Annotated in this window: 55 protein-coding genes and 2 pseudogenes (1 of these 57 running past the window's edge); 26 read left to right on the plus strand and 31 right to left on the minus strand. The window is 66.1% G+C overall.

Annotation, left to right across the window (positions count from 1 at the left end; genetic code table 11):
* The coding region (locus CV103_RS13885; RefSeq protein ID WP_107395322.1) for an LOG family protein at positions 1-385 on the plus strand (385 nt) is incomplete at its 5' end.
* 38 nt (positions 386-423) lie between these two features.
* Here the strand turns inward: CV103_RS13885 and CV103_RS13890 are convergent.
* The gene (locus CV103_RS13890; protein WP_107395272.1) at positions 424-1380 is read right to left on the minus strand and encodes an AraC family transcriptional regulator; all 957 of its coding nucleotides are present in this window, start codon (positions 1378-1380) and stop codon (positions 424-426) included.
* Between the two features lie 55 nt (positions 1381-1435).
* On the opposite strand from CV103_RS13890, the gene CV103_RS13895 reads away from it, so the two are divergent.
* Complete coding sequence (locus CV103_RS13895) at positions 1436-2407, plus strand: SDR family NAD(P)-dependent oxidoreductase (RefSeq protein ID WP_107395273.1); 972 nt, start codon at positions 1436-1438, stop codon at positions 2405-2407.
* 36 nt (positions 2408-2443) lie between these two features.
* Here the strand turns inward: CV103_RS13895 and CV103_RS13900 are convergent, their stop codons facing one another.
* Complete coding sequence (locus CV103_RS13900; protein ID WP_342749170.1) at positions 2444-3592, minus strand: alpha/beta fold hydrolase; 1149 nt, start codon at positions 3590-3592, stop codon at positions 2444-2446.
* A 76-nt stretch (positions 3593-3668) separates the two neighbouring features.
* The gene (locus CV103_RS13905) at positions 3669-4499 is read right to left on the minus strand and encodes an alpha/beta fold hydrolase (RefSeq protein WP_107395275.1); all 831 of its coding nucleotides are present in this window, start codon (positions 4497-4499) and stop codon (positions 3669-3671) included.
* Positions 4500-4947: 448 nt separating this feature from the next.
* Between CV103_RS13905 and CV103_RS13910 the strand changes: the two genes are divergently transcribed.
* Entirely contained in the window at positions 4948-6387 is a 1440-nt protein-coding gene (locus tag CV103_RS13910) for a catalase (protein ID WP_107395276.1), read from the plus strand.
* A gap of 137 nt (positions 6388-6524) precedes the next feature.
* On the opposite strand, the gene CV103_RS13915 is transcribed toward CV103_RS13910, so the two are convergent.
* The 7 genes from CV103_RS13915 to CV103_RS13945 form a co-directional block, all read right to left on the minus strand.
* The gene (locus CV103_RS13915) at positions 6525-8849 is read right to left on the minus strand and encodes a PAS domain-containing sensor histidine kinase (protein ID WP_107395277.1); all 2325 of its coding nucleotides are present in this window, start codon (positions 8847-8849) and stop codon (positions 6525-6527) included.
* Positions 8850-9282: 433 nt separating this feature from the next.
* Positions 9283-11361: an ATP-binding protein gene (locus tag CV103_RS13920; protein ID WP_107395278.1), complete on the minus strand. Its 2079-nt coding sequence runs from the start codon at positions 11359-11361 to the stop codon at positions 9283-9285.
* The gene (locus CV103_RS13925) at positions 11358-11744 is read right to left on the minus strand and encodes a response regulator transcription factor (RefSeq protein ID WP_245896840.1); all 387 of its coding nucleotides are present in this window, start codon (positions 11742-11744) and stop codon (positions 11358-11360) included. The genes CV103_RS13920 and CV103_RS13925 overlap by 4 nt, the downstream gene beginning before the upstream one ends.
* A gap of 85 nt (positions 11745-11829) precedes the next feature.
* Positions 11830-12480, minus strand: coding sequence for a response regulator transcription factor (locus tag CV103_RS13930; RefSeq protein WP_107395279.1), 651 nt, complete (start codon positions 12478-12480; stop codon positions 11830-11832).
* A complete protein-coding gene (locus CV103_RS13935) occupies positions 12477-12998 on the minus strand; it encodes an RrF2 family transcriptional regulator (RefSeq protein ID WP_245896842.1) in 522 nt (173 codons plus the stop codon). The genes CV103_RS13930 and CV103_RS13935 overlap by 4 nt, the downstream gene beginning before the upstream one ends.
* A 139-nt stretch (positions 12999-13137) precedes the next feature.
* Positions 13138-13563 (minus strand): nuclear transport factor 2 family protein, encoded by a 426-nt coding sequence (locus CV103_RS13940; protein ID WP_107395324.1) that lies wholly within the window; start codon positions 13561-13563, stop codon positions 13138-13140.
* Between the two features lie 30 nt (positions 13564-13593).
* The gene (locus CV103_RS13945; RefSeq protein ID WP_245896843.1) at positions 13594-14316 is read right to left on the minus strand and encodes an SDR family NAD(P)-dependent oxidoreductase; all 723 of its coding nucleotides are present in this window, start codon (positions 14314-14316) and stop codon (positions 13594-13596) included.
* 125 nt (positions 14317-14441) lie between these two features.
* On the opposite strand from CV103_RS13945, the gene CV103_RS13950 reads away from it, so the two are divergent.
* A complete protein-coding gene (locus CV103_RS13950) occupies positions 14442-15335 on the plus strand; it encodes a LysR family transcriptional regulator (RefSeq protein ID WP_107395282.1) in 894 nt (297 codons plus the stop codon).
* 99 nt (positions 15336-15434) lie between these two features.
* Here CV103_RS13950 and CV103_RS13955 read toward each other — a convergent pair whose 3' ends face one another.
* The gene (locus tag CV103_RS13955) at positions 15435-16349 is read right to left on the minus strand and encodes an MBL fold metallo-hydrolase (protein WP_107395283.1); all 915 of its coding nucleotides are present in this window, start codon (positions 16347-16349) and stop codon (positions 15435-15437) included.
* Positions 16350-17022: 673 nt separating this feature from the next.
* Between CV103_RS13955 and CV103_RS13960 the strand changes: the two genes are divergently transcribed.
* Positions 17023-17298 carry an energy transducer TonB gene (locus CV103_RS13960; RefSeq protein ID WP_245896845.1) on the plus strand — a complete coding sequence of 92 codons (276 nt, stop codon included), beginning with the start codon at positions 17023-17025 and terminating at the stop codon, positions 17296-17298.
* Entirely contained in the window at positions 17204-17500 is a 297-nt protein-coding gene (locus CV103_RS13965; RefSeq protein ID WP_107395284.1) for a hypothetical protein, read from the plus strand. The genes CV103_RS13960 and CV103_RS13965 overlap by 95 nt, the downstream gene beginning before the upstream one ends.
* Positions 17501-17591: 91 nt before the next feature.
* On the opposite strand, the pseudogene CV103_RS23255 reads toward CV103_RS13965, so the two are convergent.
* Positions 17592-17717, minus strand: a pseudogene (locus CV103_RS23255) (DUF6118 family protein); the annotation flags it as partial.
* Positions 17718-17740: 23 nt separating this feature from the next.
* Between CV103_RS23255 and CV103_RS13970 the strand changes: the two are divergent.
* Positions 17741-17947 (plus strand): annotated as a pseudogene (locus CV103_RS13970) (conjugal transfer protein TraD); the annotation flags it as partial.
* Here the strand turns inward: CV103_RS13970 and CV103_RS13975 are convergent.
* The 3 genes from CV103_RS13975 to CV103_RS13985 all read right to left on the minus strand — a co-directional run bounded on the left by CV103_RS13975 (position 17940) and on the right by CV103_RS13985 (position 19160).
* Entirely contained in the window at positions 17940-18416 is a 477-nt protein-coding gene (locus CV103_RS13975) for a nuclear transport factor 2 family protein (protein WP_245896846.1), read from the minus strand. The pseudogene CV103_RS13970 and the gene CV103_RS13975 overlap by 8 nt on opposite strands.
* Positions 18417-18518: 102 nt before the next feature.
* Positions 18519-18956 carry a type II toxin-antitoxin system VapC family toxin gene (locus tag CV103_RS13980; RefSeq protein WP_107395285.1) on the minus strand — a complete coding sequence of 146 codons (438 nt, stop codon included), beginning with the start codon at positions 18954-18956 and terminating at the stop codon, positions 18519-18521.
* A 3-nt stretch (positions 18957-18959) separates the two neighbouring features.
* On the minus strand, positions 18960-19160 hold the full coding sequence (locus CV103_RS13985) for a hypothetical protein (protein ID WP_146163433.1): 201 nt from the start codon (positions 19158-19160) through the stop codon (positions 18960-18962).
* A 572-nt stretch (positions 19161-19732) separates the two neighbouring features.
* Between CV103_RS13985 and CV103_RS13990 the strand changes: the two genes are divergently transcribed.
* Together CV103_RS13990 and CV103_RS13995 are read left to right on the plus strand one after the other, a co-directional pair.
* On the plus strand, positions 19733-19948 hold the full coding sequence (locus CV103_RS13990; RefSeq protein WP_107395287.1) for a helix-turn-helix transcriptional regulator: 216 nt from the start codon (positions 19733-19735) through the stop codon (positions 19946-19948).
* Positions 19945-20139: a helix-turn-helix domain-containing protein gene (locus CV103_RS13995; protein ID WP_107395288.1), complete on the plus strand. Its 195-nt coding sequence runs from the start codon at positions 19945-19947 to the stop codon at positions 20137-20139. The genes CV103_RS13990 and CV103_RS13995 overlap by 4 nt, the downstream gene beginning before the upstream one ends.
* Here the strand turns inward: CV103_RS13995 and CV103_RS14000 are convergent.
* Positions 20114-21328, minus strand: coding sequence for a tyrosine-type recombinase/integrase (locus CV103_RS14000; protein WP_107395327.1), 1215 nt, complete (start codon positions 21326-21328; stop codon positions 20114-20116). The two genes, CV103_RS13995 and CV103_RS14000, sit on opposite strands and share 26 nt — an antisense overlap.
* A gap of 303 nt (positions 21329-21631) precedes the next feature.
* Complete coding sequence (locus CV103_RS14005) at positions 21632-23824, minus strand: alpha-galactosidase (RefSeq protein ID WP_211314405.1); 2193 nt, start codon at positions 23822-23824, stop codon at positions 21632-21634.
* Positions 23825-24058: 234 nt separating this feature from the next.
* Here CV103_RS14005 and CV103_RS14010 point away from each other — a divergent pair, with 234 nt between their 5' ends.
* Together CV103_RS14010 and CV103_RS14015 are read left to right on the plus strand one after the other, a co-directional pair.
* Positions 24059-26794, plus strand: a complete 2736-nt coding sequence (locus CV103_RS14010; RefSeq protein WP_107395289.1) for a TonB-dependent receptor — start codon at positions 24059-24061, stop codon at positions 26792-26794.
* Positions 26795-26950: 156 nt separating this feature from the next.
* On the plus strand, positions 26951-28060 hold the full coding sequence (locus tag CV103_RS14015) for an aldose epimerase family protein (RefSeq protein ID WP_015458659.1): 1110 nt from the start codon (positions 26951-26953) through the stop codon (positions 28058-28060).
* Here the strand turns inward: CV103_RS14015 and CV103_RS14020 are convergent.
* Genes CV103_RS14020 through CV103_RS14035 form a run of 4 tightly spaced genes read right to left on the minus strand, consistent with a single transcriptional unit; the run spans position 28023 to position 31157 of the window.
* On the minus strand, positions 28023-28766 hold the full coding sequence (locus tag CV103_RS14020) for a FadR/GntR family transcriptional regulator (protein WP_015458660.1): 744 nt from the start codon (positions 28764-28766) through the stop codon (positions 28023-28025). The two genes, CV103_RS14015 and CV103_RS14020, sit on opposite strands and share 38 nt — an antisense overlap.
* Before the next feature lie 21 nt (positions 28767-28787).
* Positions 28788-29411: a 2-dehydro-3-deoxy-6-phosphogalactonate aldolase gene (locus CV103_RS14025; protein ID WP_015458661.1), complete on the minus strand. Its 624-nt coding sequence runs from the start codon at positions 29409-29411 to the stop codon at positions 28788-28790.
* Between the two features lies 1 nt (position 29412).
* A complete protein-coding gene (locus CV103_RS14030) occupies positions 29413-30300 on the minus strand; it encodes a 2-dehydro-3-deoxygalactonokinase (protein WP_015458662.1) in 888 nt (295 codons plus the stop codon).
* Positions 30297-31157, minus strand: coding sequence for an SMP-30/gluconolactonase/LRE family protein (locus tag CV103_RS14035; protein ID WP_015458663.1), 861 nt, complete (start codon positions 31155-31157; stop codon positions 30297-30299). The genes CV103_RS14030 and CV103_RS14035 overlap by 4 nt, the downstream gene beginning before the upstream one ends.
* 153 nt (positions 31158-31310) lie before the next feature.
* On the opposite strand from CV103_RS14035, the gene CV103_RS14040 reads away from it, so the two are divergent.
* The 5 genes from CV103_RS14040 to CV103_RS14060 are packed head-to-tail and all read left to right on the plus strand — an operon-like array spanning position 31311 to position 36702.
* A complete protein-coding gene (locus CV103_RS14040; RefSeq protein WP_015458664.1) occupies positions 31311-32282 on the plus strand; it encodes a substrate-binding domain-containing protein in 972 nt (323 codons plus the stop codon).
* Positions 32279-33784, plus strand: coding sequence for an L-arabinose ABC transporter ATP-binding protein AraG (gene araG, locus CV103_RS14045; protein ID WP_107395290.1), 1506 nt, complete (start codon positions 32279-32281; stop codon positions 33782-33784). The genes CV103_RS14040 and araG overlap by 4 nt, the downstream gene beginning before the upstream one ends.
* Before the next feature lie 19 nt (positions 33785-33803).
* The gene (gene araH / locus CV103_RS14050) at positions 33804-34820 is read left to right on the plus strand and encodes an L-arabinose ABC transporter permease AraH (RefSeq protein WP_015458666.1); all 1017 of its coding nucleotides are present in this window, start codon (positions 33804-33806) and stop codon (positions 34818-34820) included.
* Positions 34817-35962, plus strand: a complete 1146-nt coding sequence (gene dgoD, locus CV103_RS14055; protein ID WP_107395292.1) for a galactonate dehydratase — start codon at positions 34817-34819, stop codon at positions 35960-35962. The genes araH and dgoD overlap by 4 nt, the downstream gene beginning before the upstream one ends.
* Entirely contained in the window at positions 35956-36702 is a 747-nt protein-coding gene (locus CV103_RS14060) for an SDR family NAD(P)-dependent oxidoreductase (protein WP_107395293.1), read from the plus strand. Before dgoD ends, CV103_RS14060 begins: the two co-directional genes overlap by 7 nt.
* A gap of 3 nt (positions 36703-36705) precedes the next feature.
* On the opposite strand, the gene CV103_RS14065 is transcribed toward CV103_RS14060, so the two are convergent.
* Positions 36706-37134: a CoA-binding protein gene (locus tag CV103_RS14065; RefSeq protein WP_107395329.1), complete on the minus strand. Its 429-nt coding sequence runs from the start codon at positions 37132-37134 to the stop codon at positions 36706-36708.
* Positions 37135-37159: 25 nt separating this feature from the next.
* Positions 37160-38173 carry an Mrp/NBP35 family ATP-binding protein gene (locus CV103_RS14070; protein WP_107395294.1) on the minus strand — a complete coding sequence of 338 codons (1014 nt, stop codon included), beginning with the start codon at positions 38171-38173 and terminating at the stop codon, positions 37160-37162.
* 72 nt (positions 38174-38245) lie between these two features.
* On the opposite strand from CV103_RS14070, the gene hflK reads away from it, so the two are divergent.
* From hflK to CV103_RS14105, 7 genes are all read left to right on the plus strand, one after another.
* The gene (gene hflK, locus CV103_RS14075; RefSeq protein WP_211314401.1) at positions 38246-39385 is read left to right on the plus strand and encodes an FtsH protease activity modulator HflK; all 1140 of its coding nucleotides are present in this window, start codon (positions 38246-38248) and stop codon (positions 39383-39385) included.
* Complete coding sequence (gene hflC, locus CV103_RS14080) at positions 39382-40248, plus strand: protease modulator HflC (RefSeq protein ID WP_015458672.1); 867 nt, start codon at positions 39382-39384, stop codon at positions 40246-40248. The genes hflK and hflC overlap by 4 nt, the downstream gene beginning before the upstream one ends.
* Positions 40249-40380: 132 nt before the next feature.
* Positions 40381-41937, plus strand: coding sequence for a Do family serine endopeptidase (locus CV103_RS14085; RefSeq protein ID WP_015458673.1), 1557 nt, complete (start codon positions 40381-40383; stop codon positions 41935-41937).
* A 62-nt stretch (positions 41938-41999) separates the two neighbouring features.
* Positions 42000-43661: a helicase HerA-like domain-containing protein gene (locus tag CV103_RS14090; RefSeq protein ID WP_425443878.1), complete on the plus strand. Its 1662-nt coding sequence runs from the start codon at positions 42000-42002 to the stop codon at positions 43659-43661.
* Between the two features lie 30 nt (positions 43662-43691).
* Complete coding sequence (locus CV103_RS14095) at positions 43692-44324, plus strand: hypothetical protein (RefSeq protein ID WP_107395295.1); 633 nt, start codon at positions 43692-43694, stop codon at positions 44322-44324.
* 57 nt (positions 44325-44381) lie between these two features.
* Positions 44382-45338, plus strand: a complete 957-nt coding sequence (locus CV103_RS14100) for an isopenicillin N synthase family dioxygenase (RefSeq protein ID WP_107395296.1) — start codon at positions 44382-44384, stop codon at positions 45336-45338.
* Positions 45339-45454: 116 nt separating this feature from the next.
* A complete protein-coding gene (locus tag CV103_RS14105; RefSeq protein ID WP_070935240.1) occupies positions 45455-46978 on the plus strand; it encodes a S10 family peptidase in 1524 nt (507 codons plus the stop codon).
* A 65-nt stretch (positions 46979-47043) separates the two neighbouring features.
* On the opposite strand, the gene queF is transcribed toward CV103_RS14105, so the two are convergent.
* A complete protein-coding gene (queF, locus tag CV103_RS14110) occupies positions 47044-47490 on the minus strand; it encodes a preQ(1) synthase (protein WP_015458678.1) in 447 nt (148 codons plus the stop codon).
* Between the two features lie 86 nt (positions 47491-47576).
* On the opposite strand from queF, the gene CV103_RS14115 reads away from it, so the two are divergent.
* Positions 47577-48416 carry a sulfurtransferase gene (locus CV103_RS14115; protein WP_107395297.1) on the plus strand — a complete coding sequence of 280 codons (840 nt, stop codon included), beginning with the start codon at positions 47577-47579 and terminating at the stop codon, positions 48414-48416.
* Positions 48413-49603 carry a cystathionine beta-lyase gene (gene metC, locus CV103_RS14120; RefSeq protein ID WP_107395298.1) on the plus strand — a complete coding sequence of 397 codons (1191 nt, stop codon included), beginning with the start codon at positions 48413-48415 and terminating at the stop codon, positions 49601-49603. Before CV103_RS14115 ends, metC begins: the two co-directional genes overlap by 4 nt.
* A 21-nt stretch (positions 49604-49624) precedes the next feature.
* On the opposite strand, the gene CV103_RS14125 is transcribed toward metC, so the two are convergent.
* Complete coding sequence (locus CV103_RS14125) at positions 49625-50008, minus strand: hypothetical protein (protein ID WP_107395299.1); 384 nt, start codon at positions 50006-50008, stop codon at positions 49625-49627.
* A gap of 274 nt (positions 50009-50282) precedes the next feature.
* Between CV103_RS14125 and CV103_RS14130 the strand changes: the two genes are divergently transcribed.
* Entirely contained in the window at positions 50283-51005 is a 723-nt protein-coding gene (locus CV103_RS14130) for a TorF family putative porin (protein ID WP_015458682.1), read from the plus strand.
* A gap of 108 nt (positions 51006-51113) precedes the next feature.
* Here the strand turns inward: CV103_RS14130 and CV103_RS14135 are convergent, their stop codons facing one another.
* The 6 genes from CV103_RS14135 to ileS form a co-directional block, all read right to left on the minus strand.
* Complete coding sequence (locus CV103_RS14135; protein WP_107395300.1) at positions 51114-52667, minus strand: ATP-binding cassette domain-containing protein; 1554 nt, start codon at positions 52665-52667, stop codon at positions 51114-51116.
* Positions 52664-53452, minus strand: coding sequence for an ABC transporter permease (locus tag CV103_RS14140; RefSeq protein WP_107395301.1), 789 nt, complete (start codon positions 53450-53452; stop codon positions 52664-52666). Before CV103_RS14140 ends, CV103_RS14135 begins: the two co-directional genes overlap by 4 nt.
* Positions 53449-54369 (minus strand): ABC transporter permease, encoded by a 921-nt coding sequence (locus CV103_RS14145; RefSeq protein ID WP_107395302.1) that lies wholly within the window; start codon positions 54367-54369, stop codon positions 53449-53451. The genes CV103_RS14140 and CV103_RS14145 overlap by 4 nt, the downstream gene beginning before the upstream one ends.
* A 78-nt stretch (positions 54370-54447) precedes the next feature.
* Positions 54448-54870 (minus strand): DUF3035 domain-containing protein, encoded by a 423-nt coding sequence (locus CV103_RS14150; protein ID WP_107395303.1) that lies wholly within the window; start codon positions 54868-54870, stop codon positions 54448-54450.
* Positions 54863-55375: a signal peptidase II gene (gene lspA / locus CV103_RS14155; RefSeq protein WP_015458687.1), complete on the minus strand. Its 513-nt coding sequence runs from the start codon at positions 55373-55375 to the stop codon at positions 54863-54865. The genes CV103_RS14150 and lspA overlap by 8 nt, the downstream gene beginning before the upstream one ends.
* On the minus strand, positions 55368-56966 hold the 3' portion of the coding sequence (ileS, locus tag CV103_RS14160; protein ID WP_107395304.1) for an isoleucine--tRNA ligase. 1239 nt of this gene lie beyond the right edge of the window; only the last 1599 of its 2838 coding nucleotides appear in the window; its start codon lies beyond the right edge, outside the window — the gene reads right to left on this strand; it ends in the stop codon at positions 55368-55370. The genes lspA and ileS overlap by 8 nt, the downstream gene beginning before the upstream one ends.

Here is a 56966-nt window from a genome sequence, read left to right on the forward strand (position 1 = left end):
CCTACGATCAGACCAGACAACCGATCCTACCGGCCATCATAGTCGCCGCTCAACCGGCCATCGTAGTTGTCGCCGCGCACTGATGGCGTCTCTCTCGGATGGGTTTATCGCCCTGCCCGGCGGCATCGGCACATTCGAGGAACTGTTCGAGATCTGGACATGGGCGCAACTCGGCAGCCACGCCAAGCCCTGCGGCCTGCTCAACATCCTCGGCTTTTACGATCGGCTGCTGGAATTTCTGGATCATGTCGCGGCGCAGGGATTCCTGAAAAAGGTCCATCGCGAGATGCTGCTCGTGCAGGAGGACCCGGTGTCCCTGCTGCGTGCCATGACGCATTATCGCGCGCCCACGGAGACCAAATGGCTGAAGCCAGCTGAAACCTGACATGCGATCGCCCATGCGCGATGAGGTGTGGCGACAACTCAGCCTTTCGTGCGGCCGGCCATTGCCTGAGCCTGGCGCGGCGTCAGGCCCGTAATCCGGCGGAAGGCAAAGCCGAAGGCGCTTTCCGAGCTGTAACCGGCGCGTGCGGCAACCGCCGCGATCGTTGTGCCCGGTTGCGCAAGCGCCTTCCGGGCGAGCGCGATCCGCAATCTCAGCAGATAATCCATCGGCGGATGGCCGACAGCCGTTCGAAACCGCGTCGCGAAGCGCGACCGCGAGAGGTGCGCGATGCCCGCAAGATCCTCGATCCGCCAGAAACGTTCCGGATTTCGGTGCATGGCCCGCAGCGAAGCGCCGACACGTGGATCGGCGAGTGCGGCAAGCCAGCTCCCGGCCTGTCCCTCGGGAAGGCTCCGGATGAGTTCGATGAAGACCATCTGCATGATCTGGGCCGCCATCGCCGATGCGCCCGCCGCTTGCGACGCGAGTTCCTCTCCCAGCCGGTCGGCAAGCCAGCGCAGCCGCCGGGCAACCGGCTCATCGGCGCGGATCACGACAACCGGCGGCAGGGCATCGACTAGGAAATCGGCGGTGTCGGGCAACTCCATGCGACCGCCGAGGCAATGAAAATCACGGCCGGGACCTGCATCGAGCCAGGCGCAATCATTCGCCCGCGTGCCGGCGAAGACTTCCGTCGCGGGTCGCGGCACGCGATTGAGATCCGTTCCGATGACGAAGGGAAGGTCGGCAGCCACGAGAAAGCAGCTGCCTTCCTCAAGCGACCATTGCTCCTCGCCGACCTTCAGCTCGCAAGCGCCCTGCTTGATGACGTTGCATTTGAGCGCACGCACCGGAGCGACGCGAACGGCCCAGTTCCCGCGCGCCCTCAATCCGGTCGACACGACGGCGCGCGCATCGACGAGCGACAGGATTTGCGACAAGGGATCCTCGCACAATTCAGCAGGATCTCGATAGGAATTGGGATTTTCAGACATAGCAACACCTGCATCGGCTTTCCATTTTGCCTGTCAATCGGACAGGAGATTGTACATGCCCTCTTTTCAGCAGCCGCTTGGGACCGGCCTTGGACCTTTCACCACCGCCGAAGAGGTCGCCCATGGCCTGGACCTTTCGGGAAAGACCGCCGTCGTGACCGGCGGCGCCTCCAATCTCGGCCGGGAAACGGTCAGGCTCCTCTCCTCCAGAGGCGCGCGCGTGGTCGTGCCGGCACGCGAACCGCAGGCGGCGCGCGAGGCCCTTTCGAACCTCGACAATGTCGAGCTTTTACCGATGGACCTGCTCGATCCCGCGTCAATCGCCGGGTTCGCCGCACAGGTCATGGACAGCGCGCCATCGCTCGATCTGCTGATTCTCAGTGCCGGCGTGATGGCAAGCCCGCTGTTTCGTGATGCGGAAGGCCATGAGGGTCAGTTCGCCACGAACCATCTCGGCCATTTCCGGTTGACGGCGGCGCTGTGGCCGGCACTGCTGCGTGCCGCCGGCGCGCGGGTTGTCATTCTTTCTTCGCGTGCACATCAGCTCGGCGGGCTTGATCTGTCCGACCTCGATTTCAGGCGCCGCGCCTATGACAAATGGCTTGCTTATGGTCAGGCGAAAACGGCCAATGCCCTCTTCGTCGTCGCGCTCGACGCGCGGGGTGCCGAGCATGACGTTCGTGCTTTCTCGGTCCATCCCGGCTCCATCCTCGGCCCGCTCGCGCGGCACCTCACGCGCGAGGAGATCGCCCGGTTCGGAGCCGTGGACGCAGACGGTTCCGCCATTGTCGATCCCGACCGCGATCTCAAAAGTCCGCAGCAAGGCGCCGCGACGACGATATGGTGTGCAACCTCGCCCGCCCTTGACGGCATCGGCGGGGTCTATTGCGAGGATTGCGACATTGCGGCTGTCGTTCCGGACGGTCAGCTCGGTGGACCTGGCGTGCGTCCGTTCGCCATCGACCCTGCGATGGCGGAAGCGCTCTGGACCGAGAGCGCCCGGCTGACCGGCTGCGATGTCCCATGAGCCACCCGGTCGCCCAGCGCCCGCGCATCCTCGGGATCACCCAGCCATCCGGTCGGCGTCGACGATCGCGCGGGCAAAGGCGTCCGGCGCTTCCTGTGGGAGGTTATGGCCTATGCCGCCTTCGACAAGCCGGTGCTCATAGGCCGAGGTGAAGCGCGCCCGATAATCACGGGCCCGCGGACGAGGTGCGCCATTCGCATCCCCCTCCAGCGTCACGGCGGGGATCGTCACGGGAGGAAAGGATGCGAGCCGCTCTTCCATCGCGGCGTAGCGCGCCTCGCCCTCCGCCAGGCCCAGCCGCCAGCGATAATTGTGGATCGCGACCGGGACATGATCGGGATTGTTGAGCGCGGCGACCGAGCGAAGGAAGGTAGGCTCGTCGAAGGTCCAGCGGGGCGAGGCGGTTTTCCATATCAGCCGAGCGAAATCGTGCGTGTGCAACGCATAGCCCTGGCGCCCGCGCTCGGTCGCGAAATAATATTGATACCACCAGCTCCGCTCCGCTTCGGGCGCGAGCGGTGTTGCGCCCGCCGCCTGGCTGCCGATGAGATAACCGCTCACCGAGACAAGCGCACGGACCCGCGCGGGATAGAGGACGGCGAGAACGCACGCCGTTCGCGCGCCCCAGTCACAGCCGCCGACGATGGGACGTTCGAGACCCAGCGCTTCCATGAGTTCGATCGCATCGCTTGCCAGCGCGGCCTGCTGGCCGTTGCGAGGAGAAGCCTCGGCGAGGAAGCGGGTCGCGCCAAAGCCGCGCAGATAGGGGATGATCACGCGGAAGCCCGCAGCCGCGAGCAGCGGCGCGACATCGGCGTAGGTGTGAATGTCGTAGGGCCAGCCATGAAGCAGCAGGACGGGCCGGCCGTCCGCTGGCCCTGCTTCGGCATAGGCGATTTCCAGTACGCTCGTGCGCACCCGCTTGAGCGGGCCGAAACGGGAGGATGGCGTCGGCATCAGCCTGCCCGGCGGCGCGGCGCGCGCCGGGGTTGCGGGCGTTGCGAGACAGGCCGCCCCGCTAAGCGCGGACAGGAGGAAGCCGCGCCGTTCCAGCTGCGCCCCGTCCGGGCCGATCGACAGCTGCGTCCCAGATCCGTGTCCGGGCGCGCGCATCGGTGTCGGCGATTTCGGAGGGAAGATGTCGTGCCACGGGTCCTGCCGGTGGCCGTCGCCAGCCATGCCCATCTCGCTCTCCTTCCGTTTCTGTCGCGGCGGTTGCGCCTTGCCGGGACGAACGGCCTGTCCGTCCCGGCGCCGCGCGTCAGCCGCGAATGAAGGCCAGCATGTCCGCGTTGATCACGTCGGCGTGGGTTGCCGCCATGCCGTGCGGATAACCGTCATAGGCCTTGAGTACGCCGTTCGCGAGCAGCTTGACCGACAATGGCGCGGAATCGGCGAAAGGCACGACCTGATCATCAGTTCCATGCATGACGAGCGTCGGCACCTTTATCTTCTTGAGATCATCGGTGAAATCCGTCTCCGAGAACGCCTTGATGCAGTCGTAATGGGCCTTGGCGCTTCCGACCATGCCCTGTCGCCACCAGTTCTGGACAAGCCCCTGGCTGATCTTCGCGCCCTCGCGGTTGAAACCATAGAACGGCCCGGCGGCGATATCGAGATAGAATTGGGAGCGATCCTCGGCGAGCGCCTTGCGGAAACCGTCGAACACCTCGATCGGCAGACCGCCCGGATTGCTCTCCTTCTTGACCATCACCGGCGGCACCGCGCCGACCAGAATGAGCTTTGCCAGCGCGCCGGGTGTGGCGCGCGCCGCATAATGAGCCGCCTCGCCGCCGCCGGTTGAATGCCCGATATGTACGGCACCCTTGAGGTCGAGTGTAGCAACCAGCGCCGCGACATCCGCGGCATAAGTATCCATGTCGTTCCCGCCATCGGTCTGGGTCGAGCGGCCATGGCCACGCCGGTCATGAGCGATGACGCGGTAGCCGTGCGCGAGGAAGAACAGCAGCTGGTTATCCCACTCGTCAGCCGTGAGTGGCCAACCATGATGGAAGACGAGCGGCTGCGCGTCGCGCGGACCCCAGTCCTTGTAGAAGATCTGGGCTCCGTCATTTGCGGAAATGAAGTTCATCGGATGAGCTCCTTGATTTGCGCTAGGGTGAGATGCGCCGAGGCTTGCGACCGGCCAGGCCAGACCGCTCGCGAACACAGCAGCGCCGCCGGCGACGCAGAATTCCCGGCGATCGATCATGAAATCCTTGAGTGGCGGCATTTTGTGCTCCTCTGCACGACGCCAACTCCGTCAGACACGAATTTCGACGGAGCGGCACGTTTGGAGATACCGAAAACCCGTGATTTCACGACCCTACGGGAGGCTCGGCGGAGCTATACAAAGGTCGAGCACATCCCAGCAAACAGGGCAGGACGGTATTGGCGACACGCTCGAAAAGCGTGGCATCACCGCGCGTTCCTAGTTTCTTCCTGGCCGAACGGATCGGTTCTCCAAGACCCCAGGTACAATCGTGAGCCGGCGTCTCGCGAGCCAAGTTCTCCGGCATCAACGGCAAGGAGACGTCGAAATGCGCAGCAAGATTCCGCTTCACCATGGGAATGGTGCACCGGTGGCGGATAATCTCAACATCCTCACTGCCGGTCGTCGCGGGCCAGCGTTGCTCCAGGACGTCTGGCTCATCGAAAAGCTCGCCCATTTCGATCGCGAGGTCATTCCCGAACGGCGAATGCACGCCAAGGGATCGGGTGCGCATGGCACATTCACCGTCACGCATGACATATCGCGTTACACGAAGGCGAGGTTGTTTTCCGAGGTCGGCAAGCAGACGCCGGTTTTCGTGAGGTTCTCAACGGTTGCCGGCGAACGCGGGGCAGCCGATGCCGAGCGCGACATTCGCGGATTCGCGGTCAAGTTCTACAGCGAAGAAGGCAATTGGGACCTTGTCGGCAACAACACGCCCGTTTTCTTCTTTCGTGACCCGTTGCGTTTTCCCGACCTCAATCACGCGGTAAAGCGCGATCCGCGAACGGGCCTGAGAAGCGCGGAAAATAACTGGGACTTCTGGACGCTGCTCCCCGAGGCATTGCACCAGATCACAATCCTGATGTCCGAACGCGGCATTCCGAAAAGCTACCGGCACATGCACGGATTCGGCAGCCACACATATTCGATGATCAATGCCGCCGGTGAGCGTAACTGGGTCAAATTCCACTTTCGCTGCGAACAGGGCATCGCGAACCTGAGAGATGACGAGGCGGCAGCACTGATCGGAAATGACCGGGAAAGCCACGGCCGCGACCTCCTAGAAACGATCGACCGTGGCGACTTTCCCCGATGGACGCTCGCAATCCAGGTGATGACCGAAGCCCAGGCGAGGACGCATCGGCATAACCCGTTCGACGTCACCAAAGTCTGGCCGAAGGGCGAATATCCGCTGATACGTGTCGGCACGCTCGAGCTGAATCGCAATCCCGAGAACTACTTCGCGGAGGTTGAGCAGGTAGCATTTTCGCCGGCGAACCTTGTTCCGGGGATCGGCGTGTCACCCGATCGCATGCTGCAGGCGCGTCTCTTCTCTTATGGTGACGCGCAGCGCTATCGGCTCGGGGTCAATCACCTGCATATCCCGGTCAACGCGCCGCAATGTCCCTTCACCAGCTATCACCGGGACGGCGCGATGCGTACCGACGGCAATCTCGGCGCAACGCCGAGCTTCTATCCGAACAGCCATGGCGTGTGGGAGGACCAGACCTCACTGAACGAGCCGGGACTATCCATCGATGGTGAAGCGGCTCACTGGGATCATCGCGACGAAGACGATCATTGGGAACAGCCGGGTATCTTGTTCCGCAACATGAACGAAGCGAAGCGCGCCACGCTGTTCGCCAACACGGCTCGGCAGATCAGCGGAGCGTCGCGACCGGTGCAGGAGCGCCACATCGCCAACTGCCATCGCGCAGACCCCGCTTATGGCGATGGCGTGGCGAAGGCGCTCGGCCTCATCTGAACGCATGGACGCTCTTCGACGGAAGGTTCAAAAAAGGGAAGGTCGAGGATGTCGCCGCGCGGGCTTTCGTCTTGCCGCAGCGAACCTCGCCTACCTATGCACACCCCATCGCCTTTACGATGGGAAATTCATAGTCTTCACCCATCCGCTGCGGCTGATCCTTCTCGGGTCGCCGGGGTCTTTCTGATCGGCAACGAGAAAGTGAACGTCGCGCCATTCGGGTCGTTGTTCTCGGCCCATAATTGCCCACCATGTGCTTCGACGATGGATCGGCAAATGGCGAGGCCTATTCCCATGCCGTGCTGCTTGGTGGTGTAAAACGGTTCGAACATCCTGTCGGGTAGCTCGATGCCGGGGCCGCTGTCACTGACCTGGGTCCTCACGATATCGTCGAACCGGCGCACGCTCAGCCGGAGCCTTCTGTGCGCCGCTTTGTCCATCGCCTCCATGCCATTGCGCATGAGGTTGATCAGCACCTGCTGGATCTGAACCGGATCGAACGCCAGAGAGGGAACATCACGAGCAATGTCGATGTCGATATGGACATGCCTACGCGCCGCCTCGTCCGCGAGGAGCTCGCGCGTCTCGGCGATGACGGCTTCCAGCGAATTGATCGTCCGCAGTTCCGTTGACTGACTGAACAGGGCGCGGATGCGGCTCACGATGTCGGCTGCTGCGTTCGCATTCCGGATGATACGCTCGGCGGTGATCTTAGCGCGCTCGATGTTCTCCGGCTGAGCGGAGAGCCAGCGATGGCAGGCATGGGAGTTCGCCACGATTGCGGCCAAAGGCTGGTTTACTTCATGCGCAATAGAGGCGGAGAGTTCCGCGAGACTCGCCGCCTGGCTTGCACGCGCAAGGCGCTCCTGGGCGAGCTTCAATTCCTGCTGGGCCCTGACTTCAGGGTCGATATCGAGGCAGATGACATTCCACTGTACGATTGCGCCCCTGGCATCGCGCATGGGCGCAGCGCGTGTTTCAACCCAGCGATATTCACCGTTTGAACTTCTCAGACGGTGTCTTCGAGCATAGGGCGCGCCGGTCGCTAACGAATGGCCGTAGTGTGCCTTAACACCCGGCAGGTCGTCAGGATGAACGCTGGCTTCGAGCGTGCCGTTCAGACGAGACTTGCCCGATGAGTCGAGATATTCGAAATCATAACCGAGATACTCTCTCATCTGCTGGCTACGGTAGATGGGTTCCCCATCTGCAGTCGCACAATCGATCATGGCCGGCAGCGTCTCGACCAGATGGTGGAGCATCCGCTCTCTTTCGCGCAAAGCTTCCTGAGTGCGAATCTCGTCTTCAATATCTATGGACGCGACATACCAGTTTACGATCCGACCATCGGCATCGCGCATCGGTTCAGCACTCGCCGCCATCCAGCGATATACACCATCCGCACGGCGCATGCGCCATTTCATGGACAGAACATCACCGCTGGCTAGCGATCGCTCGAATGCGTCGGCCACGCCGGCAGCGTCTTCCGGATGAATAACAGCTTCGATGAAGGCGATGGGTCCGCCCTTGTCCTGCTTGTTCACGCCAGCTACGTCCTGTCCCAGGAAATCGGCCAGCCGCTCGTTGAAAAACTCCGGCACACCCTGTGGCGTGACCCGCCACAAATAGCTCGGGATCATGTCCACGAGCTGGGACAGTTCGCGTTTCTGGTCGTACAAGGCCTCTTCAGCGCGCTTGCGTTCGGTCAGATCGAGAATGTAGGCGACACCCTGCCTGGACTGCCCATCGAAGCAGGCCGCGCCGATCAGGACCGGCACCCGGCTGCCATCCTTGCGGAAGAACGCCTTTTCGCGAGGCTCCATCTTCCCGGTCGCGGCAAGCTCTTCAGCCTCCTCGCGACCATGGACTTCCTGCCATTCCGGCGGCGTCATGTCGAACCACCGCAGCCCGGCCTTTAAGTCCTCGCGATCATATTGGACCATCCCCAGGAACGCGTCATTGGCATCGATCAGTGTTCCATCCAGATCCCAGATGACGATTCCAATGATATCCGAGTCCACGAGCCGGCGTATTCTGGCTTCACGTTCCGCGATGTCCCGGCAGAGTCGGACCTGATCGTCAATGTCGATCGTCGTCCCGAACCATTCGGTGATGGTGCCGTCTTCTCCCAGGCACGGCCGACCCGAGTTCCGGAACCAGCGATAACTGCCGTCCGCGCGCCGCAGGCGATGTTCCGTGTCATAATGCTCGCCGGTCTGCAGGCAATGGCGCCATCTGGCCGCAACACGCTCATAGTCGTCCGGGTGAATGACCTGTCGCCATCCGAATTCGTCGTCAGCGTAGGATGCGTTGAGATCCTCGCCGGCCACGCCCAGAAAGCTCAGCGTGTTGGGCGTGACATAGGTGAACTGCCCGGCGGGATTGGCCGACCAGCCGAAGCCCGGCATGGTTTCGAGAATGCGCAGCTTGCGCTCGACCTCGCGAAGCGACTCCGTGGTCATCGCGACAGCCCTCCCCGGCACTGACCGGATAAAATCCGTCTCGAGAGCCGCTTCAAACCGCGTGTTGGCGCCGACGCCTTGCCGACATGTTCGGGACCACCAGGGTAGACAGCACCACCGCTGCCCCGGCGGCCCATTCGGGCTTCACCGGGCAGGCCGATATCGAGCGGGGCAGTGGGTTCCCTGCGCACTGTTGCAGTCGCGCCGGTGGTCAAGAGAACGATCGCGATAGCCAGCCGGCTTTGCGAGAGAGGAATCGTCGTTGAACCTTCTGCATCAGGCCACAGAGCATAGGAGGACGAGGTCGTCACGATCGCACCTGTGCGGCGAGGGTGTAGCCTCGCCGCACAGCGATCCGTGGGACTATTTGCTCCTCCGATCCGCGCCTCGTGCAGTGTAGCGTGTAGCGCAAGCTGTGCCTGCACAAGCACAGTCAGATCCCCTCCGCGCAAGCTGGGCGTCCCGCGATCTGGTCCGCCGCCGCGAAACGTCCGGCGCGGGGCAGGATGACGCGGAACTGCGCACCGCCGCCGGGGCGGTTGGATGCCGACAGCTCGCCGCCATGAGCCGTGACGATGGATTGGCAGATGGCGAGGCCGATTCCCATCCCATGAGTCTTTGTCGTGAAAAATCCGTCGAATATGCGAGCGATATGATCGGGTGCGATGCCCGGTCCGCGATCGCCCAGCATGAAAAGAAGATCGCCCTTTTCATCGGTGCCGGTGGAGAGCGCGATTTCCTGCAGCGCTTCATCGCATCCCTCGACGGCCTGGATCGCGTTGATAAGCATGTTCACGACCACCTGCTGGAGCTGTATCCGGTCCCCGATCACCGGCGGCAATCCGCGGGCATAGGATGTCCTCACGCGGACCGAGCGCGTCTCGATCTCGTGGCGGACGAAGAGCAGGCTTTCTTGGATGATTTCGTTGAATGCGAGCTCGACCGGGGCAGGCGCCTGCTTGACGGCCATGCCGCGCACACGCTGCACAATCTCGTCCGCGCGCCGTGCGCTGGCGACGATCCTCGCGGTGAGTTGCTCGACCTTTCCGATGTCCGGCTTGTCACGCCCCAGCCAACGCAGGCTCGTTTCGGCGTTCGTGACTATGGCGGCGAGCGGCTGGTTGACCTCGTGGGCAATCGAGCTGGCCAGTTCTCCGAGCATCGAAACGCGGGCGGCGTGGCTGAAATCCGCCTGAAGCTGGCGCAACTGCGTCTCCATGCGCAATTGTTCCGTCACATCCTCAAGGCTGAAAATGGTGGTGTCCAGTTCGAGGAGCGGTTCCGGATATGTCACCGAAAAGCGAACATCGAGCACCCGATTGTCTAGGGTTTGAAGCTTCATGAGCTCGCTGTAGTTCTTCCGTCCGGTGAACCGACCGATCATCACACGGCGCAGCGCGGCGGGATTGGCGGCGAAAAGATAGCCCACGGGTCGAATCAGGTCCTGCACGCCTGCACCGCCCACCAGCTCGATCGCGCGGCGATTGACATCGGTGACGTTCACCGTGGCGGCCGCAAGCTCGACCAGTTCGGGATGCTCCTCCAGATATCGCTCGAAATCGACGACGCCATCCGCTCTCAGTTGCGCGTAAATCTTCCCCATGTGGCTGGCATCGACCTGCCAGAGGGCGACCGGCATATAGTCGATCAGCTTGCGGTAGCGGGCCTCGCTTGCCCGCAGGAACAGATAGGAACGATCGTCATCGGCGGCACCGTTCACCGCGATGAACAAGCGCCCGGAATGCGCGCGCCCCGCCCGCCAGACGGTGACGAGAGGATCGCGCAATATGCCGTCCGAGGCGAGCTGGCGGCGGCAGACCTTCCCCTCCCGGCCACGCAAAGCCTCGAGAACCAGCTCGGCAAGTATGCCGCGGCTGCCCACCGGCCAGAATGCCGCCACCGACTGGCCGGCCAGCAGAGCGGGTCCGCGATTGCCGCCGACCAGGCGCGCGGTCCGCTCATTGACCTCAACAATCAGCGCCCGCTCGACGAGACGGCTGTAAATATCTCGCAATTCGTCTTCGGGAACAGAGCCGGCCCGCGCGGCAATCTGCGCGATGATCTCCGCGGCGGGCGAGACGTCAATCTGCCAGCTCGCGGCGGTCGTGCGGTCGGGAACTGGCCCTGCTGCATATTGCGTTTCCCCGCTATCGCGTGTCGGGTACGCGAACTCGATAACGTCGCAATGCATGCCCGTGCCGTCGTAGCGCAGGTGGCGCCGCACTTCGGCGCAGACGATCCCGCCATCGCGTGTGTATCGGCTGATGCGTCCATGCCAGGATCCCTCTTGCAGCAGATGCGCCCAGGCGCGCCGTTCGTCGGCCGGCGATGGGGAGATGTCCGCGATTCGCGTCCCTCGCAGGGCAAGCGCGGGCCAGCCGAAGATGCGCTCGGCAGCCGGGTTCCAGCTGCGCACCTTGCCGGACTCATCGAGAATGACGATACTTTCCGACGCGAACTCCGCGATGCCGGCTTCATCATGATCGCGCGACTCACGAAGCGGGGATGTCATTGCCCACCGCCCCGGCCACCGTCGATGGCCGTCGCGATCGCGCCCAGTAGTCTCTCGTCGGAGACGGGCTTGGTGAACCAGGCCCTTGCTCCGAGCGAGAGCGCATGAGCGCGGGCCTGCTCATCCAGGACCGATGAAAGGACGATCACCGGCAGCCCGGCGCCCTCGACATGAAGGCGCTCGATGAGCTCTATACCCGTCATGCCTGGCATGCGGATATCGGTGATGAGGCAGTCAAAATGAAATTCAGTGCACGCGGTGAGGAAGGAAGCGGCACCCGCAAATGTATGGCAGGTGAGCCCCGAAACCATCAGCAGGTCTCCAAGAGCTTCACGGACAGCCTCGTCATCGTCCACGATGGCGACGGTCGGCAGTTCAGGCAAGGGGCGACATCCTCTTTAACGCAGACTCCGGAGCAGGAGTCATCTTTGTCGCGCAGCTTGCAAGGCATTGTTACCATACCAAAGACTAGGCTTGGACGGTTTCACGCATATCGGTCGGCAGCTTTTCCCAGGCGCGTATCAGCTCGCCGACGGAAGCGGCCTGCATCTTGCGCATCACGTTACTGCGATGCAGCTTCACGGTAATCTCGGTGATGCCGAGATCGAAGGCGATCTGCTTGTTCAGCCGCCCCAGGGCAACCTCGCGCATCACCTGGCATTCGCGCGGCGTCAGCGTCTCGAAATGCTCGACGTGACGCTGCACGGCACGCGCATGCGCCCGTCCCGCGATGTCGCGCTCGATGCCGGCCGTCACCGCGTCCAGCAGCGTCTGATCGCGGACCGGTTTGGTGAGAAAGTCTACCGCGCCCGCCTTCATCGCCTGAACGGACATGGGAATATCGCCATGGCCGGTCAGGAATATGATCGGCTTGAAGATGCCCGCCGAGGCAAAATGCTGCTGGAGATCAAGACCGCTCGCGCCCGGCATGCGGACATCCAGCACAATGCATCCCGGCCGCTCGAGAAGCGGAGAATCCATCAAGTCGCGCGTGGAGGCGCAGCATGCCGCCTCAATGCCGACCGAGAGCATCAATTCGCGGATGGCCGTGCGGACATCCTCGTCATCGTCGACGATGAAGACGAGCGGCAGCTCCTCTTCGGCTGTGTTGGTGATCATCCTGTCCCGTCCTTCCCCTGCGCCGGGCTTCCCGATCGCCGCCGGGCGATCCGCCGGTCAAACCATGTCCTGGTGTCCATGCCAAACGCGGGCGGCGCCTTTTGCTGAAGCCGCCCGGCAATGTCCGCGAGGCTTTCGCTCGCGAGGGCGTCGCGCATCGCCTTCTCCGCCTTGAGCATGACGGCGTGTATCGAGCAGACGCCGCGTGTCGCCCATCCGGGCGCTCCATCATCGAACAGGGCGCAGCGACTGCGAATTTCCTGGCATTCGAACAGCGGCTTTGGCCCCTCGATGGCGTCGACCAGTTCGAGCACGGAGATCGTCTCCGGCGCCCGCGCGAGCCGGTAGCCCCCGCGCACACCTTCGGCGGCCTCGACGATCCCCGCCTTCTCGAGCCTGGGAAAGATCTTCGCGACAAAGGAAGGCGAAATGCCCTGAAACGCGGCGAGGTCTCGCGCGCTGCGCGGCTGCTCGCCGGCGTCGACCAATCCCAGCAGGCAATGCAGCCCATATTCCACGCTTGCGGTTAGATGTGCCATAACAGAGACTATATTAGTCCGCGTTTGGCGAGGCAAGGGATTCCTCCCTTGCCTCGCCAGTAGCGGCCGGCACTTTTCTTTCCTGAGCATGTCCGAAAATGCGGCCGTCGAACGAAGCTCAGGCCACCTTCCGCCTTGGCGGAAGGAAGTTGCCGTCGATCCCGCCGGGCCAGGGCGTCACCGTCTCGCCCGCCACCCTCCAGATCCCGGACTCGCTGCGCAGGCGCAGCTCGTACATTGCAGGCGGTGCATCGGCACTCATGCGGCGATAGAGGATCGCGGTGGCATGATCGCCCTGCTGTTCGACATGAAGGACGCGATGCTCAGTCGAGAGCGGTGCCTCGCCAGCGTCCCGGCGAGAGCGGAACTCGGCTATGGAATCGTCGCGGCGAATTCGCGTCACCTCTCCGTCGCTGCCAAGCACCAGGAAGATCTGGTCCGGCGTATAGAGCTTCTCCATGCCTTCGATGTCATAGGCGCTGCCGACATGCACGACGTCGTGGATCAGGTCATGGATCGCGGGGTCGATTTCGGATTTGGTCATCATGATTTCCTTCCGGGGTGAATGAGAGGGTCAAAGCAGCGCCATGCCGCCATCGACGCGGAGATTGATGCCGGTGACGAAACTGCTGGCGTCCGAGGCGAGGAACAGCGCGGCGCGCGCCAGTTCCTCGGGCCGACCAAGCCGGCCGAGCGGGACCGCGCCCGCCATCATCGCGGTGAAAGCCTCGCGTTCTCCAGCGGGGACACCGAGCTTTTCGAGGATTTCCGTTTCCGTAGGTCCGGGGCTCAGGACGTTGACGCGGATGCCGCGGTCCCTGAACTCGAGCGCCCAACTCCGCGCGAAGGCGCCGATCGCCGCCTTGGTGCCGGCATAGACCGCATGGCCCTCCAGCACCTTGTCGCTCGCGAGCGAACCAACGAGAATGATCGAGCCGCCATCGCGCAGCCGGGGGGCGATCGCCTGGACGCCGAGGAAGGTGCCCCGCGCATTGATGCCGAACTGGGCGTCATACTCGGCGAGGGACACGTCAGACGACGCCGTGATCGTGTTGACGCCCGCATTCGCCATGTAGATGTCGACGCCGGCGAAGCGATCGCGAACGAAGTCCGCGATCTCGCGATGATGATCCGGATCGGCGACGTCGCCCCGGATGGCGACCGCGGACGGGCCGATGGCCCGCACCGCGTCGTCAAGAGCCTGTTGGCGCCGCCCGGTAATCACCACATGGGCGCCCTGCTCCGCAAAGAGCTTCGCGCTCGCGAGCCCGATGCCGCTGTTGCCGCCGGTGATCACGGTAACCTTTCCGCTCAAACTTGTCATGCTTTACCTCTGATGTTGAAATGGGAGGCATATCTGGCTTTTCCGGAACGAGAAATTAGACTGGACGAAGGCAAAGGATTTTTGACAAAAACTATCGAATGAGCACGGGACTCGAATCGATCAGCGGGCTTCATGCCTTTGTTCGGGCGGCAGAGGCGGGTTCGTTCAGCGCGGCGGCGCGCCTTGCGGGCACGACCCCATCGGCGGTTTCGAAAAGCGTGGAGCGGCTCGAGCAGCGCCTGGGTGTGAAGCTCTTCCTTCGTTCGACACGTTCGCTCGCACTGACTGTCGACGGAACCGCCTATTATGAGCGCGTGGCGCCGCTCCTGCGTTCCCTTGACGAAGCCAGCGATGTCCTGAGCAGTGACGACCCGGCGCGCGGGTTGCTGCGGGTCAGCCTTCCCGGCGTGCTTGGTCCCACGCTCGTCGATCATCTGACCGGTGGCTTCATCCCGCGCTATCCCGACATCAAGCTCGAGATCAGCATCACTGACCGTCATGTCGATCTCGTTCGTGAAGGGTTCGACGTCGCGCTACGCGTGGGCGCCGTGGAAGCGGCCGACTGGATGGTGCGACGCATCGCGACCTTGCCGCTCGTCCTCGTCGCAGCACCTGACTGGCTCGATCGTGCCGGTTATCCTTCAACACGCGACGATCTCCTGCAGGCCGCCCATGTTCGCTATCGCCTCGGCTCACACGCGTATCCGATCCGCTTTGCCGATGGCACTGAACTCGCAATAGATGGGGCGTTCGACACCGATTCCGGACAAGCGATGCGCACCGCTGCGCTTGCCGGGGTCGGTATCGCGCAGTTGCTCCGGCTCGCGGTGGCGGACGAACTTGCCGCAGGGCGCCTCGTCCAACTGCTGCCGCACGACCCGCTCGCCGCGATTCCAGTTCAGGCACTGCACGCGTTCGGCCGCTTGGCCCCATTGCGCGTGCGGTTGTTCACTGACTTTCTGGCCGAAGCGCTAGCACCGCATTCGATTTGAGCGGAACGAGGGCTTCCGGCCAGAACGGCCGTGTCGACCAGGGCGCGCGCTCTCCCGACAGGTGAATGCGCGCCCCGATCCGGCGGAGCCGCCTGGCGATCAATAGTCCCAGATTGACGCCACCCAACGAAAGGCATCGCCATCGAGCGCCACCCGGCCGAGCGAAGGGAAGGCAAGGTGGGTCGCCACCAGCAGTTCGCCGGTCGCCGCAGCCTCGCGAAGAAGATCAACCCGGACGCGCACCGATTCCTCTGGATCATGCTCGAAACCGTTGTGCCAGTCTGGATGGTCGAATCCCACCGGGAACAGGGCGTCGCCCGCGAACATCAGACGCTCACCGTTGGATTCCACCCGTACCACGCAGTGACCCGGGGTATGCCCGCCGGTCAGCTTCGCCGTGACGCCCGGCGCTACTTCAAGTTCGTTCTCGAAGGTGCGGATTTTATCCCCATAGGCTTCCACGAACTGGGCGGCCGTCGAGCGGAGAACGTCCGGCACGGGCGACGGCATCGAGGTCAGCGAGAAGTCGGGATCCTTCCAGAATTCGACTTCGGTCGAGGTCACATGGATCCGGACATCGGGCCGCAGCCTGTTGCGCACCTCATCGACGAGCAGTCCGCCGACATGGTCCATATGCATGTGGGTGATGACGACGTCCGTAACCGCTTCGAGCGGAATGCCAGCGGCTTCGAGGCGCTTGGGGAACTGGCCGGCGCGAGGGAATCCGGGGAACTGTCCGCCAAGGCCCGCATCCACCAAGATGATCTGCTCACCGCTGCGCACAACGAGAACGTTCAGGGCCCAGTCGAACATGTCGGGGCCGAGGAACATGTTGTTGAACCAGGCAGCGCGCGCATCGGGCGCCACATTGGTCGACATGGTTTCGGTCGGCAGCGGCAGCACGCCGTCGCTAATGATGAGGACATCCAGGCTGCCGACGCTGAGCGCATATCGCGAAGGGACAAGGTCGTCGGCGTCGGTCCTGCCAGGTTTGGCAATGGTTTCGAGTTTCATGCTTCATTCCTTTCGAGATGCCGCAATGCCACGGCGACAGTCAGGCTACGGAGCAGCCTTCGAAGAAGCGATTGGGTGGAAGCCTTGCCCGAGACATACGATCGTATAGGCGCGTTGAAGCAGGGGTTCATGAGAGCCTGGTCGGAAAACGGGGTTTGGAGAACCCCCTCCACCTAGTCAGGGGCTCGGACGTGGGCCGGAGCGTACAGTGGCGGGATTTCGAGGGTCGCGTGCCAGACCAGGTCTTAGGGTTTGTTCGTTCCGCCCGTGCCCGGCGCGAGACGTGACCCGCCCTGCGAGATGGAATTCCCGGAGGAGATTAATATGGTGCGATCGGGCATGGCTGGCGGACTCTGCCCTTCCATTTCGGAGCGTAGCGTGCGCTCTGCCACCTATGCCTTGGAACTGGTCACGTCCGACTTGCGTATTATCGCACCCAGCGCACCGGCCGAGTAAACCGACGAAGCAGCCCGCGGCAATCGTGCCCCCTCCCACCTCGGGTTGACCGCACACTTGCGGTATCTCGAGCGGGCCGGTCGCCACCCCCCGGCTGGCCCGCTCGTTTGCCGACTGAGGCGTCGGGTGGAGTCACGCTCGAACATATCCGTAGCATTGCAGAAACAGGCGTGACCTATATATCAGCGTTGGGAAGCTGCCCTATGTACGGATCGTGATGGACCGCGAAGGCAAGGTGTTGTCCTCACGCCTCAAACGCTCCTGCGGCTTTCCCGAACTCGACCGTGAGGCGGTGGCCCTACCCAAACACGCCTCGCCGCTGCCCAAGCCGCCTGACGACAAGCCGGGGGATACGCTGGACTGGTGGTGCCCATCGAATTCCTGCTCGGGGCGCGCTGATGCAGCGGGCTGCGACCATCCCACGCCCCGCAAGGCTGGCGCTGCGCCGCCGCTCCGTCGCGGAGCAGCGGGTTGTCCGGCTGCTTCGGGGTGAGATGCGCGGGTGGCCGGACGCCGCCCTGGTCCTCGGCGCACAATTCGCGCGACTGCGCGACCTTGCCGCCCGCAACGCGCTGGTGATCCACCGTCCCGGCACGCCGTTCCTCAATCCCACCGAACTCATGCTGCTGGGCTGGTTGGCGCGGGCGCAACGGGTCGCGAGCTATCGGCACCGGTTCCATTCCGACGCCAGCTAACCATGACCATCGTGCAACGCCCCGGGGCGTGCGGCTCGCGCCGATCCCGGCTTATGAGGCGGGGCTGCCGGCCGTGGACGGGGAAGCGGCATCATGACTCCGGCCCGACCTCGACGGAGCAGCGCACCGGCTTCTTCGCCTTCGCGGCCTTCTCGCGACATTCAACAATAGTGTCGCGGTTCTCCTGCACGAGCGCGTTAGCTAAAACCACGGTGCGCCAGCGCTCCGGCTCGGACGTGGCGAGAACGCACGCGCCACCTGATTGAGCTTGGTGGCCTCGTCGTCAAGGCGGGGCTGGTCGATCTGACCGACGACGACCGCGCCACCCTCTACGGCGCGTTCCTGTCGATCGCGGGGAAGCTGCAAGGTGAGGAACGCGACAACGCGCTCGCTCTATGGAAGCGGAAGGGCAAACGGGCGTTTGAGGCGGAAACGAACCTCAGATAATGCCGTGCTTTGCCAAAAGCGCCTGCTCGTCGCCGGATACCCAGCCGAAAGCCTTTGGCTCTCCATCCAGCTTCTGAACGAAGTAGTGAACATCGAAATCTATCTCGGCGTCCGGTTCATCCTTGCGGGCATAGGTCGCCGTCCAACCGACATGGGCCACGCAATGAAGCTCGTCGATCGGAGAGAGGCGGATAGCGCGCACCCGCATGGCTTTCGTCCCGATCGCCCGATAATGGGCATACCCCTGCGCCATGACCTGCTTGAATTGATCGTCGTTCTTTCCGGCCCTGACACCAGCGGGCGCGGCCCCAATGAACTCGGAAGCATATAGCGCTGCGACCTCATCCATGTTTACGTCGCCGCCAAGCGACTGGTTGAACAGGCTCTCGTATCTTTCAAAGAGCGCTCTCACGCTGGTTTCCATCATCTTCGCTCCCAATGCGGACATGCCCCGTGCGATGGTGGCCACCAAGGTTCGCTTTGCTACGGCGCGTTGCTCACCATTCCAAATCGTCGCGCGATCAACGCGGCAAGCGGGCGTTCAAGGCGGAACCGGAAACCAAGCCCGCGCCTAGCATGCGATCACGTCCAGATAGCCAGCGTTTTCCGCCGCGATCGTCTGCATGATTTCGTCGCGCGTGACGATCGGTATTCGGCGCACGCGCGCGGTCGCGATCAGAAAGCAATCGCCGGGGTCTTTATGGCCGGTGTCGGTCACGATGTTGGCGGCTTCGCACGAAATCCGCTGCTGGATCGGAATGATCCGTGCGGACGTGACGCGCACCGCCTCACGGAACCAGCGGTCGGGCGGGTCGTCGCCCAAATGCGGACGGCCTGCCACGCGGTTCTTTTTGGTCGCGACCGATAGTTCCCATGCGGTAATCGGAGACACGAACAGCGTCCCAGCTTCCTGATTCTCACCGATCGCGACCAGGGCTTGCTCAAGCAATTCTTCCTCGCCGCTCACGAGCCAATAGAGCGCGTGCGTGTCGAGCAGGATTCCGGGCAAAGGTCAGTGCTTCGCGTGGGCGGGTTCGAGCTTCCGCGTCTTCGCGCCCTTCATGGCCTGCGATGCGATGGGCTTGGTAAGATCGACGCCCTTCTTGAGCGTCAAGTGCCCCTTGAGCGCGCCAACGCCGCGCACGACGACAGACCGCCCGGACTTGGAATCGCGGACGATCTTTTCGGTCGGTGCTGCATGGGCCTTGGTCATGGGCGGAATATAGCGAACAAGCGGGACGCTTCCAAGGCCATCGTGCGCCATCCCACTGTCACGACCGCCCGCCGAAGCGGACAAGATTGCCCCTTGCGCTACTGTGTTGGCGCTTTTGCGACTAATTTCGCGCATTTGGCACCATTTTGGCTATGGGCGGCACTGTAGTGCCTCCCCCTCTTGCGCGGCGGGAAAAACCGGGACAGCATGAGTTCGTGGCAATGGCGGGCCACCTAAAGAAAGGCCCCGCCATGTCGTGCGAATCGGAATCTCGCCAAGTTCATCGGATCGCATCGCTTGCCAGCAAGTCGCATAATGGCGTGGCTTTATTGTCACGGTTGGTGAAGAAACGTCAAAGTATAAGGTGGCAGTCACCGCACTACGCCGCCGTCCACCGCCGTCCGCCGCCGATTGCCGAAGTTCACCGCCGTTCGCCGCCGCTTCCTACACTTATACCGCCGTGAGCACTATGCTTGCCACATCTTGGCTGGATCGCCCTTGCGCTGCGAATCCGGGCCGTCAATTCTATTCTTAGGGGGATTATATCAACGGCGAAGTCGAAAGTTACCTCAATGCCCGACCCTGAAAAAATCATCCGCCTCAAGACGGTGCTGCAACGCACCGGCCTTTCCCGCTCCACTCTGTATCGTAAAATCGCTGACCGGACATTTCCGGCTCAAGTCAGGATCAGCGTTCACGGCGCTGGCTGGCATGAGTCAGCCGTCCAGCGCTGGATTGCCGATCCGGTCGGCTATCGCGCCGACGAAACGGAAAGGGCCGCGCCATGACGGCGCGCCCTTCCCCCGATCCGATCTGCGTTCGCGTCAACGACGCCGCCCGCATGATCGGCGTCGGTCGCACCAAATTATACGCATTGATCGCGGCCGGTGAAATCGAGACGGTGAAGCTGGGCAAGTCCACTCGCATCACCACCGCCAGCCTGCACGCGCTTATCAGGCGGCAGCGCGAAGCGGGATAGGCTCGGACGCCGTGGTGGCGGCGTCCTTCCCCTTGCCGTTCTGCGTGTCCGTGCGGTCGAGATACTCAGCCCAACGCGCCATCAGGCTGCGCCGCTTGTCGAAGAAGTCGGTGCGGCGATAGGCGGCTTCAACCTTGTTGGGCAGCTTGTGCGCCAGCGCCTTGTCGGCAACCTCCTTGGGGAAGCGCGTCCGCTCCGAAGACCAGTCGGTGAAGGCGGAGCGGAAGCCGTGGACGGTCACGCCCCTGATGCCGTCGTCGCGCAGCAGCTTGGTCATGGTCATGTCGCTGATCGGCTTCTTCCCGTCATTGGAGAACACAAGGCCGGTGTCGCTGTCGCGCTCGTTCCACCGCCTGCGGAGCAGCGCCACGACGGGAGCCGACAAAGGCACGATATGGGTTTCGCCGGCCTTCATGCGCTCGCCCGGAATGGTCCATATCGCCTTGTCCAGGTCGAACTCGGTCCACACGGCAAAGCGCGTCTCGTTCGATCGCACGGCGTTGTAGATGGTGAAGCGCAAGGCATCCCGCCCGCTGGTCGGCACTGCCGCCGCCAGCTTCTGCATGAGCGCGGGAACATCAGCATAGGGCATGGCTTCCAGATGGCCGCCCTTGTCCAGCTGACGGGGAAGCCCCTTGCGCACCGAGCGCAAGGACACCTCGTCCGGAAGCCAGCCCTTGATATGGGCGAAGTCCAGCACCGCGCCGATGCGCTGCAAGATGCGCCGCGCCGTGTCGGGGATTTCAAGCCAGATCGGCGAAAGCACCTCCACGACGGCCGTGCTGTCGACCTGATCCACCGGCTTGGTGCCGATCAACGGAAAGGCATGGTTCTCAAGGCTGGAAATCCAGTTGGCATGACGGCGGTTTTTCCATCCCTCCTTCAACGCCTCGTAGCAGTCGCGCGCTGCCGTCTCGAAGCTCGGGACGACCTTGCGCGACTTGCGCCGCTCGGCAACCGGATCGACGCCCTCGCGGACCTGACGACGCAGCGCCGCCGCCGCGTCGCGCGCTTCGGCAAGCGACACGTCCAGCGCCGATCCCAGCCCGTAGTCGCGTCGCCGTCCATTGCGCTGCATCCGCAGCACCCAGGTCCGCGCGCCACTCGGCTTCACGAACAGGCAAAGCCCCCGGCCATCGACATGCCGACCGGGCTTCGCGTTCTTCACCTTCAACGCTGTAAGGGCCATCGGTTCGATTCCCTGCCTGAAATGATCCCACAATCGTTCCCACACTTCGATGGGAATTCAGGCAAATCAGGACGACCAACCGCGGACACCGTACAAGACAAATCACTGATTTTACAGCAGACTTAGGGACGCCCTGAACTTGCTTGAGAATAAAGTTCTACACTCGTAGGGGTCACCATCCATATCGGTGAATCCGGCAACGTTGGTCGATCTACGCCATGCCTCCCAGGCAGGCAGGCGCACCATTTTTCCGGTCGGGAGCGGAACGGCACCGGTACGCCGTTCCGTTTGCCCCGCCATCAATCAGCCGACGGCTTCGAACAGCAGGCCGATGGCCTGGAAATCCCCCCGCAGCGCCGGATCGACGCCCTGTTCCATCCAGAAGCGACCGCTGGCTTCCACGGGCATGCCGGCCGGCAGCGTGCCGCCGCCGAGGCGGCTGACGCGATAGCGCCTGTCGGCATCGAGGCCCTGAAGCTGGATGGCGGGCGCCGGCTCCAGCTTGGTGCTGCTGTGGAGGAAAGCGAAAAGCACCGCCTGGCGCCGGTCCGGCGCAACCGAAAGCGTGGCCGAGTGCTCGCTGCCTTGCTGGGGAGAGACGAGGCGATAGAGGTCGCCCTGCTGCACCGTGGCGCGGACAGTTTTATAGGCCGCGATCATCCGCGTGGCGGTAGCATAATCCTCATCCTGCCAATGGTTGAGGTTGGCGCCGACGCCGAGGCCGCCCTGCATCGCGGACAGGAAGCGATATTCGAGCGAGGTCTCCCGCTTGTTCACCCAGTTGGGCGAATCCGTGACCCAGGCCATCATCACCGCTGGGGCATAGGCATGGCTGAAGCCGTCCTGCATCGTCAGCCGATCAAAGGGGTCGGTATTGTCCGACGGCCAGACCTGATCGGTGAGGGCCATGATGCCGAGATCGACGCGGCCACCGCCGCCCGAGCAGGATTCGATCTCCAGCCCTGGATGCCGCCGCCGCAGCTCGGCCAGTATCCAATAGAGATTGCGGACATATTCGACATAGAGCTTCTGCTGGTCCTCAGGCGCGACCTCCGGCCAGCCGGGTTCGGACCAGTTGCGATTATGATCCCATTTGAGGAACCTGATGTCGTTGGCGCTGACCAGATCGTCCAGCACTTTGAGCAGATGATCGCGCACATCCTTCCGTGCGAGATTGAGGACGAGTTGGTTGCGGCCCTCGCTGCGGGGCCGGGTGGGGAAATTGATGACCCAATCGGGATGGGCGCGGTAGAGATCGCTGTCGGGATTCACCATTTCGGGTTCGACCCACAGGCCGAATTCCATCCCCAGGCTCTTCACCTTGTCGATCAGCGGCTTGAGACCGTTAGGGAATTTGGTGCGGTTGACCGTCCAGTCGCCCAGGCCGGCCTTGTCGCTGTTGCGCGCGCCGAACCAGCCGTCGTCCATCACGAAGCGTTCGACACCGATGCGCGCCGCCTTTTCGGCGAGCGCCATCTGCCCGGCCTCGTCCACGGCGAATTCGGTCGCTTCCCAGCTATTATAGAGCACGGGCCGAATCTTCGGCTTGCCGTTGCCCGGCAGGATCTCGTCACGCTGGAAGCGGTGCATCAGGCGTGAGGCGCCGCCCATGCCCCTGCTGCTGTAGCCCGCATAGAAGACCGGGGTTTCCAGCTTCTCGCCCGGCTGGAGGCGATAGGCGAAATCATAGGGATTATAGCCACCGACGATCCGCACCTTGCCGATCTGGTCCTTGTCAACGCTGATCCGCCACGATCCCGACCAGGCGAGTGCCCCGAACCATACCGGCCCGCTTTCCTCGGTCGAAACGGCGGTGCGATCGATCGCGAACCAGGGATTATTCTGGTGGCCGGTCGATCCGCGCCGGCTTTCGATCACCGTCGCGCCCTCCGTCACCGGCCGCTGCTGGAGTGTCCATTCCGCCGCCCAGCGGCCTGTGAGGTAATGGAGCCGGTAATCCGACCCGACCGGCAGCGTGTAAGATGCGGATTCGGCCTGGTCGATCCGCACCCAGCCCTTGCCGTTGTTCGCGATCGTCGCCGACCGGCCGACGATGCCGGTTTCGGGATCGATCTCGTAGCGCAGGGTGACGTCGACCGGGCGGGAAACATCCCTGAGAGCGATGGTGATGGTGTCGCCCGCTATCTTGTGGGAGACATATTTCAGGACGACGTCCCGCACGCCATCGGGATAAGCGAGCTTCAGCGTGGGCTCGGCGAAGGTGCCGGCGCCTTGGCCGGGAAACTCCTGGGGCGCGATTGATGCCGCCATGTCGACGCTGGAATGATCGCGCAGCGCCGGGATCGGCCCCAGGGGATCGCCGTCCTGGAGCCGTCCGCCCCAATAGATCGATTCGAGATAGCCCGCAGGATTGATGCCGAACGCATAGGTGACGTCGCCGCCATCCAGCCGGAAGACGCGGGCCTTCGAATCATAGCGCGCCGACGCATGCGCGCCGCCGGCCGAGAGCGCGGCCAGCGCCAGCGCCGAAGCCATCGCCACACTCAACCTGCCTGCCCGCATCATACTCTCCCAGATCTCATATTTATCATATAAAAAGGCAGCATTTCAGCGCATGTCAACCTCGCGCCGGCGCACTTTATTGCGGGCATGGGTCAAAAAGCTTCTCCTTTCCGGAGTGCGGGGTGGACGAAGCATCTTATTTGTCATATTTATGAGACCACGGCTGGCACTCTCAACGATCCAGCCTCCGATATTGGGGAGTGATGCATGATAAAGGTCCACGGTCGTCGCCATGCCACGCTGTTGCTGATGGGGGCGAGCCTAGTTTCGTTGTGCGCCGGAACCGCCGCCTTCGCCCAGGATGCTGCGCCGTCATCGCTGCAGTCCGACACCGCCGCCGCTGACGACATCATCGTGACCGGCACTCGCGCCAGCCTTTCCAAGGCGCTCGACATCAAGCGCGAGACGATCGGCGTGGTCGATTCGATCGCAGCCGAGGATATCGGCAAGTTCCCCGATCAGAATGTCGCCGAATCGCTGCAGCGTATCACCGGCGTTTCGATCGATCGCAGCGGCGGCGAGGGCCGCTTCATCACGGTTCGCGGTTTCGGCCCGGAATTCAACACCGTGCTGCTCAATGGCCGGCTGCTCGCGACCGAGAATAGCGGGCGCGAGTTCAGCTTCGACATCCTGCCTTCCGAAGTGCTGAGCGCGGCCGAGGTCTACAAGTCGGCCACCGCCGAGCAGCAGGATGGCGGCATCGGCTCCACCGTGATGCTGCGCACCGCGCGGCCGCTCGACAATCCCGGCTTCCACTTCTCCGGCAGCGCCGCTGCCAAGTTCGACAGCACGCGCGACAAGGCTGCACCGGTCATCTCCGGCATCGTCAGCAACACCAATGCCGACGAGACGTTCGGCGTGCTGGCGAGCTTCAATTATGACAAGCGCATATCGCGCTTCTCCAACGTCAACACCAGCGGCTGGATCACCGGCCAGAATCTCGATTTCGACAAGAACGGCACGGTCGATCTCGCCAATGTCGCCCTCCCCCGCACCTACAACACCACGGTGGAGCGTAACACGCGCGAGCGCATCACCGCCACGATCGGATTCGACTGGATCGTCAGCGACAAGCTGAAGCTCCAGCTCGACGGCCTCTACACGCAGCTCAAGGTGGATTCCTGGTCGAACCAGCTCGGTTTCTACACCGATCCCGGCGACATCATCGATGCGACCGCGAACGAGAACGGCACCGTCACCCATTTCGTTCGCAGCGCAGGCGGCGGCCTTGCCAGCGACAATATCGTCTTCGATTCCCCGCGTGACGCGAAGACCTACCAGATCGGCCTGAATGCGCGCTACACGCCCGGCGATCGCACTACGATCGATTTCGATATCTCGCATTCGCGCGCCAAAGAGGGCTACACGTCCGTATTCTACGTGGTGGGCGAGAAGAATGCGGGCGTGAACCCGACCTTCGATCTCAACCCCGGCAGCCTGCCGACCATCACCAACATCCTGCCGACCGACGATCCCTCGCGCGCCGTGCTGCACTGCTGCTCCGAACGCGGCAGCAAGGTTTCCGACGACATCACCTCGCTCCGGATCGACGGCAAGCAGGAATTCGATACGGTGTTGAAGTCGATCCGCTTCGGCGCGGTCGGCACGCGGCGCAAGAAAGACATCACGTCACTACTGACGCCGGACCCGCTGGGCTGCTTCTATTGCGGCTATTTTGCCAGCGCCGACCCCGGCTTGTTCACCACCTTCAACGATGGCGGCGTGCTCGGCGGAGCGCCGATGAGCTGGCTGACCTACGATCCGGTCAAGCTCGCCCAATATTATGGCAACCCGGCCGCTGTTTCCCAGAAGGGCGATCAAACCGCGGAAGACGCCTTCAATGCCGTCTATGCCGCCAACGGCTACAGCATGCGGCCGACCTACGACCCGCGCGGCTCGGGTTCGGTGCGCGAATATACCGCGGCGGCCTATCTGCAGGCCGAACTCGGCGGCGATCTGGGCGATCATCCCTGGAATGCCGTGGTCGGTGCCCGGTATGTCTATACCAACACGCTGGCGCGCGGCAATTCGGTGCAATTGCTGAACATCACCCAGAATCCCGGCGATCCTACCGCCGGCGTGGCGACGTTCAGCCCGCCGGTGCCGGTTTCGGAAAAGCATAATTACAGCTATGTCCTGCCGTCGGCGACGTTCCGGGTGAACTGGACGGACAAGCTGGTGACGCGGGCGGCCTTCTCGCGCACCCTGACGCGGCCGACACTGTCCAACCTGACGCTCAGTAAATCCTATGACTTCCGTCCGCCCCAATCGAATACGATCAGCAGCGGCAATCCCGGCCTGAAGCCCTATCTGGCGTGGAACGCGGATATCGCCGCCGATTATTTCATCGGTAAGACCAGCTATGTGAGCGTTGCCGGCTTCTACAAATGGGTCGACAACTTCATTTCGCAGGTCACGACCACCGAAACCTATTTCGGCTTCGACTTCAACGTGACCCGGCCGGAAAATACCCGGAAGTCGAAGGTTTATGGCTTCGAGGTCGCGGCGCAATATACGTTCGACAAGCTGCCTGCGCCGTTTGACGGCTTCGGCGTGCTCGCCAACTATACCAAGGTGAAGAGCTCAACGAGCTTCGATCCGTCGATCGCGAGCGGCATCTTCTCGGTCGAAGGCCTGTCGGACAGCGCCAATGCGGTGCTGTTCTATGAAAAGGGGCCGGTCCAGCTTCGCGGCGCCTATAACTGGCGCGACAAGTTCCTGGCCCGCGCCCGCGGCCTCAATGGCGAGCCGGAGAATGTCGACAGCTACGGCCAGTATGATCTGAGCGGCAGCTTCAAGTTCACCGAGAATTTCGCCGTCTTCGGCGAGGTGGTGAATCTGACCAACAAGCACCGCCGCACCTTCTCGCGCTATGATGAGCGGCTGATCCAGCTCGACGACACGGGGCGTCGCGTCTCGGTCGGCGTCCGCGCGACCTTCTGATCCCCCCTGTGGTCGGGCCGTTCGCGGCCCGGCCACCCCTTGCCTACGCGGGGCCGCATTGATCCGGGGCCATGCGGCGCGCTAATCCTTTCCCGAACCTCCGGTTCAACCCGCTCCAGCGCACAGGTCGTGCCCATGCCCGCTCCCGCCGTTCGGATGGATCGCGAACCCTGGGGCCGGCTGCCCTCGGGCGAAATGGTCGAACGCTTCACCTTCTCCGCCGATGGCGGCATTGCGTTCAGCGTCGCCACCTACGGCGCCACCTTGTCCAGCATCCTCGCGCCCGGCCACGAGGTGCCACGGGAAGAGGTGATCCTGGGGTTCGATCATCTCGACGGCTATCTTTCCCCCGCCTATCGCCGCGCCAATCCCTATTTCGGATCGACCGTCGGCCGCTATGCCAACCGCATCCGCGGCGCCCGGCTGCCCGTGGACGGATCGGTTCACGCGCTTATCGCCAATGAAGGCCCCAATCAGCTCCATGGCGGCTCCGCCGGTTTCGACAAGGCGATATGGGCGGCCGCGCCGTTGGCGGACGGACGCGGCGTTCGGCTCAGCCATGTGAGCCCGGATGGCGACCAGGGATTTCCGGGCAGATTGCGCGTGGAGGCGGATTTCCTGCTGGAAGGCGCGGACACGATCCTGCTCCGCTATCGCGCGGGCGCCGATCGGGCGACACACGTGAACCTGACGAGCCACTGCTATTTCAACCTCGGCGGCCGTTCATCGGCCACCGCCCTCGATCATGACGTCCAGATCCACGCCGAAGCCTATCTTCCGATCGACGCCGCCGCGCTGCCGACGGGCGACTGCCTCGCGGTCGCCGGCACGGCCTTCGATTTCCGCCAGCCGCGCGGGCTTGCCGCCGCGCTGGCGGCGGGCGACCCGCAGCTCGATGCCGGAGACGGCTTCAATCACACCTTCTGCATCGGGGACGATGCCGGCACGCTGAAACCCGCGGTCCGGCTGATGCACGCCGCCAGCGGGCGGCTGCTGGAAATATCGACGACCGAGCCCGGCGTTCAATTCTACAGCGGCAACGGCCTAGACGGATCGATCCCCGATAGGGGCGGCCAGCCGATCGGGCGGCACCGGGCGCTATGCTTCGAAACCCAGCATTTCCCGGATTCGCCCAACATGCCACAATTCCCCTCCACCCTGTTGCGGCCGGGCAAGGAATATCGATCGGAAACGCGGCTGCGCTTCGGGACGATGGCGCCGGAGGCGCTCAGGCCCGGGGACGGGACGGCAGGCCGCCGCGCGTAAGCAGCAGGTTCAGCGCGCCTTCGATCAGGGTGCGCATCTCGCCCGCCGCGCGTTCGGCGTCGCCCGCGGCGATCGCATCGGCGACGCGCTTATGCTCCTCGGCGCTGGCGCGCGGCACGCCCTTATATTCGTTGGTGCGCCGGATGCTGAACCGCAATGTGGTTTCGGCGAGATCGGTGAACTGGCGCAGGAAACGGTTGTTGCTGGCGTTCAGCACGGCAACGTGGAAGGCGATGTCGGCGGCCAGCGCATCGTCGTCGCCATTGTCGGCGGCCACCATGCGGTCGATGGCCGCCATGATTTGCGCGCGCTGCGCGCCCGTGGCGACCGCCGCCGCCAGCGCGGCAGCGCGGGGCTCGATTGCCAGGCGCACATCGGTGAATTCGATCAGCAGATCGATCGAGAATTTGCGCTCCAGCATCCAGCGCAGCACATCGGGATCGAGGAGGTTCCACTGGCTTTCCGGCTGGACGCGCGTGCCCTGGCGCGGCCTCGCGCTCAGCAGGCCCTTGGCGGTGAGCATCTTCACCGCCTCACGCAGCACCGGCCGGCTCGCATCATATTGGCGGCACAGATCGGCCTCAACGGGGAAAGCCTGACCGCTCGAATAACGCTCGGTAACGATCGCGCGGCCGAGATCGTGGACGATATGCGCCGTCAGGTTGCGGCCGTCGAAGGCGGATCGCGGATTGTCGTCGCTGCTCATCGTCTCATCATCCCCCTCCACTCATTCGCCGTTCCGCCAAGCCGCGACAAGTGCCGCAGCGCGCCGGCCCACATCCGCCGCGACCCGCCCCGGCGCATATAGCGAGGAGCCGATGCCGAAGCCGCTCGCCCCGGCGGCGCGATAGGCCGCCATGCCCGCGGCATCGATTCCCCCGACGGGGAATACGGGCACGGAGGCCGGGATGACAGCCCGCATCGCCTTCAGCACCTTCGGCGGGGCCGCTTCCGCCGGAAACAGCTTCAGCCCGTCCGCCCCCGCCTCGATCGCGGCGAAGGCCTCGGTCGGGGTCAGGAAGGACGGGAGCGAGACCATGCCGGCCGCCTTGGTCGCGGCGATCACGTCGGGGCGCATGTTGGGCGATATGATGATACGTCCGCCCGCCTGCGCCACGGCGTCCACCTCATCGGGGCGCAATACCGTGCCCGCGCCGACCAGCGCCCGTCCGCCGAAGCGATCCTGCAGGATTGCGATGCTTTCGAGCGGATCGGGCGAGTTGAGCGGCACCTCGAGGCAGCGGAAGCCGGCCGAAACCAGCGCCTCGCCCACGGCTTCGGCTTCATCGGGCGCCAGCCCGCGCAGGATCGCCACCAGCGGCAGTTCGGCCAAAAGATCGGACCAGATCATCTCAGTCATTCTCCAATATGCGGCGGCCCAGGGCGAGCAGGCCGTTGGCGGATGCGGCTTCTCCGTCGATGATCGCCGGAGCGCCGGCGCCGGCCTCGCGCACCGCGACGGCATAGCGACCGGCAAGGGCGCGCGTGGCGACGATGGTGACGGAGGCGCTGACATCCTCCATCCCCTGCGCCACCTCGGCGCCGATCAGCAGGCCCGAAAGATAATCCGCCAGGCCTTCCGGCGGGATGCCACCGAACAATCCCTCCGTGCGCACGCTGAACAGCAGCCCCGAAAGCGCGGGATCGGCGAGCGACCGGCGGACGCCGGCAAGGAAGGCCGCCTCGTCCGCTGGGCCTTCGACCATCAACCGGCCGAGCAGCGAATGCACCTTCAGCACCGCGAACAATTCGCCGGTCATGAAGGTGCGGAAGGAAAGCACCGTGCCGCCGCCGAGCCTGGCCCATTTGCTGTGCGTGCCGGGCAGCGCGACGATCCCGTCCATCACGCCGGCGCCGGCGATCTGCACTTCCTCGCCGCGCATCACGTCATGCAGCCCCGTCGGCGCGAGATGGCTGAGGCCGGGAACGATCCAGGCCGGCCCCAGATCGGTTTCGACAGGAATCGCCCCGCCGCCGATCGCCGCGGGATCGGCCGGGCACGCCACATAGGGCACCTCCAGCCATCCATTCCGGCTGCCGACCATGCCGCCCAGGATGATGGGCGTGGCGCCATCCGCCCAGTCGCCGATCAGCGGCGCCAGTTGGCCCGCGAAATCGCCGTCCGTCACCGCGGCGATGCCCTTGCCGCCGCTGCGATGCCCGATCACGGCGCCGGCTTCGTCGAAGCGCCAGACGCGCAGGTTGCTGGTCCCCCAGTCGACGCCGATGAAGCCGCTCATCCGGCGAAGCTCACCGGCGGCAGCCCGCACATGCCGGTATCCACCTCGAACAGCGCGCCAGCAAGCGGCTCATCCTCCGCGCCCATCGCGGCGGAGGTGACGAACAGGCGATCCAGCCTTTCACCGGCGAAGGCGCAGCTGGTGATGTTGGTCGCGGGCAGGCGGATCGAGCGGTCGAGCTCGCCATCCGGCAGGAAGCGGCTGATCCGTCCGCCGCCCCAATGGGCGATCCAGAGCCCGCCCGCCGCATCGGCGGTCATGCCGTCGGGATAGCCCCATTCCTTCTTGAAGCGGAGGAAGACCCGCTTGTTGGACAGGCTGCCGTCGGATGCGAGATCGAAGGCATAGACGGTGCGAAGGCCGCTGTCCGTATGGTAGAGCGTCCGGCCATCGGGGCTGAAGGCTGGCCCGTTGGCGACCTGATAGCCGTCGTCCAGCCGCGTCCAGCCGAGATCGGCATCGAGACAGTAGAGCGCCCCGCTCGCTTCCTCGTCGCGATCATCCTTGCTGCCCGCCCAGATGCGCCCCTGGGGATCGACCTTCGCGTCGTTGAGGCGATTGTGCGGGCGATCGGGCTCCGGCGACCCGATCGGATCGATGGCGAAGGGATCGAGCGACAGCCCGGCGAAGCCGCTCTTCAGGCCGATGACGAGATCGTCCCGGTCCGCGCGCTCGATCGCCCAGCCAATCGGCTCATCGAAATCCCAGCTTTTCACCGCGCCGCTGCCCAGCGCCAGCCGATGCAGCCTGTGGCCCACGATATCGACCCAGAACAGCGCGTCGCGCACGGGCGACCAGCATGGCCCCTCACCCAGCATGTCCCGGCCGGACCTCTCCACAATCCGAAAGTTGTTCATTTTCCGTCCGTTTTTCCAAATCACATGATTTATATGATAAAATGTTGACCTCTGTCGATTCCAAACGATAATCAGAGCTCGAAAAGGCGTTTCGCCGATAGAGCGCTTACGATCGCGCCGCAGGGAGTGGGAATGTTTTCCAGACGACAGTTCATGGCGGGGACGACCGCGGCTACGGCCGCAGCGCTCGCCGGCTGCGGCCCGTCGCGCGACGGCAGGGTGCGGATCGGCTTCGTCGTCAAGCAGCCCGAGGAACAATGGTTCCAGAGCGAATGGCGCTTCGCCGGGATGGCCGCGCGCGACAAGGGCTTCGAACTAATTCGCATCGGCGCCGCCGATGGCGATCGGGTGCTGACCGCCATCGACAATCTCGCCGCCAAGAACGCGTCCGGCTTCGTGATCTGCGCGCCGGACCCGCGCCTCGGCACCGCGATCGAGCAACGGGCGCGCGTCAACGATCTGAAGGTGATGTCGGTCGACGATCGGCTGATCGGGCCGGACGGCAAGCCAATCGACTCCATCCCGCATGTCGGTATCTCCGCGCTGGCAATCGGCCGGATGGCCGGCGAGACCGCCATCGCCGAGGCCCGCCGCCGGGAGTGGGATATCGGCCGGACGGGCGTGCTACGCATCGCCTATGACAGCCTGGAGACCGGACGCGACCGGACGATGGGCGCGCGCGGGGCGATCATCGCCGCCGGACTGCCGCCGGCGCATGTGTTCGACGCCCCGCAGCGCACGACCGACACCGAAGGAGGCTTCACGGCCGCCGATCCCGTGCTCACCCGCCACCCCGATCTCAGGCACTGGATCGTCACCGGCCTCAACGACGAGGCCGTGCTCGGCGGCGTCCGGGCGGCCGAGGGTTTGGGCCTGCGCGCGGATTCGGTGATCGGCGTCGGCATCGGCGGATCGGGCACGGCGGAAGCGGAATTCGCTAAGCGCCAGCCCACCGGCTTCTTCGCATCCATCCTGCTCAGCCCGCGCAAGCATGGCTATGACACCTCGGTCGCGATGTACGAATGGATCGTCCGGGGCTCCCGCCCGCCATCCTTGGTATATACCGACGGCAAGCTGATGACCCGCGACAATTATCGCCGGCTGCTGGCGGAGGAAGCAGCGTGAGCGGCGACATCCTGCTGGCCTATGAGGGCGTCGGCAAGCGGTTCCCCGGCGTCGTCGCGCTCGACGCGGTGAGCTTCTCCGTCCGCGCCGGGGAGGTGCGGGCGCTGATGGGCGAGAATGGCGCCGGCAAGTCGACGCTGCTCAAGATACTGGCCGGCGAGCATCGGCCGGACAGTGGCGCGATCACCATCGGCGGCGAGGACCGTATTTTTGTCTCCCCGCGCGACAGCCAGGCCGCCGGAATCGCGATCATCCACCAGGAACTCCACCTCGCCCCCGACATGAGCGTGGCGGAAAATCTTCTGCTCGGCGCCTTCCCGGCCTGCGCGGGCTTCATCCGGCGCGGCGCGATGCGGGCGCGGGCGGCGGGAATATTGGCGCGGCTGGGCGAGGACATCGATCCCGACGCCCGGCTCGGCGATCTTTCGATCGGCAAGCGCCAGATGGTCGAGATCGGCAAGGCGCTGCTGCGCGATGCGCGGATCATCGCCTTTGATGAGCCGACCAGCTCGCTCAGCGCGCGCGAGACCGAGACGCTGAAGCGCATCATCGGCGAATTGCGGGCCGATGGCCGTGCCATCCTCTACGTCAGCCACCGCATGGAGGAGGTGTTCGCGCTGGCGGACAGCGTGACCGTGCTGCGCGACGGCCGCCACGTCGCGGACTATCTCGACATGACGAGGCTGACGCAGGACCAGCTCATCGCCGCGATGGCGGGCCGCACCATCGCCGACATCTACGATTATCGCCCCCGCCCGCTGGGCGATGTGCATGTGGAGATCGACGCGATCGAAGGCCCCGGCCTCAGCGCGCCCGTCACCCTTTCGATACGGCGCGGCGAGATACTCGGCATGTTCGGCCTCGTCGGCGCCGGCCGATCGGAGCTTTTGAAGCTGATCTACGGGGCCGAGCGGCCGACGGCGGGCAGCATCCGTCTGGACGGCGGCAGGCTCGACGCATCCAGCCCCCGGCGGGCGATCGCCGCCGGCTTCGCCCTCTGCCCGGAGGACCGCAAGGGCGAGGGCATCGTGCCGCTGGCCGCGGTGGCGGAGAATATCGCGATCGCGCGGCGCAATCTGGCCGACCGGCGCGCGCCCTTCATCGATCGCCCCGCCGAGACACGCGAAGCGGGCGAGATGATCGGCCTGATGCGGGTGAAGACTGCATCGCCGGCAACCGCCATCGCCACGCTTTCCGGCGGCAACCAGCAGAAGGCGATCATCGCCCGCTGGCTCGCCGCCGATGCACGCATCCTGCTGATGGACGAACCGACGCGCGGCATCGATGTCGGCGCCCGCAGCGAGATCTATGCCCATATCTACCGGCTGGCCGAAGCCGGCAGGACCATTCTCTTTGCATCGAGCGACATGCCCGAGGTGATGGGCATCGCCGATCGCATCGTCGTGATGCGGGACGGCGCGATTTCCGGGGTGCTCGCGCGCGCGGAAGCGACGGCCGAACGCCTGCTGCGCCTGGCCCTGCCCGATGCCGCGCCCCGTTGAACGCCCGCAAGGATCCATAATGGCCCAATCCTCCCCACCGCTCCTCCGCCGCCTCGGCGCCGCAGGCCCGCTGCTGATCTTCGTCGTGCTGTTCGCGCTGCTTTCCGTGTTCGTGCCCGACTTCTTCGGCGTCCGTAACATGCGCGGCCTGGTGCTTTCGGTCACGCTGGTCGGCACCATCGCCACCACGATGATGCTGGTGCTCGCCCTGCGCGAGGTGGATCTTTCGGTCGGATCGATCACTGCGCTTTCGGGCGTGGTCTGCGCGGTCGTGATCGCAAGCACCGGCAGCGTCGCGGGCGGCGTGCTGGCGGGGCTTGCCGCCGGCGGCGCGGTCGGCCTCGTCAACGGTCTGGTGATCGCGCGGCTGAAGGTCAATTCGCTGATCGTGACCCTGGCGATGATGGAGATCGTGCGCGGCCTCGCCTTTCTCGCTTCCGGCGGCGAAGCGGTGTCGATCCCCGCCGAGCGCTTCTACGAACTGGGTTCGGGGACGCTGCTCGGCATCAACTATCCGATCTGGATCATGATCGCCTGCTTCATGCTGTTCGGCGTGCTGCTCAACCGCACCGTCTTCGGCCGCAACATTCTGGCGATCGGCGGCAATCCGGAAGCCGCGCGGCTGGCCGGCGTGCCGGTGGATAGCGTGCGGATCACCGTGTTCTGCCTGCAGGGGCTGATCGCGGGACTGGCCGGCATCGTGCTGGCCGCGCGCATCACCAGCGGCCAGCCCAATACCAGCCTGGGGCTGGAGCTGGCCGTCATCTCCGCCTGCGTGCTCGGCGGCGTATCGCTGGCCGGCGGCGTCGCAACGATCACCGGCGTCGTCATCGGTGTGTTCATCATGGGTGCCGCACAGAACGCGCTCAACCTGCTCGATGTGCCGACCTTCTACCAATATGTGGTGCGCGGCGGCATCCTGCTGGCCGCCGTGATCTTCGATCGCCTGCGCCAGGCCGGCGGCCTGCGCCTGGCAAGGCGCGCCGCATCTCCATCCCCGTCCCAATCGAGTGAGAAAGGCTCCGCCACCGCATGACATCCATCGCGCGTATCGAATGGTTCCTCGTGCCGCCCCGCTGGCTGTTCGTGCGGGTCGAAACGTCGGACGGCGTGGTCGGCTGGGGCGAGGCGAGCCTCGAGGGCTTCGCCGAAGCCGTGGCCGGCGCACTGGAACATATCAAAGACCGGCTGATCGGCCATGATCCCGACAGGATCGAGGATGCCTGGCAGATGTGCCACCGCCTCGGCTTCTATCGCGGCGGGCCGGTGCTGATGTCCGCCATCTCCGGCATCGACCAGGCCCTGTGGGACATAAAGGGCCAGCGGCTCGGCGTGCCCGTGTGGCAGATGCTGGGCGGGAAGGTGCGGGATCGCGTGGACGTCTATGCCTGGATCGGCGGCGATCGCCCGGCCGACGTCGCGGAGGCGGCCGCCCGCCGAAAGGCGCAGGGGTTCCGTGCCATCAAGATGAACGGCACCGAGGATCTGGGCTGGCTCGACAGTCCGTCCCGGCTGGCGGAGCCGGTGGAGCGCCTGCGGCTGGTGCGCGAGACGGGGATGGACGCGGGCATCGATTTCCACGGCCGCGTCCACCGGCCGATGGCGCGCCAGCTCGTCCACGCACTGGAGCCGCTCGGGCCCCTGTTCATCGAGGAACCGCTAACATCCGAGCATCCGGAAGCGATAGCCCAGCTCGCGGGCCAGACGCACGTGCCGCTGGCATTGGGCGAGAGGCTCTATTCGCGCTGGGATTTCAAGCGCCTGTTCGAAATGGGCGCGGTCGACATCATCCAGCCCGATCTCAGCCATGCGGGCGGCATTTCGGAAGTGCGCCGCATCGCTGCCATGGCCGAGGCCTATGACGTGGCCGTGGCGCCGCATTGCCCGCTCGGGCCGCTGGCACTGGCGGCGTGCATGCAGATCGCCATCGCCACGCCCAATTTCGTCATCCAGGAAATGTCGCTCGGCATTCATTACAACCGCGCGGATGCCGACCTTGCGACCTATCTCGAGGATGATTCGGTGTTCGCGATCGAAAATGGCAGCGTTGCCGCCCTGACCGGCCCCGGCTTGGGTGTGCGGATCAACGAGGCCCGCGTGCGGGAAGCCGCGCGCGATCCGCATCGCTGGCGCAACCCCGCATGGCGTGGCCCGGACGGAGCCTTGCGCGAATGGTGACGCGGCCCCGCTTCGCCGGCAAGGCGGTGATCGTTACCGGCGCGCTCGGCGGCATCGGCCGGGCCGTGGCCGAAGCCTTCGCGCGCGAGGGCGCGCACCTGATGCTCGCCGATCTCGCGCCGGCCGAAGGCGCCCTTTTCGAAGACCTACGCGCGCTGGGCGCCGGCAAGGTTGCCGGCGCGGCCTGCGACGTGAGCGACGAAGACGCCGTCGGCCACGTCGTCGATCGCACGCTTGCCGAGCTGGGCGGCTTCGACGTGGTGGTGAACGTGGCCGGCGCGATGATCTACAAGCCGATCGCGGAGCTGACGGGGGCGGACTGGCATCGCCTGCTTTCGGTGAACCTGCTGGGCGCCGCTTATTTCGCCACCCGCGCGTTGCGCCACATGGCGGCCGGCGGCGCGATCGTGAACGTCGCCTCGGTGCATGCGCAGCAGACGTCGTCGCTGGTCGCGCCTTATGCCGCGGCGAAGGCCGCTTTGTGCAGCCTCACCCGCACCACGGCGATCGAGGGCAAGGATCGCGGTATCCGCGCCAACGCCTTGCTGCCCGGCGCGATCGACACGCCGATGCTCTGGTCCAGCCCGAACATCGCATCCGGCGCCGAAGTGATCGAACCGGGCGACGTCGGCCGGCCCGAGGATATCGCCTCGGCCACGGCCTTTCTCGCATCGGATGAGGCCCGCTTCATCTCCGGCGCGTCGCTGCTGGTGGACGGGGGGCGGCTGGCCAAGCTCTGAAGATCAGGCGAGGGGGGGAAGGCCCAGGCGCGGGATTTCGATCGCGGGGCAGCGGTCCATCACCACCTTGAGGCCGGCCGCCTCGGCGCGGGCGGCAGCGGCTTCATTGACGACGCCCAGCTGCATCCACACCGCCTTCGCGCCGGCCGCGATCGCCTCGTCCACCGCCTCGCCCGCCGCTTCGGGTCGGCGGAAGATATCGACCATGTCGATCGGATCGCCCAGCTGGGACAGCTCCCGCCAGATGAATTCGCCATGGACATGCTCGCCGGTGATCTGCGGGTTCACCGGGATCACGCGATAGCCATGATCCTGCAGGAAGCGCATGACGCCGTAGCTCGGCCGGTCGGGCCGGTCGGACGCGCCGATCATCGCAATGGTCCGCACTTCGGACAGCAGGGCTGCGATATCTTCGTCGGACGTGAGCGGCACGGTCATTCTCCTCTGTTCGTCCCGTTCAGAACGTAGGAGCGGCCTTCGCGTTCAGCCAGCCCATCAGCGCGCCGGCGATATCGAGGAAAGGCTGGGCGATCGCCTCGCCATGGGCTGCCGGCGGATCGCCCGCGTCGGATGCCTTGCGGATCGCGATCTCCAGCGGCACGCGGCCGAGGAAGGGCACGCCCAGCGCCCCGGCAGCCGCCTCCGCGCCCCCGGCGCCGAAGGGGTCGCTCACCTCGCCGCAATGGGGGCAGGCATAACCGGCCATATTCTCCACCAGCCCGATGATCGGCACCGTCGCCTGGCGGAACAGGTCGATCGCGCGGGTGGCATCGATCAGCGCCAGATCCTGCGGGGTGGAGACGATGATCGCGCCCGCGGGCTTGTGCTTCTGGATCAGCGAGAGCTGCACGTCGCCGGTGCCGGGCGGCAGATCGAGGATCAGCGTGTCCACATCCCCCCAGTCCGCCTCGATCAGCTGGCCCAGCGCGTTGCCGGCCATCGGCCCGCGCCAGGCGATCGCCTGCCCCGGCTTCACCAAATGGGCCATAGACAGCATCGGCAGGCCGAAGGGAGATTCGATCGGCAGCAGCCGCTGGCCCTCGGCTTCGGGCCGGCGGCCCTCGGTGGCGAGCAGCCGGGCCTGCGACGGGCCGTAGATATCCGCATCCACCAGCCCGACCTTCGCGCCCAGCCGCTTGAGCGCCACCGCCAGATTGGCCGCCAGCGTCGATTTGCCGACGCCGCCCTTGCCGCTGCCCACCACGATCAGCCGCCGCGCCGTCTTTTCTGCCGTCATGGCGATGCGCACGTCGCGCAGCCCGCCGAGGCCGATCAGCTTCGCCCGGATCGCCCGTTCCAGCCCGGCGCGGTCGTCGCCCGAAAGGCCGGTCACGTCCAGGATCACGCTGGCGGTGGCATCGGCGGCGTTGACGCGGGGTGCGGCCGCCCGCCCGCTCGCGATCAGGCCGCGGCCCGAAACGGGATCGGCAATGGCATCGAGGGCGGCGGCGAAAGGATCGGAATCGCTCATGATTGGCGCCATAGGCCACGCAAACGGCGGATGGCACTGTTTTTCCGCGAACCGCTACTTATAATGACGCCCATGCAACAGATTTCCGGCCCGTCCGCTTCTTCCATCGCGCACCTGAACGAAAGCGGCGGGGGCGGCCCGTGGGGCGGCGGCGGATCGGGCGGGTCCGGCGGCAATGGCGGCGGGGACGGCGGCGGCCTCGGCCCGCGCAATCCGTGGAGCCAGCCTCCGCGCAAGCGCCCCCCGGGCGGCGGCGGCAAGAATCAGGGGCCGAGCGCGCTGGACGAGCTGCTGCGCCGCGGCCGGGAGAAGATGGGCGGTGGCGGCGGCATGGGCGGCATGCCCCAGTTCGGCGGCCGGCCGCTCTGGTTCTGGGGCCTGCTGGGCTTCATCGCCATCTGGGTCGCCATCACCAGCATCCACACGATCGGCCCGCAGCAGCGCGGCGTCGTCACTTTCTTCGGCGCCTATGCGCGCACGATGGGCACCGGCCTCAACTTCTCGCTGCCCGCCCCCTTCGAGATCGTCCAGAAGATCGACGTGGACGAGATCCGCACCGTCGACATCGGATCGACCAGCGAAAGCTCCGAGAATCTGGTGCTGACGGGCGACCAGAATATCGTCGACCTCGCTTATTCCGCGCGCTGGAACATCCGCGACCCGGAACTTTACCTGTTCGAGTTGGCCGATCCCGACGACACGATCCGCGAGGTCGCCGAAAGCGCGATGCGCGAGGAGTTGGCCCGCGTCACCCTGAACGACGCGATCGGCCCGCAGCGCAGCCAGATCGAGGCCCGCGTCGCCGCCCGCATGCAGGAATTGCTGGACAGCTATCGCGCCGGCGTCGCCGTGCAGGGCGTGGCGATCAAGCAGGCCGATCCGCCGGCCGCCGTGAACGACGCCTTCAAGGAAGTGACCGCCGCCCAGCAGCTCGCCCAGTCCTTCCTCAACCAGGCGCGCGCTTATGCGATGCAGAAGACGGCCCAGGCATCGGGCGAGGCGCAGGCGTTCGACAAGGTCTATGCCGAATATAAGCTGGCGCCCGAAGTGACGCGCAAGCGCATGTATTATGAGACGATGGAGAAGGTTCTGGCCAAGACCGACAAGACGGTGATCGAGGCGAACGGCGTGCAGCCCTATCTGCCGCTGCAGCAGCTGCGCCGGCCGGAAGCCGCCACGCCGCCCGCGACCGCGCAGGGAGCCGGCCGATGAGCCCCGCCGATCGCTTCGGCCGCACGCCCACCGCCTGGCTGGTGCTGGCCGCCATCCTGCTCGCCGCCCTGCTGATGTGCGTGAAGGTGGTGCCCGAAACCAAGCAGGCGCTGATCGTCCGCTTCGGCCAGCCGGTGCAGGTGGCCAACCGCTATCACGCCAATGAGGATTTCGGCCGCACCGGCGCGGGCCTGCTGTTCCGCATCCCCTTCGTCGAGCAGATCATCTGGGTCGACAAGCGCGTGCTCGATTTCGACATGCAGCGCCAGGCGGTGCTTTCGACCGACCAGCTCCGGCTCGAGGTCGACGCCTTCGCCCGCTACCGCATCGTCGATCCCCGGCGGATGTTCGTATCCGCCGGCAGCGAAAAGCGCGTGGGCGAGGCGCTGCGCCCGATCCTGGGATCGGCGCTCCGCAACGAGCTGGGCAAGCGGCCCTTCGCGGCGCTGCTCAGCCCCGAACGCGGCCAGGTGATGGACAATATCCAGAACGCGCTCGCCCGCGTCGCCCGGCAATATGGCGCGGAAATCGTGGACGTCCGCATCAAGCGCGCCGATCTGCCCAGCGGATCGCCGCTGGAAAGCGCCTTCCAGCGCATGCGCACCGCGCGCCAGCAGGAAGCCCGCTCCATCGAGGCCGAAGGCCGCAAGCAGGCCCAGCTCATCACCAGCGAGGCCGATGCCGATGCCTCGCGCGTCTATGCCGAAAGCTTCGGCAAGGACCCGGCCTTCTACGATTTCTATCGGGCCATGCAGTCCTATCGCATCACCTTCGGGACGGACGGCAATGAGGCGTCGGGAGCTTCGTCCGTAATACTCTCGCCGGACAACGAATATCTTCGCGAGTTCCGCGGGCGGCGCTAGATAAGGACAGGGTTGGGCAGGCGGCGTTCATTCAATCGCCGTTCAGGCGCCGCTTCCCACCTAATATAGGCTCGCGCCCCGCCCGTTCGACCAGATGGCGGCGCGGGGGGAATATCTGAGGAGTCTGCGATCGTGCGATACGCTTATGCCATCACTGCCGCCCTGCTCGCCGGCGGGGCCTCTGCGACGATGGTGCTGCAGCAACCGGTGGGGGCACAGGTGGCGCAGAACGCGCCGGGCCAGATCCAGGCCGCGGCGCCGCGCCCCGGCGCGCCGCTGAGCTTTGCCGATCTCGCCGCCAAGCTCCAGCCGGCGGTGGTCAACATCTCCACCACCCAGCGGGTGCAGGTGCAGAACCAGAACCCGTTCGCCGGCACGCCCTTCGGCGACCTGTTCGGCCGCTTCGGCGGCAGCGGCGACGGCCAGCCTATCACACGCGAGGCGACGTCGCTCGGCTCGGGCTTCATCGTGTCGCCGGACGGCTATGTCGTCACCAACAACCATGTGATCTCGGGCGGCGCCCAGGGGCGCGGCATCGTCAGCTCGGTGGTGGATTCGATCACCGTCACGCTTCCCGACCGCAGCGAATACAAGGCCAAGGTGATCGGCCGGGATCCCTATTCCGATCTCGCCCTGCTCAAGATCGAATCGAAGACGCCGCTGCCCTTCGTCCAGTTCGGCGATTCCACCCGGACGCGCGTGGGCGACTGGGTGGTCGCGATCGGCAACCCCTTCGGCCTGGGCGGCACGGTGACGGCGGGCATCGTATCGGCGCTGCACCGCTCGATCAGCGGCGGCGCCTATGATCGCTACATCCAGACCGACGCCTCGATCAACCAGGGCAATTCCGGCGGCCCGATGTTCGATCTTTCGGGCAATGTGATCGGCATCAACACCGCCATCTTCTCGCCGACCGGCGGCAATGTCGGCATCGGCTTCGCCATCCCGGCGGAACAGGCCAAGCCGGTGATCGAGCAGCTCAAGGGCGGCGGCCGGGTGAAGCGCGGCTATCTGGGCGTCGGCATCCAGCCGATGAGCGAGGATATCGCCTCCGGCCTCGGCCTGCCCAAGGATCGCGGCGAGATCGTGAGCCGGGTCGAGCCGGGCGAGGCGGCGGCCCGCGCCGGCATCCGCCAGGGCGACGTGATCGTGAAGGTCAATAACCGCGAGGTCACGCCGGACGAGACGCTGAGCTACATCGTCGCCAATTCGCCCGTCGGCACCCGCATGCCGATCGAGCTGATCCGCGACGGCAAGCGCATGACCCTGACGGTGGTGGTGGGCGAACGCCCGCCCGAGGACCAGCTTGCCGCCGCCGCCGGCGATGACGATGATGGCGACGGTTCGGCCACGCCCGCGCCCAACGCCCAGTCGACGCGCCAGTCGATCGGCCTCGGCGTGCAGGCCCTGACGCCCGAGGTCGCCCGCCAGCTCGGCGTGCCCACCACCACGCGCGGCGTGGTCGTGGCGCAGGTCGATCCGAACAGCGATGCCGCCCAGGAAGGCATCCAGCGCGGCGACATCATCCTTTCGATCAACCAGCGCCCGGTGACGACGGTGGCCGATGCCGCCGCCGCCGTGGATGCCGCGCGCAAGGCCGGCCGCTCCACTGCCCTGCTGTTCATCCAGCGCGGCAACGGCACGCCGCGCTATATCGGCGTGAAGATCAACTCCGGCAGCGGCAACTGATCGCGCGATTGCCTAAATCCCGTCGTCATGCTGAATTCCCTTCGGCATGACGACGGAGATCCATGGGCATGACCGACGACACTAGCGGCATCTTCATCGGCACGAGCCCCGCGGCCGGCCCCCAATATCTCAACCTCCGCCGCGCCAACCGCCATGGCCTGATCGCGGGCGCCACCGGCACCGGCAAGACCGTCACCCTCCAGGGTATCGTCGAAGGCTTTTCCCGCGCCGGCGTTCCCGCCTTCGTCGCCGATGTGAAGGGCGATCTTTCCGGCATGGCGCTGGCCGGATCGCCGACCGACAAGCTGCACGACACCTGGGCCGCGCGCGCCGCCGAGATCGGCTATTCCGACTGGGCCTACGCGGACAATCCCGTGGTCTTCTGGGACCTGTTCGGCGAGCAGGGCCATCCCGTACGCACCACCATATCCGAAATGGGGCCGCTGCTGCTGGCGCAGCTAATGGGGCTGAACGAGGTGCAGGAAGGCGTGCTCTCGATCGTCTTCCGCGTCGCCGACGAACGGGGGCTGCTGCTGCTCGACCTGGGCGACCTGCAGGCGATGCTGACCCATGTGGGGGAGAATGCCGCCGATCTCACCACGCGCTACGGCAACGTCACCAAGCAGAGCGTGGGGTCGATCCAGCGCCAGCTCCTCCAGCTCGAATCGCAGGGCGGCGACCGCTTCTTCGGCGAGCCCGCGCTCGACATCGCCGATTTCATCACCACCGATGAAAAGGGCCACGGCACGATCAACATCCTCGCCGCCGACAAATTGATGGCGAGCCCCAAGCTCTACGCCACCTTCCTGCTCTGGCTGATGTCCGAACTGTTCGAGACGCTGCCCGAGGTGGGCGATCCGGACAAGCCGAAGCTCGTCTTCTTCTTCGACGAGGCGCACCTGCTGTTCGATGACGCGCCCCCGGCGCTGCTCGACAAGATCGAGCAGGTGGTGCGGCTGATCCGGTCCAAGGGCGTCGGCATCTACTTCATCACCCAGAATCCGATCGACATCCCCGAAAAGGTGGCTGGCCAGCTCGGCAATCGCGTGCAGCACGCGCTGCGCGCCTTCACCCCGCGCGACCAGAAGGCGGTGAAGGCGGCGGCCGAAACCTTCCGCGCCAACCCGGACGTGGACGTCGCCACCGTGATTACCGAGCTGAAGGTGGGCGAGGCGCTGGTGTCGCTGCTCCAGGCCGATGGCGCGCCGTCGCCGGTGCAGCGCACGCTGATCAAGCCGCCGTCCAGCAGGGTCGGCCCGCTGACGGAGAAGGAGCGCGCGATCATCCGCTCCGTCTCGCCCATCGACGGCAAATATGACACGGCCATCAATCGCGAGTCCGCCGAGGAGATTCTGGCGGCCAAGGCCGGGGAGGCCGCCGCCGCCGCCGCGGAAGCCAGGGCGGCCGCGGAGCAGGCGAAGCTGGATGCCGCCAAGGCCAAGGAGGACGAAAAGGCCCGGATCGCCGCGGAACGGGAAGCCGCCCGGCAGGCGAAGGAAGCCGAACGCGCCCGCGTCGCCGCCGAGCGCGAGGCCGCGAAGCCCGACGCCCTCGACAGGGCGATCACCTCCGCCACGCGATCGGCCTCCTCCTCATTGGGCCGGCAGGTGGCGAACGAGCTGGGTCGCCAGATCTTCGGCGGCAGCGGCCGTTCGCGCAGCGGGGGCGGCATCGCCGGCCAGCTCGTGCGCGGCATATTGGGCGGCCTGTTCAAGGGGCGCTGACGGCGGCGGCGGCAGAGGGAGACCGGAACGATGGCGCTGATACTGGCCGCGCTGGCGCTGCTCCAGTCGATCGACGCGACGCCCGATCCGGCAAGCCTGGCCGGCGCCTATAACGGATCGCGGGCGGAGGTGGCGGCCGAGCTGATCCTCCGCCCGGACGGCCGCTTCGAATATGGGCTGGCCTATGGCGCGCTGGACGAGACCGCGTCCGGCCGCTGGCACGTCGCCGCCGGATCGGTGGTGCTGGACAGCGATCCCGTCCGCGCGCCGGCCTTCAGCTTCACCGATCGCGGACGCGGGGAACCGGGTGTCGTCACGGCCCGGCTGGTTCTGCCCAAGGAACTGAACCCGCAATTCTTCTCCTTCGTGCTGGTCGGCCCGATGATGTCGCCCGTCGAAGGCCGTGTCCGACAGGATGGGACGGCGGAAATCGCTTATGATCCCGCCCAGCCGCCCCGCGCCATCCACCTGATCCTGCCGATCTACGATCTGGTCAGCCAGGAATTCCCGCTGGACCTGAAGGGCGGGGGACGGCAGATCGAGGTGCGTTTCGCCCCCAACGATCTCGGCCGCGCCGCCTTCAACGGCACGCGGCTGCCGATCGACGGGGACAAGCTCCATTTCGAGCGGTTCGGGGAGGCGATCACCTTCCGGCGGCGATGAGGGACGGCTTCGGCGCAGCCGATTGAGCGCCGCCACGGCCGCACTATAAGGGCGGCCATGACAAGCCTTCACAATGCCGATCAGGATCGCGTCGCCTCCGTCTCGCTGCTGCGGGCCGGGGCCGATCCCATGGAATTCGCCCGGGCGCTGGGCGGCAGCTTCGAACGCTACGGCTTCGCCATCGTCGCCGATCACGGGATCGATGCCGCGCTGATCGCGCGCGCCGATGCCGCCGCCCGCGCCTTCTTCGCCCTGCCGGAGGAGGTGAAGCGCCGCTATCATGTGCCCGGCACCGGCGGCGCGCGCGGCTACACCCCCTTCGGCGTCGAGACCGCCAAGGATGCCGTCCAGTCCGACCTCAAGGAATTCTGGCATGTCGGGCGCGAGCTGCCGGCCGGCCACCGCTTCGCCGAATATATGCAGCCCAATCTGTGGCCCACGGAAATCGCCGATTTCCGCGAAACCCAGCTCGCGCTGTTCGATGCCTTCGACGCCACCGGCCGCAAGCTGCTTTCCGCCATCGCCCGCTATCTGGGCCTCGCGCCCGACTGGTTCGACGATACGGTGGCGGACGGCAATTCGGTGCTGCGCCTGCTCCATTATCCGCCGGTATCGGCCGATGCGCCGGGCATCCGCGCGGGCGCGCACGAGGATATCAACACCATCACGCTGCTTCTGGGCGCGGAGGAAGCGGGCCTCGAGCTGCTCGACCGCGATGGCCGCTGGCTGGCGGTCGCGCCCAATGAGGGCGAGCTTGTGGTGAATGTGGGCGACATGCTGCAGCGGCTCACCAACAACATGCTGCGGTCGACCACCCACCGTGTCCGCAACCCGCCGCCCGAACGGCGCGGTTTCTCGCGCTATTCCATGCCCTTCTTCCTGCATTTCCGCCCCGATTTCCTGATCGAAACGCTGCCGGGCTGCACGGGCGAGGGCCGGCCCGACCTCTATCCCGAACCGATCACCGCGCACGATTATCTGATGCAGCGGCTGCGGGAGATCAAACTGCTGTAATAGTGTTGCAAATCACCGTCGGCGCGGCATAACGGCAGGCCTCAACAACCGCCGTATGTGCCGAGGTCTTGGGGGGATCGGGGCTCGTGCGGTCCATAAAAGGGGCTGCATTCCTCATGAAATTCCGTTCGTTGCTGCTTGCCTGCGCGATAGCCGCCTTCCCCCCCGCCGCTTATGCGGACGCGCCCGCCAAGGACGAGAAGAAGGCCGAACAGCCGGCGGCCGAAATCCCCCCGCCCACCGTTTCCGTCACCAAGCATAGCGGCCGTTTCGGCGGCACGACGATCAACTATCGCGCCACCGCCGGCGAAACCTATCTGAAGGATCAGGACGGCAAGCCGATCGCGGCGATCTATTCCACCTCCTATGTGAAGGAAGGCCCGGTCGATCCGAACCGGCCGATCACCTTCCTCTACAATGGCGGCCCCGGCTCCGGCTCGCTGTGGCTCCACATGGGCGCCTTCGGCCCGAAGCGCGTCGCCATCCCGTCCGACGCGCGCGACGATGGCGCGCCGCCCTATCCGATCGTCGACAATCCGGAGAGCCTGCTCGACGTCACCGACCTCGTCTTCATCGATCCGGTCGGCACCGGCTTCTCGCGCGCGCTCGGCAAGAAGGACCCCAAGGATTATTGGGGCGTCACCAAGGACGCGAAGTCGATCGCCGAATTCATCCGCATCTGGCTGAACGAGAATGGCCGCTGGAACGCGCCCAAGTTCATCGGCGGCGAAAGCTATGGCACCACCCGCTCGGCGGCGCTGCTGAACGAGCTGGAAGGCACCTATAACGACGTCGCGGTCAACGGCGTCATCCTGATCTCGACGATCCTCGATTTCGCGGCCGGCGCGGATACGCCCGGCAACGAGATGACGCACATCCTGAACCTGCCGTCGATGGCGGCGACCGCCTGGTATCACAACAAGGTGAGCGGCGACCGCCCGGCCAAGGTGGAGGATTTCGTCGCCCAGGCCCGCGCCTTCGCCGCCGGCCCCTATGCCGCCGCGCTGCTGAAGGGCAATGCGCTGGGCGCCGAGGAACGCGCCAGCGTCCGCCAGCAGCTTTCGCACTTCACCGGCCTGTCCGAACAGTTCCTCGACCGGGCGGACCTACGCGTGCTGCCCAGCCGCTTCTACAAGGAGCTGCTGCGCGATCGCGGCCTCACCGTCGGCCGCCTCGACAGCCGCTACACCGGCGTCGACTATGATTCGGCGGGCGAGGAGCCGGACAATGATCCCAGCTTCTACGGCATCGACGGCGCCTATGCGGCGGCGATGAACAGCTATGCCCGCCAGACGCTCGGCTTCAAGACCGAGCGCGACTATATCAGCATCGGCGGGGTCAGGGGCTGGGACTGGAAGCTGGAAGGCGCCGGCCGCGACCAGGAAGTCTATATGAACGTCGCCCCCTATATCGGGCGGGGCCTGCGCGAGAATAGCGGCCTGCGCATCTTCGTGGGCCAGGGCTATTATGATTTCGCCACGCCCTTCTTCGCGGCGGAATATTCGCTGTCGCGGACCGGCATGCCCACGGACGGCCGCATCCAGTTCCATTATTACGAGTCCGGGCACATGATGTATGTGCGCGAACAGGATCTGAAGAAGCTGTCGGCGGATGTCCGCCAGTTCATCCGCTCGCGTTAATCGTCATCCTGAAGCCTGGCCGCCATGCCGGCGCAAGCCGGCCTGGCGGTCGGGCCGGGGAGGCTTCATCCCCGGCCGCGATAGGGGGCGACCCCCTGATCGGGCAGCCACAGCCCCGCCGGCGGCGGGCCGGACTGCCAGAACACGTCGATCGGGATGCCGCCGCGCGGATACCAATAGCCGCCGATCCGCAGCCATTCGGGCTTCATCTCGTCGAACAGGCGCTGCCCGATGCCGACGGTGCAATCCTCGTGGAAGGCGCGGTGGTTGCGGAAGCTGCCCAGGAACAGCTTGAGCGACTTGGATTCGACGATCGTTTCGCCCGGCGCATAATCGATCACCAGATGGGCGAAATCCGGCTGCCCCGTCACCGGGCAGAGCGAGGTGAATTCGGGCGCGGCGAAGCGCACCATATAGAGGCTTCCGACGCGCGGATTGGGGACGTAATCGAGCACCGCTTCCTCGGGGGAGGCGGGCAGCGCGCTGGCCTGGCCAAGATGGATCGGGTTCATGCCGCCCCACCTAGGTAAGGCCCGGGGCTTGCGCAACCTCGCCACGCGCGCGGCGATCGGCTAGGCGGGGGCCGAAGGAGCAGGCGATGGACCCACTGGTTTCGACCCGATGGCTGGCGGATGCGATGGACGAGCCCGATCTCGTCATCCTCGACGCGAGTTATTTCCCGCTCGATCCCACGCGCGATCCGGCGGCCGAATATGAAGCGGGCCATATTCCCGGCGCCATGTTCATGGGGCTGGCATCGCTGGCCGACACCAATTCCCCCCTGCCCGGCATGCTGCCCCCGGCGGAGAAATTCGCCAGCCGGATGGCGGCGCTGGGCATCGGCGACGGCAGCCGCGTCGTCCTCTACGATTCGACGCCGCACCGCACCTCGGCGCGCGCCTGGTGGATGTTCCGCACCTTCGGCAAGAACCAGGTCACGATCCTCGACGGCGGCTTCCAGAAATGGCAGGCCGAGGGCCGCCCGCTGGAAACCGGGCGGCGGGAGACGCGCCACCGCCACTTCACCGTCTGGAAGGACGAGGCGCGCGTCCGCGATCTCGATCAGATGCGCGCCAACCTCGCCAGCGGGGCCGAGCAGGTTGTCGACGCCCGCGGCGCGAAGCGCTTTACGGGCGAGGAGGCCGATCCGCGCGGCCTCGCTTCCGGCCATATCCCGGAATCGCGCAGCCTGCCGATGGATCGCCTGCTGAACGCGGACGGCACCTTCAAGGACGAAGCCGGCATCCGCGCCGAATTCGCCGCCGCCGGGATCGATCTCGCCCGGCCGCTCGTCACCACCTGCGGATCGGGCGTCACGGCGGCGACGGTGCTGTTCGTCGCCCATCTGATCGGCAAGGACGATGTCGCGCTCTATGACGGGTCGTGGAGCGAATGGGGCATGCGCCCCGACACACCCAAGGCGCTGGGGCCGGCATGAGCGATACGGACGATCGGGCTTTCCGCCCCGCGACAGAGGTTGTGGCGGCAGGGCGGCGGCGGGAATGGACGCAGGGCGTGGTCAACACGCCGGTCTGGCGGGCATCGACCATATTGTTCGACAGCGTGGGCGACCTGCGCGCCGCCGTCGCCAGCCCCAACGACCGGCTCTATTACGGCCGGCGCGGCACGCCGACCCAATGGTCGCTGGCCGATGCGCTGACCCGGCTGGAGCCGGGCGCGGAAGGCACGATGCTCTACCCGTCGGGCGTGGCGGCCGTCGGCATGGCGCTGCTTTCGGTGCTGAAGGCGGGGGACGAGCTGCTGATGGTCGATTCGGCCTATGAACCGACGCGCGCTTTCTGCCGCAACGTGCTGGCGCCGATGGGCGTCACCACCCGTTTCTATGATCCGCTGATCGGCGCCGGCATAGCCGAGTTGTTCGGCGATCGCACCCGCGCCGTGTTCATGGAGAGCCCCGGCAGCCTCACCTTCGAGGTGCAGGATATCCCGGCGATCTGCGCGGCCGCCAAGGCGCGCGGCATCGCGACCCTGCTCGACAATACCTGGGCGACGCCGCTTTTCCTGCCCGCCATCGCCAGCGGGGTCGATCTGTCGATCCTCGCCTGCACCAAATATATCGTCGGCCATTCGGATGCGATGCTGGGATCGGTGACGGCGGCGCCCGGCCTGCTCGATGGCCTGCGCCGCATGACCCACGCCTTCGGCCAGCATGTCAGCCCGGACGATGCGGCGCTGGGCAGCCGGGGGCTGCGCACGCTCGACGTCCGGCTGCGCCAGCACCAGGCCGGCGGGCTGGAGGTGGCGCGCTGGCTGGAAACGCATCCCGCCGTCGCCCGCGTCCTCCATCCGGCCCTGCCCTCCTGCCCCGGCCACGACCTGTGGCAGCGTGACTTCCGGGGCGCTTCCGGGCTGTTCGCCTTCGTGCTGGCCGGCGGCAGCGACGCGGACCGCGCCGCCCTGATCGACGGGCTCGACCTGTTCGGCATCGGCTTTTCCTGGGGCGGCTTCGAAAGCCTGGCCCTGCCGGTCGATCCGGCGCCGATCCGCACCGCCACCCGCTGGCGGGCGGAAGGGCCGCTCGTCCGGCTCCATATCGGGCTGGAGGACCCCGCCGATCTGATCGCCGACCTGAAGCGCGGGCTGGATCGCTACCCCGGCCGCTGAACGGGGCCGGCGCCGGCGGGATCAGGCGGCCGGGCCGCGCCGGGCGACGAGCGCCGCCATAGCCGCCAGCGCGGCCGCGATCTCGGCGGCGAGGCGCCGTGCGGCGGCGCGGCAATCGCCCCGGCCGGCCGTGCGCTGGCGCAGCAATATCTCCATCCCCGCCGCGCTGAACGTCGCCGTTTCGGATGCCAGCGCATCGAATCGCCGGCGCGCGATCGGCGTCGCACGGCCATAGCCGGCGGCGATATCTTCCGCCGAGGCCCGGTCTTCCAGGGGCGATTCCATCCCCGCCAGCCGCTCCACGAGCGCAAGCGCGCCCGCCAGCCGCGCGAAACGCCGGCCGGGATCGTCCGCATCCTCGGCCGCGGCCGGGATCGGGGGGGCAAGGGCATGATTTCCCGTCATCTGCGCCTTCGGCGATAGCAGGCCGCCGGTAAGGAAAGCCTAAACGATTCGCCCGCCGGGCCGGCCGCGCGCATGGACATCATCTGTTGCGATCCAGCAACAGTTTGTCTGATTCCCCCTCGCGAACGGCCAATTCCGTTTGTGCAGTGCGAAAAGCCCATGCACAAAAGAGCCGTTCCGAAGGCAGCCGGCCCGCCACGTCTATAGTGGAAAATGAGGCCCGGCGCTGAAGGCGCGGGGAATGGAACGAACACAAGAAGGGGAAACATTTCTCATGCGCAAGATTCTGCTGGGCCTTCCGGCCCTGGCCCTTTTCGCCGCGTCCGCACCCGCCTTTGCCGGCGGCACCGAGCCGATCGAGGGCATCACCATCAGCGGCGGCATCACCGGCGTCACCGATTATCGTTTCCGCGGCGTATCGCTGACGGACAAGGATCTCGCCATCCAGCCGACGCTGACCATCAGCCACAAGAGCGGCTTCTATGTCGGCACCTGGATGTCGAACCTGAAGGACAGCTATACCTATGGCAGCTGGGAAACCGATCTCTACGCCGGCTGGACGGGCGAGGTCGGCGCCGGCATCACCGTCGACGCCGCCGTGCTCTATTACACCTATCTCGATGGCCGCGGCGACAGCGACTATTTCGAACCCTATGTCAGCGCGTCCTACACGATCGGCCCCGTCACCGCGAAGGCGGGCGTGAACTGGGCGATCTCGTCCAACGCGACGGGCAATGAGGACTGGTTCTACAGCTACGGCCAGCTTTCCGCCGCCATTCCGAGCACGCCCATCACCGTGACCGGCAAGTTCGGCCATCAGGAACTGGGCAATTATGCGCACAGCTACAGCGACTGGTCGCTCGGCGCCTCGGCCACCTTCGGCGTGATAACCGCCGGCGTCACCTATTCCGGCACCAACATCAAGGGCATCCGCCCCTATGCCGAACCCCGGCTGGCGGACGATGCCGTGGTCTTCTCGCTCGGCGTCGCCTTCTGAACGACACTCCGGGCAAGCCGGAGCGAGAAAGGGCGCGTGGGCAACCACGCGCCTTCTTTTTTGGGCCGAGTGGCAAATCCGGCGGAACCGGATTTGCCAAACCGCCCCTCAGGCGCTGGCGGCGACGAGCGCGCGGGTGACGGGATGACAGGGCGTGCGGATCACCGCCTCCATATCGCCTTCCTCCACGATCCTGCCGCCGTCCATCACCGCGATCCGCCCGCATAGTCGCCGGGCGACGGCCAGATCGTGGGAAATGAACAGGATCGCCAGCCCGCGCGCGCGCTGAAGCCGCGCCAGCAGATCCAGCACGCGGCCCGCCACCAGCACGTCGAGCGCGGACGTCGCCTCGTCGAGCAGCAGCATCTCCGGCTCCGCCACCAGGGCACGGGCGATGGCCACACGCTGCGCCTGCCCGCCGGAAAGCGTGGCCGGCCGCCGCCTGGCGATCGCGGGCTCCAGCTCCACCTCGGCGATCGCCCTCGCCACCGCCTCGTCCCGCGCCGCGGCATCCAGCCCCGGCCGCAGATGGCGCAGAGGCTCGGCAATGATATCGGCCACGCGCCATTGCGGATCGAGGCTCGCCACCGGATCCTGGAAGACGGGCTGGATCAGCCGCCGGTCGCCCGGCCGCATCGCCTTGCGCGGCGGCAGATCCCGGCCCTGCCAGCGGACCGCGCCGGCATCGGCCGGGCCGATCCGGGCGATGGCGCGGCCCAGCGTGGACTTGCCCGATCCCGATCCGCCGACGATCGCCAGCCCTTCGCCCCGGCCCAGCCCGATCGAGACGCCCGCCACCGCCGCGATGCGCCCGCGCCGCCAGCCCGGCCGGGGAAAGGAAACCGCCACGCCCCGCGCCTCCAGCAATGTCCCGCCCGCCAGCGGAAGATCGGGCGGCGGATCGGTGAGCCGGGGGCTGGCCGCGATCAGCGCGCGGGTATAATCGGCGCGCGGTTCGGCGAATATCCGCGCCGCATCCCCCGCCTCGGCGACATGGCCTTCCTCCAGCACCACCACCCGATCGGCATGCTCGGCCACCGCCGGCAGATCGTGGCTGACCAGCAGCAGCGCCAATCCTTCCTCCCGCCGCAGCCGCGCGATCAGGGCCATGACATCGCGGCGCAGGCCGGCATCGAGCGCGGTCGTCGGCTCGTCCGCCACCAGCAGGCGCGGGCCGTGGGCGATGGCGGCGGCGATCATCACCCGCTGGCGCTGCCCGCCGGACAGGCGATGGGGATATTGATCGAGCCACTCGTCGCCGCGATCGAGGCCGACGCGGGCCATCAGCGCCACCAGATCGCGCCGGTCGGGCCGGGGCGCCCCGGCCTGCCGCCATGCTTCGTCCAGCTGGCGGCCGATCCTGAGATGGGGCGTGAGCGCGGTCAGCGGCTGCTGGAAGACGAAGCCGGTATGGGCGGCACGCAGCCGCCGCAGCCGTGCCTCGTCCGCACCGACCAGTTCCTCCCCGCAGAGCCGCGCCGATCCCATGGCGCGGAGCGGGGAGAGGCCGAAGGGGGCGAGGCAGGTCTGGCTCTTGCCCGATCCCGATGCCCCCACCAGCGCCACGCATTCGCCCGCCGCGATGGCGAAATCGACGCCGCGCACGATCGCCCGGTCGCCGGCATGCACCTCCAGCCCCGCGACCGCATAGACCGCGCTCATGCCAGACGATCCCGCAAATCCTCGCCGATCAGGGTGAGGCAGATCAGGATCGTCACCAATATCCCGCCCGGCAGCAGCAGCGCGTGGGGCGCCACGTCCATGTCGTCCGCCCCTTCCTTCACCAATATGCCGAGCGAGGTCAGCGGCTCCTGCACTCCGAGGCCGAGGAAGGAGAGGAAACTTTCGATCATCACCACCTGCGGGATCGTCAGCAGCAGATAGGCGATGGCGATGCCGGCGAGATTGGGCAGGATATGGCCGATCATGATCGCCGGCGCCCGCGCGCCCGCCGCCTCGGCCGCGAGCACGAAGGGGCGTTCGCGCAGCGCCAGCACCTGGCCGCGCACCACGCGGGCCATCGTCAGCCATTCCACCGCGCCGATGCCGAGGAAGACGAGCAGGATCGACCGGCCGAACAGCACCATCAGCAGGATGACGACGAACATGAAGGGCAGCGCATAGAGCCCGTCGACGATCCGCATCATCGCCTCGTCGATGCGGCCGCCCTTCCAGCCCGCCACCGCGCCCCAGGCGACGCCGATCAGCAGCGACACGCCGGCCGCCGCCGCCGCGACCAGCAGGGTGATCCGGGTGCCGGCGAGCGAACGGGCCAGCAGATCGCGGCCCACCATGTCGGTGCCGAGCGGATGGCCGGGGCTTCCCGGTGGCACGCGCACGGCATTCCAGTCGATGGCGTCATGCCGCCACGGCAGCAGCATCGGCCCGACGATCGCGGCGAGGATCACCAGCCCCAGCAGGAGGACGGGCAGGCGCGCCGCCTTCATCCGCGTATCCGCGGATCGAGCCAGCCATAAGCGAGGTCGGCGATCAGGTTGAACAGCAGGATCAGCGCGGCGTAGAGGATCACCACCGCCAGCACCAGGGGATAATCCCGGTTGAGCGCGCCCTGCACGAAATAGCCGCCGAGGCCGGGCAGCGCGAACACCGTTTCGATCACCACCGCGCCGGTCAGCAGCCCGGCGGCGGCCGGCCCCAGATAGCTCGCCACCGGCACCAGCGCCGGCCGGAGCGCATGGCGGACGAGGACGCGCAGCGGCGACAGGCCCCGCGCCCGCGCGGTGCGGACATGATCCTGCGCCAGCGCCGTCGCCAGGCCCGCGCGCGTCAGCTTGGCGATGGCGCCCGCCACCGGCAAGGCAAGCGCGATCACCGGCAGCACCAGGAAGGCCGGCCGGCCATCGCCCCAGCCCGATACGGGCAGCCAGCCGAGCCAGAGCGCGAAGACCAGCGCCAGCACCGGCCCGGTGACGAAGCTGGGCAGCGCGGTGAGCAGGGTCATCGCCAGCATGATGGCATGATCGACCGGCCGGCCGGCGCGCGCGGCGGCGAACAGCCCCGCGCCGATGCCGATCGCCAGCGCCGCCACCAGCGCGAGTGCGCCCAAGGTGAGCGACACCGGCAGCCCCTGCGCCACCAGATCGGTGACGGTGAAGTCGCGATAGACGAGGGACGGCCCGAAATCCCCCTGCGCGACCCGCAGGAGATAGCGCCACACCTGCTCGTGCAGCGGCAGATCGAGGCCATAGGCGCGGGCGAGCGCGGCCTCGGTCGCGGGATCGAGCGCGCGTTCGCTGTCGAACGGGCCGCCCGGCGCGACCTTCATCAGCAGGAAGGAGAGGATGACGACCGCCAGCAGCGTCGGCAGCGCGGTCAGCAGCCGGCGGAGGATCAGCGCGCGCATCGCGGGCGGGCTATGCCGCGGCCGCCCGCGCAAGGGCGGGCGGACGGGAAAGGGAAGACGGGCGGAAAGCCGCCACCCTTATTGGGGCGTGGTGACCGTCGCGTCCTGGCCGGGGCCTTCGGGCGCCGCGATGATGTCGCGCGTCACCGCGCCCTTGTTCACCACGGCGGTATCGGGGTCGCCGGCCTGGGACCGGATGGCGGGCGCGGCCCCCTTGCCGGTCTGGTCGATCAGCCCGCTCTCGCCGCCGCTGCGCGGGGCCTGGCCGCCGAACATCGCCTGCAGCGCCTGGGTGGAGGAATCGGCCTCCTGCGGGCGCGGCGCGCCCGGCTTGGGCGGCACCAGCGCGAAATCGGGCGGGATCACCAGCGGCGCCTGCCGCGCGACGGCGAACTCGTCCGGCCCGCTGCGGCCCGCAAACACCCCGCCCTGCTTGCCGCCGCAGGCCGAAAGCGCCAGCAGCGATGCGGTGGCGGCCCCGACGATGACAATCTTACGCATTCAGTTTCTCCGCAGGATCGGAACGGTCGCGCGTCAGGAAGGCGCGCAGCACCAGCAGCAGGACGCCGATGGTAATGGCGGCGTCCGCGACATTGAAGACCAAAAAGGGATACCAGCCGCCGATATGCGGCCCGAGGAAATCGACGACATAGCCCAGCCGCACGCGATCGACGATATTGCCGATCGCGCCGCCCAGCACGAGGCCGAGGGCGATCGTGTCCGCGCGGTTCTTCTCGCGCCACATCCAGATCAGCACGACCAGCGCGATGGTGGCCGTCATCCCCACCAGCAGCCAGCGTTCCAGCGCGCTGCCGGCGGTGAGGAAGCCCATCGAAACGCCGTAATTCTCCACCCAGCGCAGGTTGAAGAAGGAGGTGATCTCGATCTCGCGCACGACCTGGAGGTCGAGCGGGCCGCTGACCAGCCACTTCAGCAGCTGATCGAGGATGAAGACGATCGCCGCGGCGGCAAGCCCCAGCGCGACGCGCGGGCGGCGATCACCCATTCACCACCTCGTCGCACCGGCCGCAGAGCGTGCCGTCCTGCGTCACTTCGGGCAGGTGGCGCCAGCAGCGGCCGCATTTGTGGCGTTCGGTGACGATCACCGTCACCCCCTCGCCATCGGTTTCCGCGGTGGACAGGCTGGAAACGATGCAGATCTCGTCGAACGGAACGGAAGCCACCGCCGCGCGATCGCCGGCATCGCCGAGGCCGAGGATGATCTCCGCCTCCAGGCTCGATCCCAGCCTCTTCTCGCGCCGCAGCGGCTCGACCGCTTCGGTCACCAGCGCGCGGAGCGTGCGCAGGCGGCTCCACTTCGCCGCCATGGCGTCATCCGCCCAGCCGGCATCCACCACCGGCCATTCCAGCAGGTGCACGCTGCCCGCTTCCGGGTAGCGGGTGCCCCATACTTCCTCGGCGGTGAAGCAGAGGATCGGCGCGGCATAGCGCACCAGCGCGTGGAACAGCGTGTCGAGCACCGTGCGATAGGCCCGCCGCTTCACGCTGCCGGGGGCATCGCAATAAAGGCTGTCCTTGCGGATATCGAAGAAGAAGGCCGACAGGTCGTTATTGGCGAAATCGGTCAGCGCGCGGGCGAAGGCGTTGAATTCGAACGCATCCGCCGCGCGGCGGAGTTCCGCATCCAGCTTTGCCAGCAGGTGGAGGACATAGCGCTCCAGCTCCGGCATTTCCGCCACCGGCAGCCGCTCCGCCTCGTCGAAGCCGTCCAGCGCGCCGAGCAGGTAGCGGAAGGTGTTGCGCAGCTTGCGATAGGCATCCGACGTGCCCGACAGGATTTCCTTGCCGATGCGGACATCCTCGAAATAGTCGGTCGAGGCAACCCACAGGCGGAGGATATCGGCGCCGCTTTCGTTGATGATCTTCAGCGGATCGACGACGTTGCCGATCGACTTGGACATCTTGCGGCCCTGCCCGTCCAGCGCGAAGCCATGGGTCAGCACCGCATCATAAGGCGCGCGGCCGCGCGTGCCGCAGCTTTCGAGCAGGCTGGACTGGAACCAGCCGCGATGCTGGTCCGACCCTTCCAGATAGAGGTTGGCGCGCACGCCCTCCCCGTATCGCGCCTCGATGGTGAAGGCGTGGGTGGAGCCGGAATCGAACCACACGTCGAGGATGTCGTTGATCGGCTCATAATCGGCGGCGTCATAGGCATCGCCCAGCAGCGCCTGATGATCGGCGGTGAACCAGGCATCGGCGCCGCCCGCCTTGAAGGCATCGACGATGCGGGCGTTGACGGCGGTGTCGCGCAGATATTCGCCGGTCTTGCGATGCACATAGAGCGCGATCGGCACACCCCAGGCGCGCTGGCGCGAAATCACCCAGTCCGGCCGGCCTTCCACCATCGCATGGATGCGGTTGCGCGACTTCTCCGGCACCCAGCGCGTCCGCTCGATCGCATCCAGCGCCAGTTGCCGCAAGGTCGGGCCGTTGCCCTGCGCGTGGCCGCGCGTATCGCCCTCGACCCCCGATTCCACCACCGGCAGCGCCTCGCGCCCGCCGATCTCGCGATCCATCGGGATGAACCATTGCGGCGTGCAGCGGAAGATCACCTTGGCCTTGGACCGCCAGCTATG

This window comes from Edaphosphingomonas fennica, from assembly GCF_003034225.1.
GTDB lineage: Bacteria > Pseudomonadota > Alphaproteobacteria > Sphingomonadales > Sphingomonadaceae > Sphingomonas_E > Sphingomonas_E fennica.

Coding starts and splice junctions, on each gene's coding strand:
- CV103_RS13890 (WP_107395272.1), bottom strand. CDS start 1,380: ATGTCTGAAAATCCCAATTCCTATCGAGATCCTGCTGAATTGTGCGAG.
- CV103_RS13895 (WP_107395273.1), top strand. CDS start 1,436: ATGCCCTCTTTTCAGCAGCCGCTTGGGACCGGCCTTGGACCTTTCACC.
- CV103_RS13900 (WP_342749170.1), bottom strand. CDS start 3,592: ATGGGCATGGCTGGCGACGGCCACCGGCAGGACCCGTGGCACGACATC.
- CV103_RS13905 (WP_107395275.1), bottom strand. CDS start 4,499: ATGAACTTCATTTCCGCAAATGACGGAGCCCAGATCTTCTACAAGGAC.
- CV103_RS13910 (WP_107395276.1), top strand. CDS start 4,948: ATGCGCAGCAAGATTCCGCTTCACCATGGGAATGGTGCACCGGTGGCG.
- CV103_RS13915 (WP_107395277.1), bottom strand. CDS start 8,849: ATGACCACGGAGTCGCTTCGCGAGGTCGAGCGCAAGCTGCGCATTCTC.
- CV103_RS13920 (WP_107395278.1), bottom strand. CDS start 11,361: ATGACATCCCCGCTTCGTGAGTCGCGCGATCATGATGAAGCCGGCATC.
- CV103_RS13930 (WP_107395279.1), bottom strand. CDS start 12,480: ATGATCACCAACACAGCCGAAGAGGAGCTGCCGCTCGTCTTCATCGTC.
- CV103_RS13940 (WP_107395324.1), bottom strand. CDS start 13,563: ATGACCAAATCCGAAATCGACCCCGCGATCCATGACCTGATCCACGAC.
- CV103_RS13950 (WP_107395282.1), top strand. CDS start 14,442: ATGAGCACGGGACTCGAATCGATCAGCGGGCTTCATGCCTTTGTTCGG.
- CV103_RS13955 (WP_107395283.1), bottom strand. CDS start 16,349: ATGAAACTCGAAACCATTGCCAAACCTGGCAGGACCGACGCCGACGAC.
- CV103_RS13960 (WP_245896845.1), top strand. CDS start 17,023: ATGGACCGCGAAGGCAAGGTGTTGTCCTCACGCCTCAAACGCTCCTGC.
- CV103_RS13965 (WP_107395284.1), top strand. CDS start 17,204: ATGCAGCGGGCTGCGACCATCCCACGCCCCGCAAGGCTGGCGCTGCGC.
- CV103_RS13985 (WP_146163433.1), bottom strand. CDS start 19,160: ATGACCAAGGCCCATGCAGCACCGACCGAAAAGATCGTCCGCGATTCC.
- CV103_RS13990 (WP_107395287.1), top strand. CDS start 19,733: ATGCCCGACCCTGAAAAAATCATCCGCCTCAAGACGGTGCTGCAACGC.
- CV103_RS13995 (WP_107395288.1), top strand. CDS start 19,945: ATGACGGCGCGCCCTTCCCCCGATCCGATCTGCGTTCGCGTCAACGAC.
- CV103_RS14000 (WP_107395327.1), bottom strand. CDS start 21,328: ATGGCCCTTACAGCGTTGAAGGTGAAGAACGCGAAGCCCGGTCGGCAT.
- CV103_RS14005 (WP_211314405.1), bottom strand. CDS start 23,824: ATGGCTTCGGCGCTGGCGCTGGCCGCGCTCTCGGCCGGCGGCGCGCAT.
- CV103_RS14010 (WP_107395289.1), top strand. CDS start 24,059: ATGATAAAGGTCCACGGTCGTCGCCATGCCACGCTGTTGCTGATGGGG.
- CV103_RS14015 (WP_015458659.1), top strand. CDS start 26,951: ATGGATCGCGAACCCTGGGGCCGGCTGCCCTCGGGCGAAATGGTCGAA.
- CV103_RS14020 (WP_015458660.1), bottom strand. CDS start 28,766: ATGAGCAGCGACGACAATCCGCGATCCGCCTTCGACGGCCGCAACCTG.
- CV103_RS14025 (WP_015458661.1), bottom strand. CDS start 29,411: ATGATCTGGTCCGATCTTTTGGCCGAACTGCCGCTGGTGGCGATCCTG.
- CV103_RS14030 (WP_015458662.1), bottom strand. CDS start 30,300: ATGAGCGGCTTCATCGGCGTCGACTGGGGGACCAGCAACCTGCGCGTC.
- CV103_RS14035 (WP_015458663.1), bottom strand. CDS start 31,157: ATGAACAACTTTCGGATTGTGGAGAGGTCCGGCCGGGACATGCTGGGT.
- CV103_RS14040 (WP_015458664.1), top strand. CDS start 31,311: ATGGCGGGGACGACCGCGGCTACGGCCGCAGCGCTCGCCGGCTGCGGC.
- araH (WP_015458666.1), top strand. CDS start 33,804: ATGGCCCAATCCTCCCCACCGCTCCTCCGCCGCCTCGGCGCCGCAGGC.
- dgoD (WP_107395292.1), top strand. CDS start 34,817: ATGACATCCATCGCGCGTATCGAATGGTTCCTCGTGCCGCCCCGCTGG.
- CV103_RS14060 (WP_107395293.1), top strand. CDS start 35,956: ATGGTGACGCGGCCCCGCTTCGCCGGCAAGGCGGTGATCGTTACCGGC.
- CV103_RS14070 (WP_107395294.1), bottom strand. CDS start 38,173: ATGAGCGATTCCGATCCTTTCGCCGCCGCCCTCGATGCCATTGCCGAT.
- hflK (WP_211314401.1), top strand. CDS start 38,246: ATGCAACAGATTTCCGGCCCGTCCGCTTCTTCCATCGCGCACCTGAAC.
- hflC (WP_015458672.1), top strand. CDS start 39,382: ATGAGCCCCGCCGATCGCTTCGGCCGCACGCCCACCGCCTGGCTGGTG.
- CV103_RS14090 (WP_425443878.1), top strand. CDS start 42,000: ATGGGCATGACCGACGACACTAGCGGCATCTTCATCGGCACGAGCCCC.
- CV103_RS14095 (WP_107395295.1), top strand. CDS start 43,692: ATGGCGCTGATACTGGCCGCGCTGGCGCTGCTCCAGTCGATCGACGCG.
- CV103_RS14100 (WP_107395296.1), top strand. CDS start 44,382: ATGACAAGCCTTCACAATGCCGATCAGGATCGCGTCGCCTCCGTCTCG.
- CV103_RS14105 (WP_070935240.1), top strand. CDS start 45,455: ATGAAATTCCGTTCGTTGCTGCTTGCCTGCGCGATAGCCGCCTTCCCC.
- queF (WP_015458678.1), bottom strand. CDS start 47,490: ATGAACCCGATCCATCTTGGCCAGGCCAGCGCGCTGCCCGCCTCCCCC.
- CV103_RS14115 (WP_107395297.1), top strand. CDS start 47,577: ATGGACCCACTGGTTTCGACCCGATGGCTGGCGGATGCGATGGACGAG.
- metC (WP_107395298.1), top strand. CDS start 48,413: ATGAGCGATACGGACGATCGGGCTTTCCGCCCCGCGACAGAGGTTGTG.
- CV103_RS14125 (WP_107395299.1), bottom strand. CDS start 50,008: ATGACGGGAAATCATGCCCTTGCCCCCCCGATCCCGGCCGCGGCCGAG.
- CV103_RS14130 (WP_015458682.1), top strand. CDS start 50,283: ATGCGCAAGATTCTGCTGGGCCTTCCGGCCCTGGCCCTTTTCGCCGCG.
- CV103_RS14135 (WP_107395300.1), bottom strand. CDS start 52,667: ATGAGCGCGGTCTATGCGGTCGCGGGGCTGGAGGTGCATGCCGGCGAC.
- CV103_RS14140 (WP_107395301.1), bottom strand. CDS start 53,452: ATGAAGGCGGCGCGCCTGCCCGTCCTCCTGCTGGGGCTGGTGATCCTC.
- CV103_RS14145 (WP_107395302.1), bottom strand. CDS start 54,369: ATGCGCGCGCTGATCCTCCGCCGGCTGCTGACCGCGCTGCCGACGCTG.
- CV103_RS14150 (WP_107395303.1), bottom strand. CDS start 54,870: ATGCGTAAGATTGTCATCGTCGGGGCCGCCACCGCATCGCTGCTGGCG.
- lspA (WP_015458687.1), bottom strand. CDS start 55,375: ATGGGTGATCGCCGCCCGCGCGTCGCGCTGGGGCTTGCCGCCGCGGCG.